Here is a 51,252-nt window from a genome sequence, read left to right as displayed (position 1 = left end):
GGAGCCGACCGGCGAGGACGACCCCGACGCGGCGAGCGTCGGGACCGCCCCGCGGCCGGACACCGGGTTCGGGGACGGGCCGGATGCGGTGGCCGGGTCCGGTGGGGCGCAACGCCGCAGGCCCGGTTACCCCGTTGCGGTGGTCCTGCTCGTGTGCGCGGTGGGCTTCTCCGGCCTGGCGGTGCTGTTCGCCCAGCGCTACAGCGATGCCGCGGCGACGACCGGCAACGCCGCTCTGGTGGACGTCGCGACCACCGCCGAGGTCACGGAGGCCGTGAGCGACGCGGCCGAGCGGCTGTTCTCCCTCGATCACAACAATCTCGGCGCGAACGAGAAGGCCGCGGACGAGTTGCTCATCAACGGGGACGTGCGCGACACGTACGAGGCGATGATGCGCGACGTGCGGCAGAAGGCGCCCGAGCAGAAGCTCGTCGTCACGACGACGGCGGTGCGCAGCGCCGTGGTGCGGCTGCAGGACGACACCGCCCGTGTGCTGGTCTACCTCGACCAGAGCGCCACCCGGACGGGCAACGACCAGCAGACCTCGGCGGCGGGCTCGGCCATGTGGTTCCGGGCGGAACAGCGCGACGGCACCTGGAAGATCGCCGACATGGACACCTACTCGGCGGGCCAGTCGATGGATCCGGAGTCGGACGGCTCCGGCGAGTCGGGTCCGTCACAGCCCGGCCAGCAGCCACGTCCGGGTGATGCCGGAGCGGGACAGGGCGACGACTCGTCGCAGCAACAGCCCTCCGACCAGCAGGAACAGCAGGAACAGGGCGGCGCGGACGGCAACGGGGGCGCGACCGACGGCAACTGACCGCGCGTCGGGCGGGTGTCGTCCGCCGATCGACGCTTGACTCAGCGTCCGCGGGGGTTCACGCTTACAGGCAGCGGAACGCCCCCACGGGGGCGAACCGACGACGCTGACCGAGGCTGGGCCCCGATCGGGTGCGCCCCCTCGACAACTGTCGTGTTCCGGGCTAGACTGCTTGTTTGCGCTGCCCACTTTCAGGCTGCCCATATGCGGTAGCTAGGATGGTCGGCAACACCGCACCCTTGACAGCCCGCGTTGCGAGTTGCTAGCGCGGCTGATCAACCAGCTATGTCCCCGGAAGGACGCATCTTGGCAGTCTCTCCCGCGAACCAGGCCACTGCTGCGACCAACTCGATTCGACCGTCGACGGGCATTCCAGGAGCACCGAAGCGGGTCTCGTTCGGGAAGATCCGGGAGCCGCTCGGCACGCCGAACCTGCTCGATATCCAGGTTCGCTCGTTCGAGTGGTTCACCGGCTCGGAAGCGTGGTTCGAACGCGCGGTCAACGAGGGTGAGGAGAACCCGAGCGGCGGTCTCGAGGAGGTCCTCAGCGAGATCTCGCCGATCGAGGACTTCTCGGGCTCGATGTCGCTGTCCTTCTCCGACCCGCGCTTCGACGAGGTGAAGGCCTCCGTCGAGGAGTGCAAGGACAAGGACATGACGTACGCGGCGCCGCTGTTCGTCACGGCCGAGTTCGTCAACAACAACACCGGCGAGATCAAGAGCCAGACGGTCTTCATGGGCGACTTCCCCGTGATGACCGACAAGGGCACGTTCATCATCAACGGCACCGAGCGGGTCGTGGTCTCGCAGGTCGTCCGGTCGCCCGGTGTGTACTTCGACCAGTCCATCGACAAGTCGACGGACAAGGACGTCTTCAGCGTCAAGATCATCCCGAGCCGGGGTGCGTGGCTCGAGTTCGACGTCGACAAGCGGGACACCGTCGGGGTGCGCATCGACCGCAAGCGCAGGCAGCCGGTGACCGTGCTGCTGAAGGCCCTCGGCTGGAGCACCGAGGCGATCCGCGAGCGGTTCTCCTTCTCCGAGACGCTGCTCGCGACCCTGGAGAAGGACCACACGGCGGGCACCGACGAGGCGCTGCTGGACATCTACCGCAAGCTGCGCCCCGGTGAGCCGCCGACGAAGGAGAGCGCCCAGACGCTGCTGGAGAACCTCTTCTTCAAGGACAAGCGCTACGACCTCGCCAAGGTCGGCCGCTACAAGGTCAACAAGAAGCTCGGCCTCCAGCTTCCGTACGACAGCGGCACCCTCACCGAAGAGGACATCGTCACCACCATCGAGTACCTCGTCCGGCTGCACGCCGGTGAGGAGACGATGGGCGAGGGCGAGACCGAGGTGCCCGTCGAGACCGACGACATCGACCACTTCGGTAACCGCCGCCTGCGCACCGTCGGCGAGCTGATCCAGAACCAGATCCGGGTCGGCCTCTCCCGCATGGAGCGCGTGGTCCGCGAGCGGATGACCACCCAGGACGTCGAGGCGATCACGCCGCAGACCCTGATCAACATCCGCCCGGTCGTCGCCGCGATCCGCGAGTTCTTCGGCACCTCGCAGCTCTCGCAGTTCATGGACCAGGGCAACCCGCTGTCCGGGCTGACGCACAAGCGCCGGCTGAACGCGCTCGGCCCCGGTGGTCTCTCCCGGGAGCGCGCGGGCATGGACGTCCGTGACGTGCACCCCAGCCACTACGGCCGGATGTGCCCGATCGAGACGCCGGAAGGCCCGAACATCGGCCTGATCGGCTCGCTGTGCTCCTACGGCCGGGTCAACCCGTTCGGGTTCATCGAGACCCCGTACCGGCGGGTCGTCGAGGGCCGGGTCACCGACGAGATCGACTACCTCACCGCCGACGAGGAGGACCGCTACGTCAAGGCGCAGGCGAACGCGCCGCTGAACGACGACGGGACCTTCTCCGAGGAGAAGGTCCTCGGGCGGCGGAAGGGCGGCGACGTCGAGCTGATCGACCCGCTCGACATCGACTACATGGACGTCTCGCCGCGGCAGATGGTCTCCGTCGCCACGGGCATGATCCCGTTCCTCGAGCACGACGACGCCAACCGTGCGCTGATGGGCGCGAACATGCAGCGCCAGGCGGTGCCGCTGCTGCGCAACGAGTCGCCGATGGTCGGCACCGGCGTCGAGCTCACCGCCGCGGTGGACGCGGGCGACGTGATCGTGGCCGAGCAGGCGGGTGTGGTCGAGGAACTGTCGGCCGACCTGGTCACCGTCATGCAGGACGACGGCGAACGCAAGACCTACGGGCTCTACAAGTTCCGCCGGACGAACGCGGGCACCTGCTTCAACCACCGCCCGGTGGTCAACGAGGGCGACTGCGTGGAGAAGGGCCAGGTCATCGCGGACGGCCCGTCCACCGAGGACGGCGAGATGGCACTCGGCAAGAACCTTCTCGTCGGCATCATGCCGTGGGAGGGGCACAACTACGAGGACGCCATCGTCATCTCCCAGCGCCTGGTGCAGGACGACGTGCTCACCTCGATCCACATCGAGGAGCACGAGACCGACGCGCGGGACACCAAGCTCGGCGCCGAGGAGATCACCCGGGACATCCCGAACGTCTCCGAGGACGTGCTGGCCGACCTCGACGAGCGCGGCATCGTCCGGATCGGCGCCGAGGTCCGCGACGGCGACATCCTGGTCGGCAAGGTGACCCCGAAGGGCGAGACCGAGCTGACGCCGGAGGAGCGGCTGCTGCGGGCCATCTTCGGGGAGAAGGCGCGGGAGGTCCGGGACACCTCGCTGAAGGTGCCGCACGGGGAGACCGGCAAGGTCATCGGCGTCCGGGTGTTCTCCCGCGAGGACGACGACGAGCTGCCGCCCGGTGTCAACGAGCTCGTCCGCGTCTACGTGGCCAAGAAGAGCAAGGTCCAGGACGGCGACAAGCTCGCGGGCAGGCACGGCAACAAGGGCGTCATCGGCAAGATCCTCCCGGTCGAGGACATGCCGTTCATGGAGGACGGCACCCCGCTGGACGTCGTGCTCAACACGCACGGCGTGCCGCGCCGGATGAACATCGGGCAGATCCTCGAACTACACCTCGGGTGGCTCGCCTCCCAGGGATGGAAGATCGAGGGCAATCCCGAATGGGCGGCCAAGCTCCCCGAGGAGCTGTACGACGTGGAGCCCGGCACGAACACCGCCACGCCGGTGTTCGACGGTGCCCGCGAGGAGGAGCTCACCGGGCTGCTCGCCTCCACCAAGCCGAACCGGGACGGCGAGCGGATGGTCCGGGAGGACGGCAAGGCCGTCCTGCTGGACGGCCGGACGGGCGAGCCGTTCCCGTACCCGGTCGCGGTGGGGTACATGTACACCCTGAAGCTGCACCACATGGTGGACGACAAGATCCACGCGCGGTCCACCGGCCCGTACTCGATGATCACCCAGCAGCCGCTGGGTGGTAAGGCGCAGTTCGGTGGTCAGCGCTTCGGTGAGATGGAGTGCTGGGCGATGCAGGCGTACGGCGCGGCCTACACGCTGCAGGAACTGCTCACCATCAAGTCCGACGACGTGCTCGGCCGCGTGAAGGTGTACGAGGCCGTCGTCAAGGGCGAGAACATGCCGTCGCCGGGCATCCCCGAGTCGTTCAAGGTGCTGCTGAAGGAACTGCAGTCGCTGTGCCTGAACGTCGAGGTGCTGTCCAGCGACGGGGCCGCCATCGAGATGCGTGACTCCGACGACGAGGACCTGGAGCGCGCCGCCGCCAACCTCGGCATCAACCTGTCCCGCAACGAGTCGCCCTCCGTGGACGACGTCGTGCAATGACCCAGCCGCCCGGTGGGGAGGGCCACCACCCTCCCCACCGGGTAGCCGAACCCCTCTAGCCGCCGTGGGGACCGGGGAGCGATCGCCCCGGACCCTCGAGAAGAATCCCAAGGGGATGCAAGAACGTGCTGGACGTCAATTTCTTCGATGAGCTCCGGATCGGCCTCGCCACCGCCGACGACATCCGCCAGTGGTCGTTCGGCGAGGTGAAGAAGCCGGAGACCATCAACTACCGCACGCTCAAGCCGGAGAAGGACGGGCTCTTCTGCGAGAAGATCTTCGGGCCCACCCGTGACTGGGAGTGCTACTGCGGTAAGTACAAGCGGGTCCGCTTCAAGGGCATCATCTGTGAGCGCTGTGGTGTCGAGGTGACCCGCGCGAAGGTCCGCCGCGAGCGCATGGGCCACATCGAGCTCGCCGCACCGGTCACGCACATCTGGTACTTCAAGGGCGTGCCCTCGCGCCTCGGGTACCTGCTCGACCTCGCGCCGAAGGATCTCGAGAAGATCATCTACTTCGCGGCGTACGTGGTCACCAGCGTGAACACCGACCTGCGGCACAACGACCTGCCGACGCTGGAGAACGAGATCAGCGTCGAGCGGAAGAACATCGAGGCCCGCCGGGACTCCGAGATCGAGCAGCGCGCGCAGAAGCTGGAGGCCGACCTCGCCGAGCTGGAGGGCGAGGGCGCCAAGTCGGACGTGCGCCGCAAGGTCAAGGAGGGCGGCGAGCGCGAGATGCGCCAGATCCGCGACCGTGCCCAGCGTGAGCTGGACCGGCTCGACGAGGTCTGGTCGACGTTCACGAAGCTGGAGCCGCGCCAGCTCATCGTGGACGAGCAGCTCTACCGTGAGCTCTACGACCGCTACGGCGAGTACTTCACCGGCGGCATGGGCGCCGAGGCGATCCAGAAGCTGGCGACCGAGTTCGACGTCGACGCCGAGGCCGAGTCGCTGCGCGAGGTCATCCGCAACGGCAAGGGCCAGAAGAAGCTGCGCGCGCTGAAGCGGCTGAAGGTCGTCGCCGCGTTCCAGTCCACCGGCAACGACCCGCGTGGCATGGTGCTCGACGCCGTCCCGGTGATCCCGCCGGAGCTGCGCCCGATGGTGCAGCTCGACGGTGGCCGGTTCGCCACCTCGGACCTCAACGACCTGTACCGCCGGGTCATCAACCGCAACAACCGCCTCAAGCGACTGATCGACCTCGGCGCGCCCGAGATCATCGTCAACAACGAGAAGCGGATGCTGCAGGAGGCCGTGGACGCGCTGTTCGACAACGGCCGCCGCGGACGTCCGGTCACCGGGCCGGGCAACCGTCCGCTGAAGTCGCTGTCCGACCTGCTCAAGGGCAAGCAGGGCCGGTTCCGGCAGAACCTGCTCGGTAAGCGCGTCGACTACTCCGGCCGGTCGGTCATCATCGTCGGCCCGCAGCTCAAGCTGCACCAGTGCGGCCTGCCGAAGGACATGGCGCTGGAGCTGTTCAAGCCGTTCGTGATGAAGCGGCTGGTCGACCTCAACCACGCGCAGAACATCAAGTCCGCCAAGCGCATGGTGGAGCGGGCCCGCCCGCAGGTGTGGGACGTGCTGGAAGAGGTCATCAGCGGCCACCCGGTGATGCTCAACCGTGCTCCGACGCTGCACCGTCTGGGTATCCAGGCGTTCGAGCCGCAGCTGGTCGAGGGCAAGGCGATCCAGCTGCACCCGCTGGTGTGCGAGGCGTTCAACGCCGACTTCGACGGTGACCAGATGGCCGTGCACCTCCCGCTGTCCGCGGAGGCGCAGGCCGAGGCCCGCATCCTGATGCTGTCGGCGAACAACATCCTCTCGCCGGCCTCCGGCCGTCCGCTGGCGATGCCGCGTCTGGACATGGTTACCGGCCTCTACCACCTGACCAGGCTGGACGAGAACGCCGCGGGTGCCGGGCAGGCCTACTCGTCGCCGTCCGAGGCGATGATGGCCTACGACCTCAAGGAACTCGGCCTGCACGCCCCGGTCAAGATCCGTGTCCGGGACCGGCAGCCGGGCCGGGACATCGAGCCCACGCTGCGGGAGAACGGCTGGGAGCCCGGGCAGTCCTGGGTTGCCGAGACCACGCTCGGCCGGGTCATGTTCAACGACCTGCTGCCCGCGGACTACCCGTTCATCAACCAGACGCTGTCCAAGAAGCAGCAGGGCGCGATCGTCAACGACCTCGCCGAGCGCTACTCGATGACACAGGTCGCCCAGACGCTCGACGGCCTCAAGGACGCCGGGTTCCACTGGGCCACCCGCTCCGGTGTCACGGTGGCGATCTCGGACGTGCTCGTGCCGCCGGAGAAGCAGGACCTGCTGGAGCAGTTCGAGGCCCGGGCGGCGCAGGTGGAGAAGCGCTACCAGCGTGGTCAGCTGTCGCACACCGAGCGCAACAACGAGCTCGTCAAGGTGTGGGGACAGGCCACCGAGGACGTCGCGCAGGCGATGGAGGAGCACTTCCCGGACGACAACCCGATCTCGATGATCGTGAAGTCCGGGGCGGCGGGCAACATGACCCAGGTCCGGTCGCTGGCCGGGATGCGTGGTCTGGTGTCCAACCCGAAGGGTGAGTACATCCCGCGGCCGATCAAGGCGAACTTCCGTGAGGGCCTGTCGGTGGCCGAGTACTTCATCGCCACCCACGGTGCCCGGAAGGGTCTGGCCGACACCGCGCTGCGGACCGCCGACTCCGGCTACCTCACCCGTCGTCTGGTGGACGTCTCGCAGGACGTCATCGTGCGCGAGACCGACTGCGGCACCAGCCGCGGCATCACGATGACGATCGGCGACCGGCTGCCGGACGAGCGCCTGGTGCGTGCCGAGCACGTGGAGACCAGCGTCTACGCCCGCAGCCTCGCCGCCGACGCGGTGGACGAGCAGGGCAACGTGGTGCTCAACGCCGGGGACGACCTCGGCGACCCGGCGATCGAGCGGTTGATCTCGGCGGGCATCAGCAAGGTCAAGGTGCGCAGCGTGCTCACCTGCGAGTCCTCGATGGGTGTGTGCGCCACCTGCTACGGCCGCTCGATGGCGACCGGCAAGCTCGTGGACGTCGGCGAGGCCGTCGGCATCGTCGCCGCCCAGTCGATCGGTGAGCCCGGCACGCAGCTGACCATGCGGACCTTCCACCAGGGCGGTGTCGCCGGTGACGACATCACCACGGGTCTGCCGCGTGTCACGGAGCTGTTCGAGGCCCGTGTGCCGCGGGGCAAGGCGCCGATCGCCGACGTCGACGGCCGGGTGCGCATCGAGGAGAGCGAGCGGTTCTGGAAGATCACGCTCATCCCGGACGACGGCAGCGAGGAGATCGTCTTCGACAAGCTGTCGAAGCGTCAGCGTCTCGCGCTGGGGCCGAACGGCCCGCTCGCGGACGGGGACCACGTGGGCGTCGGCCAGCCGCTGCTGGAAGGCACCCCGGACCCGCACGAGGTGCTGCGGGTCATGGGCCCGCGGGACGCCCAGATGCACCTGGTGGACGAGGTGCAGAAGGTGTACCGGGCGCAGGGCGTGTCGATCCACGACAAGCACATCGAGGTCATCGTCCGGCAGATGCTGCGCCGCGTGACGATCATCGACTCCGGCACGACCGAGTTCCTGCCCGGCGAGCTGCCCGAGCGCACCCGCTTCGAGCAGACCAACCGGCAGGCGGTGGCCGAGGGCGGCGAGCCCGCCTCCGGGCGTCCGGTGCTGATGGGCATCACGAAGGCGTCGCTGACCACGGACTCGTGGCTGTCGGCGGCCTCCTTCCAGGAGACCACCCGCGTGCTCACCGACGCGGCCATCAACGGCCGCAGTGACTCGCTGGTGGGCCTGAAGGAGAACGTGATCATCGGTAAGCTGATCCCGGCGGGCACGGGCATCAACCGGTACCGCAACATCCAGGTGCAGCCGACCGAGGAGGCCCGGGTCGCGGCCTACGCGATCCCGTCCTACGACGACGGCTACTACACCCCGGACGTGTTCGGCACCGGCACCGGCGCCGCGGTCCCGCTGGACGACTACGACTTCGGCCGCGACTTCCGCTGAGGTCGTCGGTTCAGGTCGAACGCGAAGAGGGGCCCCGCCCGCTGGTGGCGGGGCCCCTCTTCGCGTGTCGGGCCAGGGACGTGGTCGGTTCCGGCGACGGCCCGCAGTGTCACCCGGCCTCGGTCAGCTCGTCGAGTGCCCGGAACAGGGCCCGCTGCGTGAGGTGCCCGCGACGGCTGTACGAGACGACTCCGGGGCCTTCGTCCCGCAGTGGCGTGTCGGATTCGGGCATCCGGTCCCGGACCCAGTCGACGAAGTCGGGATAGAACTGTTCGGCCCGGTCGGTCACCGTGCGCGAGGCCCCGGAACCGTGGAAATCGTCGAACGGCCGCGCCGAGGTCGCCACGGTGACGACCGAGTAGCGGTGGATCACGGTGACCGGGCCGTCGCCGTGGGTACTCTTCCGTCGCCGAACGCTGAACTGCACGGCATGGACCGGTCGGTGCCCGTAGATGCCGAGGATCTCGACGTCCACGTTCGGGAGCGTGTAGTCCCAGGTCACGGAACCGCTCGCCGGGTGGTCCGAGCCTTTCCGGAACTGCCACGGCATCCGCTGCTTCACCGACCAGCCGTACCGGCGGGCGAAGGAGGGCAGCCGCACGAACCGGAACCAGCCGGAGCGGATGTAGTGCTGGACGAACGGGAGCACCACCGCGAGGACGATGATCGTGCCGAGCACCTTCGGGAAGTCGATCGTCACCGCGGGCCTGCCTAGAAGTCGAGCTGTTCGGACGTGGTCGGCTGCGACTGCTCGGCACCGACGTCCCCGGCATCGTGATACGACTTGAGGTCGTTGGCGTGCCCGGCGAGTCCCGGGATCTCGACCTGTTCCTTCAGGTAGTCGCCCGCGGCGCCCGCCATCGACCGGACGAACCCGTCGGTCACCCGTTCACCGACCATTCCGGCGTCCGCATTGTTCAGGCGGGCGCCCAGGCCGGCACGCCTTCCGTCCGCCCGGGCACTGTCGACCTCCAGTCCGGCGAGACTGGCACGCATACGCTTGGTATCCATGGCCTGGCGGAAGCCGTCGCCCTGATTGGCGATCCAGTTCCGCAGCTTGGTGATCAGCGTTTTGATCTTGTCGAGCAGTGTCCGCAGCCGGTTGAACATGCTGGTCGCCCTGGAGGTGGTCTGGGCGGCACGCACACCGGTGGCCGTGCCCGCGGCGGCGGTGGACGCGCCGGCGGTGGGGATCGCCGCGGCCAACGCGGGGACCCAGATCATGATCAGCCAGGTGACGAACTCGGTGAGCAGGGCCTTGATGAACTCCTCGATCACCGTCATGATCATGCTCGAGATCTTCAGCAACTGGGCGATGTTGCGGGCTTCGCCCGCGACCGCCTTGATGCCCTTGCCGAACTCACCGAACTTCTCACCGGCCGTCTCCGCGGCGCTGCCCTGCCACTCGGCGAGCGCGCTCCTGGCTTCCTGGGCGAACTGATCGCCGAACTGGCTGACGCCTTCGGCGATGTTCGTGAAGGTGTCCGACGCCGTGGAGAGCGCGGGCCCGTCCCCGCTGACCAGGTGGATGAGGTCCTGAAGCGGCTGACAGATGGAGATCAGGAAGTCGAGTCCTTCACCGACGAGCCACCCGATCGGGTCAGTAGCGAAGTCGGAGATCGCATCCTTGCACGAGGAGACGAGGCCGATGCCGTCCACGGCGATGTCCCGCACGTCCGAGCCGCCGACGCCGCCGTCCTCAACGGCGTCGTCGTACTTGTTGTACGCGGCGATCCCGTCGCCGAAGACCGGCACCGACTCGGCGACCTTCCGGCCCCAGGAGTCCTCTTCCTCGACCTCGATGTCACCGAGGGGATCATCTGTGCTCACGGAGGCTCTCTCCCTTCATAGGTGCGGCCGTTGTCAGGCCTCGAGCTGATTGACGGTGGTGCTCTCGATGCTTCCGGTAATCGTGCTCAGGGAGCGCTGGTGCCCGTCCTCGGCTTCCTGGTAGAGCCGTGCGGCGGTTCCGACCTTTTCCGAAGCGGCCTGCAGACCGTTCTCCATTTCGGTCATCAGTCCCTTCAGACGTTCGAGCAGATCGGAGTAGTCCTGTTTGACGAAGAGCCCGACCACCCCCCACGCTTCATCCCCGACGTCCGCCTCGTCGATCTTGCCGTGGACCTCACCGACGGATGTCCGGTGTTCCGCGAGCTTCTGCGAATAGCTGTTCAGGGCTTCGATGTTGACGTTGAAACCGTTCACTGTTCCTCCGAGTACGCGCGTTCCCGCGCTTCCAGTCGTGCCTGATGCTCGGCGATCCGGGCCGCGATGTTCTTCCGTCCACGCATGGACATCACGAGAGCCACCACACCGGCGACCCCGCTTCCCGCGGCGAAGAGGAACAACCGGACGGCGTCGCCGGATCCGGCCATGGTCGGGTGGGGCCACACGGGGCCGATCGAGATCTCGACGACCTCCCCCATTTCCGGTACGGGCTCGGGGCGGCCCCAGGACGATCGATCGAGGTGGTGTCGTTCGCCGTCGAACAGATACGTGCCACTGACGTTGGACGAGCTCTGTCGGCTGTCGGTGCCGTCGTAGGAGTCGGTGACGTGCAGCTGCGCCGAGTGCGCGTAGTCGAGGAACTCCCGGGCGGACAGGCCGTTGACGACCAGATGCGTGGCGGTCAACAGCAGCCCCGCTGCGAGGACGGTGCCGAGAACCCAGGGGGCCCGGGACGGGCCCGAGTCACTCTCCTCCCGGACGGCGATGATGAGCACGATCACGAACGAGAGCACAGCCGGCACCCCGATGATCATGCCCAGTACCAGCAGGAAATCCTTCCAGCCGATTGCGGTGCAGCCCCAGAGCAGCACGATGCCGATGCCGAGGATCCAGCCGAGGCGGAGCAGCCAGGTACCGTTCTTGTACAGGGAACGGTATCCCTCCTTCCACGGGACGGTCTCCTGCTCGGCGGTTTCCTGCGGAGCGATTTCCTGCTCGGCGGCGTGCTGCTGGACGGCGTCCGGTTCGGCGGTTGCCGGATCGCCGGGTTCGTGGACGTCGGATCCGGCGGCCGGATGTGTCCCGTTCGGGGAGTCCGCCGGGGGATCGGTACCGACAGCACTTTTCGGCTGACGCGCTCGCTCCCGCATGCGCCATCCGAGATGGCCGATGCCGATCGCGATGACGAGGCCGAGGACGATCACTCCGGGAAGGATCTCTTCGAAAGTCATTGTTCCCCCTGATGTGTGGCGGCGAGTCGAGATGACCGGGCGGATCCCGGATCACCGTCGCGGTCCACCGTCGCGTTCCGGTCCGGCATCCGGGCGTCGCTCCGCGCGGATTCGCGATCGGCACGCGAGCGCTTCGCCGCGAGGGCGAGCAGGATTCCGGGTACCGCCGCGACCGCGCCCGCCACGAGTGACAATGCGGCGTCCAGGGTCGATGTGATGACCGGGTAGGGCCACCACGGTCCGACGACGACCTCCACCACGGAACCGGAGTCGGGAGCCGGACCGCCCAACCACCAGACGTCGTCCGCGTGGTGCTCGATGCCGGCGACCTCGTAGGTACCACTGACAGCACCGTCGTCGTTCGCGGTGACGTGCAGCGCGCTCCGGTGGCCGAAGTCGAGCAGATGAGCGGTGCCGTTCACGAACAGATTGACGGCGATCACGAGGAACGTCGAACTCCCGAGGCCGAGCACCAGCGATGGCCACATCGGTTTGGCCCCGGTGCGGGCGCGGCGCTGACGGACGTCCGCGAGCACGGAGCCGAGGAGCACCACCACGGCCGGTCCGACGACCAGTACCAGTGCGATGGCGATCATGCCTTGCACACCGACCGCCGTGTAGAGCCAGACGATCGTCACCGCGACCCCGGTCATCCACGCCAGGATCGTGAACGTGATCGCGAGATTGCGGCGGGCACGATCCGGGGCCTCATGCCCGGAATCGGTCGGCGACGCATTCTCCCCGCACTCCGCGTCGTCCCCTGCCGTACCGCTCACGCCGGTCGTCTCGCCCGCTCGGCGGATGCGTTTCCCGAGAGAGCCGAGTCCGGCCGCCAGCGCGTAACCGAACACGATGATCCAGGGGAGGATCAGGTCGAAATCCACGTGTGTGTCTCCTACCGTCCGTCCCGGGACCGGCCGGGTGCGTTCTCCACGGATCGGCACCTCGATCCCGGAAGGGGCGATGCCCGCACAGTGGGTCCGCTGTCGGCGGTGGGTCCGTGCGCCCCGTACGGGTTGTGTCCGGAGCGGGCGAGCTCGCTCAGCGTTCGTCGTCGAAGAGGTTGCGCAGGAAGTCGTCGCCGGCGGAGCCGCCGTTGTCCGCGGGCGGCGGTGCGGGCGGGGCCGGGCGGTCGTCCTCGTCGTCGCCGAAGAGGTCCTGCTGGGAGTAGTCCTCGTGGATCTCCTCCTCGGGCGGGGCCGGCCGTGCGGGGCGGGCCTCCTCCATCCGCGCGCGCAGGTCCTCGGGGGAGGTGCCGAACAGCTGTGCCTGGGTCTCGATCACCTGATCGGTGGTGTTCAGCTCCCCACCCATGTGCTCGTCGACGATCGTCGCCTGTTTGCGCGCGGCCTCGGCGACGGCCTCCTGGAGCGTCGACATGATCGACGACGACAGCTCCTGCGGGGAGCGCGTCAGCGCCTTGTCGGTGAGCTGGATGTCCTTGACCGACCCCCCGGGGCCGGCGACCACGGTGATCGCACGGTCGGCCGAGCTCGCGGTCGCCTCGAGGTCGGCGAGCTCGGTCTGCATCCGACCGACATCGGCGAGCTGGTCGTCGACGTTGCGGATCTTGGACTGGAACTGTTCGAACTGGGCGACGAGCTGCTCGAACTCGGCGGACACTCTGCCTCCCCGATGGACGGATTCTCGCGTAGGTGGGCGCACACGGTGCGCGATCAATCATGGACCACGCGGCCCCCGTTCCGGCGGGGGATGGGGTAAACTGGAGAGGAAAAGACGTCCGCCGGGCTCGCATCGAGGGTCTCAGCGACCCCCGATGTGGTAGCCCTGAGCATGGGCGGGTATCTTTGACGACCGTGCCCGGCAGGTGTCGGGCCCTCCGTGTGCCTTCAGGTCACGGCGGGGTGCTTCGGGTGCCCCGGTGGCAGAGGTGGCGCGGGTTTCCACGGCAACCCCGAGGGGACGTTGACGGATCTCAATGATCCGCAAGACGGGCCGACACGCCCGACCGCGGGTACCGGGGAGCACAGTAGAGCTAAGTAGGACGCAACAGAAAGCTGGTCCATTGCCCACGATCCAGCAGCTGGTCCGCAAGGGCCGCCAGGACAAGGCTGCCGCTCAGAAGACGGCGGCGCTCAAGGGGAGCCCGCAGCGTCGCGGTGTGTGCACGCGCGTGTACACCACCACGCCCAAGAAGCCGAACTCCGCACTGCGCAAGGTCGCCCGTGTGAAGCTGAGCAACGGCATCGAGGTCACGGCCTACATTCCCGGTGAGGGCCACAACCTGCAGGAACACTCGATGGTGCTCGTGCGTGGCGGCCGTGTGAAGGACCTTCCGGGTGTTCGCTACAAGATCATCCGCGGTTCGCTCGACACGCAGGGCGTGAAGAACCGTAAGCAGGCGCGCAGCCGGTACGGCGCGAAGAAGGAGAAGAGCTAATGCCCCGCAAGGGTCCGGCCCCGAAGCGGCCACTGACCTCCGACCCGGTGTACGCATCTCCGCTCGTCACCCAGTTGGTGAACAAGGTGTTGCGCGACGGGAAGCGTTCGGTGGCCGAGCGCATCGTCTACGGCGCGCTCGAGGGCGCCCGGGAGAAGACCGGCACCGACCCGGTCGTCACCCTCAAGCGTGCGCTCGACAACGTGAAGCCCACCCTCGAGGTGAAGAGCCGCCGCGTCGGTGGTGCCACCTACCAGGTGCCCATCGAGGTCAAGCCGGGCCGGTCGACGACTCTCGCGCTGCGTTGGCTCGTCACCTATTCGCGGCAGCGCCGCGAGAAGACGATGGTCGAGCGCCTGCAGAACGAGCTGCTCGACGCGAGCAACGGCCTCGGGGCCAGCGTGAAGCGCCGCGAGGACACCCACAAGATGGCCGAGTCGAACAAGGCCTTCGCTCACTACCGTTGGTGAGCGCGAACATCGCAGTGAACCGTCGGACACGGTCGCCCGGTCCGTTTGACCGCGCCAATGCCGGGTTCCACGTTCAGGACAGGGGAACATCAAGTGGCACGTGACGTGCTGACCGACCTCAACAAGGTCCGCAACATCGGCATCATGGCCCACATCGACGCCGGTAAGACCACCACCACCGAACGGATCCTGTTCTACACCGGGATCAACTACAAGCTCGGTGAGGTCCACGACGGCGCGGCCACGATGGACTGGATGGACGAGGAGCAGAAGCGGGGTATCACGATCACCTCGGCTGCTACCACGACGTTCTGGGACGACTACCAGATCAACATCATCGACACCCCGGGCCACGTGGACTTCACCGTCGAGGTGGAGCGCTCGCTGCGCGTGCTCGACGGTGCCGTCGCCGTGTTCGACGGCAAGGAGGGTGTCGAGCCGCAGTCCGAGCAGGTCTGGCGGCAGGCCGACAAGTACGACGTCCCGCGCATCTGCTTCGTCAACAAGATGGACAAGCTCGGCGCGGACTTCTACTTCACCGTGGACACCATCTCCGAGCGGCTCGGCGCCCGCCCCCTGGTTCTCCAGCTGCCCATCGGCGCGGAGAGCGACTTCCAGGGGATCGTCGACCTCGTCCAGATGAAGGCTCTGACCTGGCGCGGTGACGTCAAGAAGGGCGAGAAGTACGAGGTCGAGGACATCCCGGCAGACCTCGTCGACCGGGCCGCGGAGTACCGCGAGAAGCTCGTCGAGGCGGTCGCCGAGACCGACGACGACCTGATGGAGCGGTACTTCGGCGGTGAGGAGCTGAGCGAGGCCGAGATCAAGGCCGGCATCCGCAAGCTCACCGTCGACCGGGAGGCGTTCCCGGTGCTCGCGGGATCCGCGTTCAAGAACAAGGGCGTGCAGCCGATGCTGGACGCCGTGGTCGACTACCTTCCGTCGCCGCTGGACGTGCCGCCGGTCGAGGGCACGCTCCGGGACGGGGAGACCCGCGTCTCCCGGAACCCCTCGACGGAGGAGCCGTTCTCGGCGCTCGTGTCCAAGGTCGCGGTGCACCCGTTCTACGGCAAGCTGACCTACATCCGGGTCTACTCCGGCAAGGTCGCCTCCGGGACGCAGATCATCAACGCGACCAAGGAGCGCAAGGAGCGCATCGGGAAGCTGTTCCAGATGCACTCCAACAAGGAGAACCCGGTCGAGGACGCCCAGGCGGGGCACATCTACGCGGTTCAGGGCCTCAAGGACACCACGACCGGGGACACCCTGGCCGACGCCCAGAACCCGATCGTGCTCGAGTCGATGACCTTCCCGGAGCCGGTCATCAAGGTCGCGATCGAGCCGAAGACCCGTTCCGACCAGGACAAGCTCTCCACGGCGATCCAGAAGCTCGCCGAGGAGGACCCGACGTTCCGGGTGAGCCAGGACGAGGAGACCGGCCAGACCATCATCGAGGGCATGGGTGAGCTCCACCTCGAGGTGCTGGTCAACCGGATGAAGACCGACTTCAAGGTCGAGGCGAACATCGGTAAGCCTCAGGTCTCCTACCGCGAGACCATCCGCAAGACCGTGGACAAGCTCGAGTTCACGCACAAGAAGCAGACCGGTGGGTCCGGCCAGTTCGCGCGGGTGATCGTGAAGCTGGAGCCGCTGACCTCCGGGGACGGCGCGCTGTACGAGTTCGACAACCAGGTCACCGGTGGGCGTGTGCCGAAGGAGTACATCCCGTCGGTCGACGAGGGCGCGCAGGACGCCATGCAGTACGGCGTGTTGGCCGGTTACCCGCTCGTCGGGCTGAAGTTCACCCTGTTGGACGGTGCGTACCACGAGGTCGACTCCTCGGAGATGGCCTTCAAGGTCGCCGGTTCGATGGCGATGAAGGATGCCGCGAAGAAGGCGAACCCGGTACTGCTGGAGCCGATGATGGCGGTCGAGGTGACCACACCCGAGGAGTACATGGGTGACGTCATCGGTGACCTGAACTCCCGCCGTGGCCAGATCCAGGCCATGGAGGAGCGTTCCGGTACGCGCGTCGTGAAGGCGCTCGTGCCGCTGTCGGAGATGTTCGGGTACGTGGGTGACCTGCGGTCGAAGACCCAGGGTCGCGCCAACTACACGATGGTCTTCGACTCCTACGCCGAGGTTCCGGCGAACGTCGCGAAGGAGATCATCGCGAAGGCGACGGGGGAGTAACCCGGAGCACCCATCCGCGGGCGTGAAAGGGGACTCCCCCTAGGGTCCGCACAACCGACCAGATCGAGTCGTCGGCCGGCTGCCACGCCGGTCGCGAGCAAGAAAGTCCAGGAGGACATTCCAGTGGCGAAGGCGAAGTTCGAGCGGGGCAAGCCGCACGTCAACATCGGGACCATCGGTCACGTCGACCACGGCAAGACCACGCTGACCGCGGCGATCACCAAGGTGCTTCACGAGAAGTACCCCGAGCTCAACCAGTCCAGGGCGTTCGAGCAGATCGACAACGCCCCGGAGGAGAAGCAGCGCGGCATCACGATCAACATCGCGCACGTCGAGTACCAGACCGAGGCTCGGCACTACGCGCACGTGGACGCGCCCGGCCACGCCGACTACATCAAGAACATGATCACCGGTGCGGCGCAGATGGACGGCGCCATCCTGGTGGTCGCGGCGACCGACGGCCCGATGCCGCAGACCCGTGAGCACGTGCTGCTGGCCCGCCAGGTCGGCGTCCCCTACATCGTGGTGGCGCTAAACAAGGCGGACATGGTCGACGACGAGGAGATCCTCGAGCTCGTCGAGATGGAGGTCCGTGAGCTGCTCAGCTCGCAGGAGTTCCCCGGCGACGACGCCCCGGTCGTCCGCGTCTCGGCGCTGCAGGCGCTCGAGGGCGACGAGAAGTGGGCGCAGAGCATCCTCGAGCTGATGAACGGCGTCGACGAGAAGATCCCGGACCCGGTGCGCGCCACCGACAAGCCGTTCCTGATGCCGATCGAGGACGTCTTCACGATCACCGGCCGCGGCACGGTGGTCACCGGCCGGATCGAGCGCGGCGAGATCAAGCTGAACGAAGAGGTCGAGATCGTCGGCATCAAGCCGGACGCCCGCAAGACCACCGTCACCAGCATCGAGATGTTCAACAAGATGCTGGACTACGGCCAGGCCGGCGACAACGCCGCCCTGCTGCTGCGTGGTGTCAAGCGTGAGGACGTCGAGCGCGGCCAGGTCGTCGTGAAGCCGGGCACCACCACCCCGCACACCGAGTTCCAGGCCTCGGTCTACATCCTGGCCAAGGACGAGGGTGGCCGGCACACGCCGTTCTTCAACAACTACCGCCCGCAGTTCTACTTCCGCACCACCGACGTCACCGGTGTCGTGACGCTGCCGGAGGGCACGGAGATGGTGATGCCGGGCGACAACACCGAGATCTCGGTCCAGCTGATCCAGCCGGTCGCGATGGACGAGGGTCTGCGGTTCGCCATCCGCGAGGGTGGCCGCACCGTGGGCGCCGGCCAGGTCACCAAGATCGTCAAGTGAGGTACCCGGACCCCCGGGTGCGGATGTCGCACCTCGGTGTGGCATCCTGAACAGGTTGCTCGACGTGGGGCGGCCGATTTCGCAAGGACTCGTCACGCAGGCCGGAGAAATCGGCCGCCCCACTGTGAGCGCCCCGGGCTCGTGAACTTCGCGAGTCGGGAGTGATCGGCCGAGCCGACGCTCCGAGGAAGCAGACCTGGCGGCACGACAACGATCCTGCGGGATCAGTCTGCGTGGCCCGGGCGACACGCCCGAGCGCGGGGGCCGGGGATAGGTCGTTGACGTGCGAGAACAGCGGTACTAGACGATTCCCCGACCGTCCGGTGGCGAGCTGCGGTGGGACGGGTCGGCGATCGAAGGATCGAAGACGGACCGGACCCGCGGAGTCGTGTCGGACCGGTCGAGGACGAGACGGTAAGGAACCATGGCGGGACAGAAGATCCGCATCAGGCTCAAGGCCTACGACCACGAGGCGATCGACAGCAGCGCGCGCAAGATCGTCGAGACGGTGACGCGCACCGGTGCCTCGGTGGTCGGACCTGTGCCGCTGCCGACCGAGAAGAACGTTTACTGCGTCATCCGCTCGCCGCACAAGTACAAGGACTCGCGCGAGCACTTCGAGATGCGCACGCACAAGCGTCTGATCGACATCCTCGAACCGACGCCGAAGACGGTGGACGCGCTCATGCGCATCGACCTTCCGGCGAGCGTCGACGTCAACATCCAGTAAGCGTTGGTCGAGCGGCGGAGATAGAGACTGATGTCTGAAAGGCAAGTGAAGGGCATCCTGGGCACCAAGCTCGGCATGACCCAGGTCTTCGACGAGAATAACCGGGTCGTCCCGGTGACGGTCGTCAAGGCGGGGCCGAACGTGGTGACCCAGGTGCGCGACAAGGACAAGGACGGCTACTCGGCCGTGCAGCTGGCGTTCGGCGCCGTGGACCCGCGGAAGGTGAACAAGCCGAAGTCGGGCCACTTCGAGAAGGCCGGTGTGACCCCTCGGCGGCACCTCGCGGAACTGCGCACCTCGGACGCGGACACCTACGAGGTCGGCCAGGAGCTCACCGTCGAGATCTTCGACGACGGCACGCTGGTCGACGTGACCGGCACGACCAAGGGCAAGGGGTTCGCCGGCGGCATGAAGCGGCACGGCTTCTCCGGTCAGGGTGCCGCCCACGGTAACCAGGCCACGCACCGCAAGCCGGGTGCGATCGGCGGGGCGGCGACGCCCGGTCGCGTGTTCAAGGGCAAGAAGATGGCGGGCCGGATGGGCCGTAACCGCGTCACGACGCAGGGCCTGCGCGTGCACTCGGTGCGCGCCGACGACGGTCTGCTGCTGATCAAGGGAGCGGTTCCCGGCCCGAAGAACGGCCTGGTGTTCGTCCGCAGCGCCGCGAAGGGTGGTGTGACGCAATGACCGCGACGGTCGAGGTGAAGACTCCGGCGGGCGAGGCCGGGGGCACGGTCGAGCTGCCCGCGGAGATCTTCGACGTGCAGGCCAACATCCCGTTGATGCACCAGGTCGTGGTGGCGGCAGCTCGCCGCGGCGCGGCAGGGCACGCACGAGACGAAGACCCGCGGCGACGTCCGCGGCGGTGGCCGCAAGCCGTACCGGCAGAAGGGCACCGGGCGGGCGCGTCAGGGCTCGGTCCGCGCGCCGCAGTTCGTCGGCGGTGGCACGGTGCACGGGCCCACGACCCGGGACTACACCCAGCGGACGCCGAAGAAGATGAAGGCCGCGGCACTGCGGGGCGCGCTGTCCGACCGGCGCGGTCCGGGCAGCTGCACGTGGTGACCGAGCTGGTCAGCGGTGAGAAGCCGTCGACGAAGGCGGCGAAGGCCGCACTGGCCGCCGTCACCGACGCGACGCGCGTGCTGGTCGTGGTGGACCGCGAGGACGAGCGCAGCGTGCTGTCGGCACGGAACCTGCCGTACGTCCACCTGATCACGCCGGACCAGCTCAACACCTACGACGTGCTCGTGAACGACGACGTGGTGTTCACCAGGGCCGCGTTCGACGCCTTCCTGGCCGGGCCCGCCCAGCACAAGGGCGCCGCCGCGGCGACGACGGCCGAAGGGAGTGTGCAGGCATGAGCTCCGTGGCGATCCCCGACCCGCGCGACGTGCTGATCGCGCCGGTGATCTCCGAGAAGTCCTACGGGCTGCTCGACGACCACAAGTACACGTTCCTGGTTCGTCCCGACGCCAACAAGACGCAGGTCAAGGTGGCGGTCGAGAAGATCTTCGGCGTGAAGGTCGTCAGTGTGAACACTCAGAACCGCCCGGGCAAGCGCAAGCGCACCCGGTACGGGTTCGGCAAGCGCAAGGACACCAAGCGCGCCATCGTCACGCTGTCGTCCGAGAGCAAGCCGATCGAGATCTTCGGCGGACCAGCCGCGTAAGGGACTGAGACGACATGGGCAGCATCCGCAAGTACAAGCCAACAAGTGGGGGGCGCCGGGGTTCCTCGGTCGCCGACTTCGCTGAGATCACGCGGTCCGAGCCGGAGAAGTCGCTGGTCAAGCCGGTCACCAAGACCGGAGGCCGGAACGCCCGCGGCAAGATCACGACCCGGCACAAGGGCGGTGGCCACAAGCGCGCCTACCGGATCGTGGACTTCCGGCGCAACGACAAGGACGGCGTCCCGGCGAAGGTCGCGCACATCGAGTACGACCCGAACCGGACCGCCCGGATCGCTCTGCTGCACTACGCCGACGGCGAGAAGCGCTACATCATCGCGCCGGACAAGCTGAAGCAGGGCGACAAGATCGAGAACGGCCCGAAGGCCGACATCAAGCCGGGCAACAACCTGCCGCTGCGGAACATCCCGGTCGGCACGGTGGTGCACGCGATCGAGCTGCGGCCCGGCGGCGGCGCGAAGATCGCCCGCTCGGCGGGTGCGCGCGTGCAGCTCGTGGCCAAGGACGGACCGTACGCGCAGCTGCGGATGCCCTCGGGCGAGATCCGCAACGTGGACGTGCGCAACCGGGCCACGGTCGGCGAGGTCGGCAACTCGGAGCACTCGAACATCAGCTGGGGCAAGGCGGGCCGCAGCCGTTGGCGTGGCAAGCGCCCGACGGTGCGCGGTGTCGTGATGAACCCGGTCGACCACCCGCACGGTGGTGGTGAGGGCAGGACGTCCGGTGGCCGGCACCCGGTCAACCCGAACGGTATGCCCGAGGGGCGCACCCGCCGGCGCAAGCCGAGCGACCAGTTGATCGTCCGCCGTAGGCGCACCGGCAAGAAGAAGCGCTGAGTAGGAGGTAGCCACCGATGCCACGCAGCCTGAAGAAGGGCCCGTTCGTGGACGACCACCTGCTCAAGAAGGTGGACGCGCTCAACGACTCGGGCAAGAAGACCGTCATCAAGACCTGGTCCCGCCGGTCGACCATCACCCCGGACATGCTCGGCCACACCATCGCGGTGCACGACGGTCGCAAGCACGTCCCGGTGTTCGTCACCGAGGCGATGGTGGGGCACAAGCTGGGTGAGTTCGCCCCGACGCGGACCTTCAAGGGCCACGTCAAGGATGACCGCAAGTCGCGCCGCCGCTGAGCGCGCACCGAGAAGGGCAAGTAATGATGAACGCGCGTAGTGACGCGGTTGCCGAGGCGCAGGAACTGCCCACGGCTTTCGCGCGGGCTCGCTTCGTCCGGGACTCGCCGACCAAGGTGCGCCGGGTGATCGAGCTGATCAAGGGCCGTAACGCCAACGAGGCCCTGGCCGTGCTCCGGTACGCGCCGCAGACGGCCAGCGACCAGTTGGCCAAGGTGCTCGCCAGCGCCATGGCCAACGCGGAGAACAACCTCGACCTCGACCCGGACACGCTCTGGGTCAAGAACGCCTACGCCGACGAGGGGCCGACGCTCAAGCGCATCCGCCCGCGGGCGCAGGGCCGTGCGTTCCGCATCCGGAAGCGGACCAGCCACATCACGGTGGAGGTCGAGTCGCGTCCCGACAAGGCGAAGTCGAAGAGCAAGAAGAAGGCAGGTGGCCGGTAGTGGGCCAGAAGATCAACCCGCACGGCTTCCGGCTCGGGATCACCACGGACTGGAAGTCCCGCTGGTACGCCGACAAGCAGTACTCGGAGTACGTGGCCGAGGACGTCAAGATCCGCAAGCTCCTGTCCACCGGCATGGAGCGCGCGGGTATCTCCAAGGTGGAGATCGAGCGCACCCGGGAGCGGGTCCGTGTCGACATCCACACCGCCCGTCCGGGCATCGTCATCGGGCGCCGCGGCGCCGAGGCCGACCGGATCCGCGGCGCGCTGGAGAAGCTCACCGGTAAGCAGGTGCAGCTCAACATCCTCGAGGTGAAGAACTCCGAGGCGGACGCGCAGCTCGTGGCCCAGGGCATCGCCGAGCAGCTGTCGAACCGTGTCGCCTTCCGGCGCGCGATGCGCAAGGCGATCCAGACGTCGATGCGCTCGCCGCAGGTCAAGGGCATCCGCGTGCAGTGCAGCGGCCGGCTCGGCGGCGCCGAGATGTCCCGGTCGGAGCACTACCGCGACGGCCGGGTCCCGCTGCACACCCTGCGTGCCGACATCGACTACGGGTTCTTCGAGGCCCGGACGACGTTCGGCCGCATCGGCGTGAAGGTGTGGATCTACAAGGGCGACCTGATGGGTGGCCTCAAGGCCAAGCAGGAGCGGGAGGCCGCCGCGGCCTCCGAGCGTGCGCCGCGCCGTGAGCGCCCGTCGCGGCGTCGGTCCGGCTCGTCCGGCACGACGCCGACGTCGACCGAAGCAAGCAGGGCCGCCGCGAACACGCAGACCGACACCGACGTCGCGGCGAGCCAGGCCCCGGAGGTGGCGTCCCCGGACGCCGCAGAGAAGACGGAGGGCTGAGGCGTGCTCATCCCACGCAAGGTCAGGTACCGCAAGCAGCACTCGCCGAGGACTTCCGGTGCGGCCAAGGGCGGCACGAAGGTGCACTTCGGTGACTACGGCATCCAGGCGCTCGAGCAGGGTTACGTGACCAACCGGCAGATCGAGTCGGCACGTATCGCGATGACCCGGCACGTCAAGCGCGGCGGCAAGATCTGGATCAACATCTTCCCGGACCGGCCGCTGACCAAGAAGCCCGCCGAGACCCGCATGGGTGGCGGCAAGGGGTCGCCCGAGTACTGGGTGGCCAACGTCAAGCCCGGTCGCGTCATGTTCGAGATGAGCTTCCCGAACGAGGCGGTCGCCCACGAGGCGCTGCGTCGCGCGATCCACAAGCTGCCGATGAAGTGCCGGATCGTGAACCGCGAAGGTGGTGAGTTCTGATGGCGAAGGCCGGAGGAGTTGCGGCGTCAGAACTTCGTGAGCTCACTGCTGACGAGCTCGTGCTGCGCCTGAAGGAGTCGAAGGAGGAACTGTTCAACCTCCGCTTCCAGATGGCCACCGGGCAGCTCGACAACAACCGCAGGCTGCGCACGGTGCGCGCGGACATCGCCCGCATCTACACCGTGATGCGGGAGCGGGAGCTCGGCCTGTCCGTCTCCCCCGAGGAGAACGAGAGTGAGGGTGCCGCATGACGGAGGCGGTGCAGAGCAGGGACACCGACCGGAACTACCGGAAGGTCCGTGAAGGCCTGGTCGTGTCCGACAAGATGGACAAGACGATCGTCGTGGAACTCGAGGACCGTAAGAAGCACCCGCTCTACGGCAAGATCATGCGCCGGACCAAGAAGGTCAAGGCACACGACGAGGGCAACACCGCGGGCGTGGGCGACCGGGTCACGCTGATGGAGACCCGACCGACGTCGGCGACCAAGCGTTGGCGGCTCGTCGAGATCCGTGAGAAGGCCAAGTAATCAGGGGCCGGGCGGCCCCGTTCGTTCCGCCAGGCTCGGCGTCGCCGAGAACCGGCGCGACATACAGGAGTTGACGTGATCCAGCAGGAGTCGCGACTGCGAGTCGCCGACAACACGGGTGCCAAGGAGATCCTGACCATCCGGGTGCTCGGTGGCTCGGGGCGGCGCTACGCGGGCATCGGCGACATCATCGTCGCCACCGTCAAGGACGCCATCCCGGGCGCCAATGTGAAGCGTGGTGACGTCGTCAAGGCCGTCATCGTCAGGACGGTGAAGGAGAAGCGTCGCCCCGACGGCTCCTACATCCGGTTCGACGAGAACGCCGCGGTGCTCATCAAGAACGACAACGATCCACGCGGCACACGCATCTTCGGGCCGGTCGGCCGCGAGCTGCGCGATCGTAAGTTCATGAAGATCATCTCGCTCGCGCCGGAGGTGCTCTGACAATGAAGGTGAAGAAGGGCGACACGGTCCTCGTCATCGCGGGCAAGGACAAGGGTGCCAAGGGCAAGGTCATCCAGGCCTACCCGGGCCGCCAGCGCGTGCTGGTCGAGGGTGTGAACCGCATCAAGAAGCACACCCGGATCACCCAGACACAGCGCGGTGCCCAGTCCGGCGGCATCGTCACCCAGGAGGCCCCCATCCACGTGTCGAACGTGATGGTCGTCGACTCCGACGGAAAGCCGACCCGGGTGGGACACCGCATCGGCGAGGACGGCAAGAAGGTTCGTATCTCGCGTAGGACGGGCAAGGACATCTGATGACCACCGCAGAGAAAAGCTACCCGACGCCGCGGTTGAAGACCCGGTACCGCGACGAGATCGCCGGTCAGCTGCGTGAGGAGTTCGACCTGGGGAACCCGCACCAGATCCCCGGTGTGGTCAAGGTCGTGCTGAACATGGGTGTCGGTGACGCCGCCCGGGACAGCAAGCTCATCGAGGGCGCGGTCCGCGACCTCGCCGCGATCACCGGCCAGCGTCCCGAGGTCCGCCGGGCCCGGAAGTCGATCTCGCAGTTCAAGCTGCGGGAGGGGCAGCCGATCGGTGCCCGTGTGACGCTGCGGGGCGACCGGATGTGGGAGTTCCTCGACCGGCTGCTGACCATCTCGCTGCCCCGGATCCGGGACTTCCGCGGCCTGTCGAGCAAGCAGTTCGACGGCAAGGGCAACTACACGTTCGGGTTGACCGAGCAGTCGATGTTCCACGAGATCTCGCCGGACTCGATCGACCGCCCCCGCGGCATGGACGTCACGGTCGTCACCACGGCGACCAACGACGACGAGGGCCGCTCGTTGCTCCGCAAGCTCGGCTTCCCGTTCAAGGAGAGTTGATCAGATGGCCAAGAAAGCTCTGATCGCCAAGGCTGCCCGCAAGCCCAAGTTCAGGGTGCGCGCCTACACCCGCTGCCAGAAGTGTGGCCGGCCGCGTTCGGTCTACCGCAAGTTCGGCCTGTGCCGGATCTGCCTGCGGGACATGGCGCACGCGGGCCAGCTCCCCGGCGTGCACAAGTCGAGCTGGTGAAGGCTTTTACCGCACCCTGCGCAGACAGGGATCCATCCCACTTCGCCACAGGCCCCGAGCCGGCCCGGTACGCACCGGCCGCCGGTGAGGGGAACCGGGGCGAGAAAGGTTGACAGGTCACCATGACGATGACCGACCCGATCGCAGACTTCCTGACACGTCTGCGGAACGCGAACTCGGCGTACCACGACGTGGTCGAGCTGCCGCACTCGAAGATCAAGGCGAACATCTCGGAGATCCTCAAGCGCGAGGGCTACATCTCGGACTACCGCACCGAGCCGGGAGACAAGCACAAGAACCTGGTCGTCGAGCTGAAGTTCGGCCCCAACCGCGAGCGCAGCATCGCCGGTCTGCGGCGCGTGTCGAAGCCCGGCCTGCGTGTGTACGCGAAATCGACCAACCTGCCCAGCGTTCTGGGTGGCCTCGGCGTGGCGATCATCTCGACCTCGTCCGGCCTGCAGACCGACCGGCAGTGCAAGCGCAACGGCGTGGGCGGGGAAGTCCTCGCCTATGTCTGGTGAGGAAGGGGGACAGGCATGTCACGCATCGGTAAGCTGCCGATCACCGTCCCCTCCGGGGTCGAGGTGACCATCGACGGTCAGCACGTCTCGGTCACCGGGCCGAAGGGCACTCTCGAGCACACCGTCCCGGAGCCGATCACCGTGGAGCGGGACGAGGACGGCACGCTCGCCGTCCGGCGCCCGGACGACGAACGGGAGAACCGCTCGCTGCACGGACTGACCCGGACCCTGGTCAACAACCTGGTCACCGGCGTCAAGGACGGCTTCGAGAAGCGGATGGAGATTCACGGCGTCGGCTACCGCGTCCAGGCCAAGGGCGACGACCTCGAATTCGCGCTCGGCTTCAGCCACCCGGTGACGGTGTCCGCGCCCGAGGGGATCACCTTCAAGGTGGAGAGCCCGACCAAGTTCTCGGTGTCCGGCATCGACAAGCAGAAGGTCGGCCAGACGGCGGCGGTCATCCGCAAGCTCCGGCGTCCCGACCCCTACAAGGGCAAGGGCCTGCGGTACGAGGGCGAGCGCATCCGTCGCAAGGTCGGAAAGACGGGTAAGTGATCATGAGCGAAACGGTGACGAAGCGCAAGCCGGTCGGCAAGGACATCTCCACCCGTCGTCGCGCCGGCAAGGCCCGCAGGCACGCACGGCTGCGGAAGAAGATCAGCGGCACGGCGCAGACCCCGCGGATGTCGGTCAAGCGCTCCTCGCGGCACATCGTCGTCCAGCTGATCGACGACGACGCGGGCCACACGGTGGCGGCGGCGTCGACGCTGGAGGCGGACGTGCGCACCGTCGAGGGCGACAAGAAGGCCAAGGCCACGAGGGTCGGCGAGCTGGTCGCCGCCCGCGCCAAGGACGCGGGTGTCTCGCGAGCGGTGTTCGACCGGGGAGGCAACGCCTACCACGGCCGGATCGCGGCTCTCGCCGACGCCGCCCGCGAGGCGGGGTTGGAGTTCTGACATGAGCACATTTCTCGAGAACGGAAGGAACGCCTGATGCCGGGACGTACGCGGCAATCCGGCGGCCAGGGGGGACCGGGCGGCGACCGCGAGCGCGGTGGCGGCCGGGACCGCAGGGACCGTCGTGACGGTGGCCGTGGCGGGGCGGCCCAGGACAAGACCCCGCACCTCGAGCGCGTCGTATCGATCAACCGGGTGGCGAAGGTCGTCCAGGGTGGTCGGCGCTTCAGCTTCACCGCGCTGGTCGTCGTCGGGGACGGCGACGGGCAGGTCGGTGTCGGCTACGGAAAGGCCAAGGAGGTGCCCTCGGCGATCGCCAAGGGCGTCGAGGAGGCCAAGAAGAACTTCTTCCGCGTGCCCCGGATCGCGGGCAGCATCCCGCACCCCGTGCAGGGTGAGGAGGCCGCGGGCGTGGTTCTGCTCCGTCCGGCCAGCCCCGGTACCGGTGTGATCGCCGGTGGTGCCGTGCGTGCCGTGCTGGAGTGCGCCGGGGTGCACGACGTGCTGTCGAAGTCGCTGGGCAGCGACAACCCGATCAACATCGTGCACGCGACCGTGCGGGCGCTGCGGGATCTGCAGCGTCCGGAGGAGGTGGCGGCCCGCCGTGGGCTGCCGCTCGAGGACGTCGCCCCGGCCCGGATGCTGCGCCAGCGCGCGGGGCAGGAGGTCTGACATGACGCAACTGAAGGTCACGCAGATCAGGGGCCTGGTCGGCACGCAGAAGAGCCAGAAGGCCTCGCTGCGCACCCTCGGCCTGCGCAAGATCCACCAGTCGGTGGTGCGGGAGGACACGCCCCAGGTGCGTGGTCTGATCAACGCGGTCCGCCACCTGGTGAACGTGGAGGAGGTCAAGTAATGGCCATCAAGATCCACCACCTGAGGCCGGCCCCCGGCGCCAATCGGGACAAGATCCGTGTCGGCCGTGGTGAGAGCTCGAAGGGCAAGACTGCGGGTCGCGGTACGAAGGGCACCAGGGCGCGGAAGAACGTGCCCGCCGGCTTCGAGGGTGGGCAGATGCCCATCCAGCAGCGGCTCCCGAAGCTGCGCGGGTTCAAGAACCGCAACCGCACCGAGTACCAGGGAATCAACGTGGGCGACCTCGTCCGCGCGTTCCCGGACGGCGGCACGGTCGGCAGGGACGAACTGGTTTCCCGGGGCCTGATCCACAAGGACGAACTCGTGAAGGTCCTCGGCGACGGCGACGTGAACGGCGTCAAGCTCGACGTCGCCGCCGACGCCTTCTCCAAGTCGGCCCGGGAGAAGATCGAGTCGGCGGGCGGCACGGCGACCCGCCTCTGACTCGCACGCTCACCGGTCGTCGAACCGGGAGACCCGCACAACGAAACGGCCCGCAGCCCCCCACCGGGGCCGCGGGCCGTTTCACGTTCCACCCCGACCCGCCCCGCCCTCCCGACCCGCGCCCGGCCACCCAGGGGACGACATTCCGCCCGCGAACTGTCCCCACGAGGGGCCGGGCACGTCGCCGTGGTGGCGCGTTCCGCCCGCGGAACGCGCCACCACCCGGGCCAGGACATACCCCCGTTCGTGGGGTCGTTCCGCGACGAACGTGGGCAAAGCCGCACTATGTGCGGCGGCTCTCGGAGAGGCTGTTAGAGTCGCACTCGACGCTTGGGGCACCCATGTGCCCCGAGCGTGTCTGGCTTGCCCGCCAGTGACAGAGTGTCCAGCCGGCCAAGGTGGTCGGCCAAGCCGATCGTCGGTCCGCCGACGACGCCGAGGAGGTCCCCCGCGTGCTCAGCGCCTTCCGCTCGGCTCTCGCGACGCCGGACCTGCGCAAGAAGATCCTGTTCACGCTGATGATCGTGGCCGTCTACCGCGTCGGTGCGGTCACGCCAGCTCCCGGGGTTTCCTACCCCAACGTGCAGGCATGTCAGGCGCAGGCAGAGGATCAGAACATCTTCTCGCTGCTGAACCTGTTCAGTGGTGGGGCGCTGCTACAGCTGTCCGTGTTCGCCACGGGCATCATGCCCTACATCACGGCGAGCATCATCGTGCAGCTGTTGACGGTGGTGATCCCCCGGTTCGAGGAGCTGAAGAAGGAAGGCCAGGCCGGACAGGGCAAACTGACGCAGTACACGCGGTACCTGACGATCGGACTCGCGATCCTGCAGGCCACCGGCGTGGTCGCGTTGGCGGACCGCAATCAGCTGTTCGTCGGCTGTGAGGTGCCGGTCCTGCCGGACGACAGCGTCTACTCGCTGGCCCTCACGGTGCTGACGATGACCGCGGGCACCGCCGTGATGATGTGGCTCGGCGAGCTGATCACCGAGCGCGGCGTCGGCAACGGCATGTCCCTGCTCATCTTCCTCAACATCGCCGCGCGGATCCCCGAGGAGGGCGCGAACATCCTGAGCTCGGCGGGCGGGCTCACGTTCTTCTTCGTCTGTGTCCTCGGGCTGGCGATCATCGCGAGCGTGGTCTTCGTCGAGCAGGGCCAGCGCCGGATCCCGGTGCAGTACGCCAAGCGGATGGTCGGACGCCGGATGTACGGCGGGACCTCGACCTACCTGCCGATCAAGGTCAACCAGGCCGGTGTGATCCCGGTGATCTTCGCGTCCTCGCTGCTGTACCTGCCCGATCTGCTCGGGCAGCTCATCGGGGATCCGAACGAGGCGTCCGGATGGCAGCAGTTCATCCAGACGTACCTGACCGATCAGTCGAGCTGGGTACACATCCTGCTGTACTTCTCGATGATCATCTTCTTCACGTACTTCTACATCACGATCACCTTCAACGTGGACGACCGCGCTGAGGAGATGAAGAAGTTCGGCGGCTTCATCCCGGGGATCCGCCCGGGTCGGCCGACCGCCGAGTACCTCGGGTTCGTGCTCAACCGGATCACCCTGCCCGGGTCGATCTACCTGGGTGTCGTGGCGATCCTGCCCAACTTCTTCCTGTCCATGACCGGGAGCCAGCAAGGCGGTGGCGGCGCCCAGAACTTCCCGTTCGGCGGAACAGCTGTGCTGATCATGGTCGGTGTCGCCCTGCACACCGTGAAACAGATCGAGAGCCAGCTGATGCAGCGCAACTATGAAGGGTTCCTCCGATGACGCGTGTGGTCCTCGTTGGTCCTCCAGGGGCCGGAAAAGGTACGCAAGCGGCGGCGCTGTCCGACAGGCTCGGCGTCCCGCACATCTCGACCGGTGATTTGTTCCGGTCGCACGTGGGGCAGGAGACCCCGCTCGGCCGGGAGGCGAAGCGCTATCTCGACTCGGGCGAGCTCGTGCCGGACACGGTGACGAACGAGATGGTGCGCGAGCGCCTGACCGATCCGGACGCCAAGAACGGCTTCCTGCTCGACGGGTTCCCGCGGAACACCAAGCAGGCCGAGGTGCTCGGCGAGATGCTCGCGGACAACGACACCGCGCTCGACGCGGTGATCGAACTCCAGGTGTCCGAGGACCTGCTGGTGGAGCGGCTGCTGGAGCGCGGACGGTCCGACGACACCGAGGACGTCATCCGCCGCAGGCAGCAGGTGTACCGCTCGGAGACGGCACCGCTGCTGGAGTACTACTCCGACATCCTGGTGACGGTCGACGGTGTCGGGGACATCGACGAGGTCTCGGACAGGGTGCTCGACGCGCTCGGCAAGCGCTCGTGACCCTGGTCGACTCACTACTGGGTATGTTCCGACGTCGAAACACGATCGAGGTCAAGACGCGCGGCGAGCTCGACGCGATGCGACGCGCCGGGCTCGTCGTCGCCCGCACCCTCGACCTGGTACGGCGGTCGGCCGTGCCCGGGGCGAGTACCGGTGAGCTGGACGAGCTCGCCGAGCAGACGATCCGGGACGCCGGTGCGGTGCCGTCGTTCAAGGGCTACCACGGGTTCCCCGCGTCGATCTGCGCGTCGGTGAACGAGCAGATCGTGCACGGGATCCCGACCCGGGACCGTGTGCTCGCCGACGGTGACCTGCTGTCGGTGGACTGTGGCGCGATCCTCGACGGGTGGCACGGCGACTCGGCGGTGACCATCGAGGTCGGGACGGTCTCGGATCGCGACCGCGCACTGTCCGAGGCCACCAGGGCGGCGATGGAGGCGGGGGTGACGGCCCTCGGTTCGGCCACCCGGCTGACCGACATCTCGCACGCCATCGAGACCGCGGCCCAGCGGAAGGCCGCGGAGCACGGCGTGGAGTACGGGATGATCGCCGAGTACGGCGGACACGGGATCGGCCGTGAGATGCACATGGAGCCGTTCCTGCCGAACCTCGGCCGACCGGGCCGGGGACCGAAGCTCACGACCGGCATGGCGCTCGCCATCGAGCCGATGCTCACGGCCGGGTCCTCGGAGGCCGTCGAGCTGGACGACGGCTGGACCGTCGTCACCGCGGACGCCTCCCGCGCCGCCCACTGGGAACACACCGTCGCGATCACCGACGACGGCCCGTGGGTCCTCACCGCCCCGGACGACGGGAACAGTTAGCCCGCGAACTGCGGTACACGGGGTGCGGTGGCCTCGAAACCGGCACCGACTCTCCTCCCCCCACCCGCCGAACGCCCCGGGCCGGCCCGGGGACGACGTTTCGTCCGCGAACCGCGTCACGACGGGAGCCGGGGGCAGGGCGACACGACACCGTCGTCCGGCTGAACGCGCTGAGTGGTCGCGCGGTCGCTGGGGGTTTGACACGGCCCCGGTGGTCGGGCTTGACACGCGTTGCGTACACTGTCTGATTGGCGTGCTCATCACGTCGGTCCCATCGTGCTCGCTTATCGGGTTCCGGCCGGCGTGACGTGTGTGCCACCCAGGCAAGCACTCAACGCTCAACGATCACGAAACGCGGAGTACATGGCGAAGAAGGACGGGGCCATCGAGGTCGAGGGCCGCGTAATCGAGCCGCTTCCCAACGCGATGTTTCGCGTCGAGTTGGAGAACGGCCACAAGGTCCTAGCACACATCAGCGGCAAGATGCGGCAGCACTACATCCGCATCCTGCCGGAAGACAGGGTCGTCGTGGAGCTCTCGCCCTACGACTTGTCCCGTGGACGCATCGTCTACCGCTACAAGTGATTTCGTGAGCGTGGCGGAGGGCGACCTCTGCCAGGGGGCGCGCAGCAACTCAGCACGAGCAGGAGAGCAGGAGACGTGAAGGTCAAGCCGAGCGTCAAGAGGATCTGCGACAAGTGCCAGATCGTCCGTCGTCACGGGCGGATCATGGTGATCTGCGACAACCTGCGGCACAAGCAGCGGCAGGGCTGATCGCGGCACTCGTTCAGGTGTTCTGACGACGCCGAACACAGTACCTCCCCGCGCCTGTCGGGTCGGCCGGAAACGGCGGCCCGGCCCACCCCCGGGACTTCGGGCCGGGGCCGGGACACCGTCCCGCGAGAGCGGACGGACGACGCGAGTCGGTCCCGGAACGGACGGGGAGAAGACCCGAAGTTGTGACAACGAAGGAGCACGAGCGCCAATGGCACGACTCGCCGGCGTCGACCTCCCCCGCGAGAAGCGGCTGGAGATCGCGCTGACCTATATCTACGGCATCGGCCGTACCCGCTCCAGGGAGGTCATCGCCGCGACGGACCTGAACGTGGACACCCGCGTCCGGGACCTCAGCGACGACGACCTCGTGAAGCTGCGGGATCACATCGAAGAGAACTTCAGGGTCGAAGGTGACCTCCGGCGCGAGGTGAACGCCGACATCCGGCGGAAGATCGAGATCGGGTGCTACGAGGGGCTGCGGTGGCGCCGTGGGCTCCCGGTGCGGGGCCAGCGCACCAAGACCAACGCCCGCACCCGCAAGGGCCCGAAGAAGACGGTCGCCGGCAAGAAGAAGGCGGGCAAGAAGTGAGCGTCCGGGTTCGGCGGGGTGCCCGTGCCGGCGCGGTCCAGCGTCGGCGTGCGACCTCCCGCATGTCCCCCAGAGCTCTCTACGCCCGTCCGATGGCGCTGCGCCAGCTGTACACGGACGCCGGAACGCTCATCCGGCGTGGCCAGCACGAGGCCGCGGTCGCCCGTCACCAGAACTCGCGCTAGAGGAGAAACCCGACCATGCCACCCAAGGGTCGTACGACCGGAACCAAGAAGGTCCGGCGCAGGGAAAAGAAGAACGTTGCACATGGGCACGCCCACATCAAGAGCACGTTCAACAACACCATCGTCTCGATCACCGATCCGCAGGGCGCGGTGATCTCTTGGGCGTCCTCCGGCCACGTCGGCTTCAAGGGCTCCCGGAAGTCCACGCCGTTCGCGGCGCAGATGGCCGCGGAAAACGCGGCCCGCAAGGCGACCGAGCACGGCATGAAGAAGGTCGACGTGTTCGTGAAGGGGCCCGGTTCGGGACGCGAGACCGCGATCCGTTCGCTGCAGGCCGCCGGACTCGAGGTCGGCACCATCCAGGACGTGACCCCGCAGCCGCACAACGGCTGCCGCCCGCCGAAGCGTCGCCGGGTCTGAGGAACGGGGAGGAGTAAAGAACCATGGCTCGATACACCGGCCCCGCGACCCGTCTCTCGCGTCGCCTCAAGGTCGATCTCGTCGGTGGCGACAAGGCCTTCGAGCGTCGCCCCTACCCGCCGGGCCAGCACGGCCGCGGCCGGGTCAAGGAGAGCGAGTACCTGCTGCAGCTGCAGGAGAAGCAGAAGGCCCGTCACTCGTACGGCATTGTCGAGCGGCAGTTCCGCCGCTACTACGAGGAGGCCACGCGGCGTCCCGGCAAGACCGGCGAGAACCTGCTGCAGATCCTGGAGTCGCGGCTGGACAACGTCGTGTACCGCGCGGGGCTCGCGCGGACCCGCCGCCAGGCCCGGCAGCTGGTCAGCCACGGCCACTTCACGGTGAACGGGACGAACGTCAACATCCCGAGCTACCGCGTCACGAAGTTCGACATCATCGATGTCCGGCCGAAGTCGCTGCAGATGCTGCCGTTCGTCGCGGCCAAGGAGTCGCTGGGCGAGCGCCCGGTGCCCGGCTGGCTGCAGGTCGTTCCGTCGAACCTGCGCATCCTCGTGCACCAGTTGCCCGAGCGCGCACAGATCGACATTCCGGTGCAGGAACAACTGATCGTCGAGTTCTACTCGAGGTGATCCGGCACCGGCCCGGTGCCGGTCCGGATCGGGTGGCGGCGCCCCGAGCGCGCCGCCACCACGCCATCCCTTTCGGCGTCATATGGCGGGCGCCGGTAGGAAAGGAAGAAGGACAGTGCTGATTTCCCAGCGGCCGACTCTCAGCGAGGAGACGGTCAACGAGACGCGCTCACGGTTCACGATCGAACCGCTGGAGCCGGGCTTCGGCTACACCCTCGGCAACTCGTTGCGGCGCACGCTGCTGTCGTCGATCCCGGGTGCCGCGGTCACGAGCATCCGTATCGACGGCGTGCTGCACGAGTTCACCACCGTGCCGGGCGTCAAGGAAGATGTCACCGAAATCATCCTGAATCTCAAGGAACTCGTCGTCTCCTCGGAGGAGGACGAGCCCGTCACGATGTACCTGCGCAAGCAGGGGCCGGGCGAGGTGACCGCGGCGGACATCGTGCCCCCCGCCGGGGTGACGGTGCACAACCCGGATCTGCAGATCGCGTCGCTCAACGACAAGGGCAAGCTCGAGATCGAACTGGTCGTCGAGCGTGGCCGCGGGTACGTGCCCGCTCTGCAGAACAAGCAGGCCGGTGCCGAGATCGGTCGTATCCCGATCGACTCGATCTACTCGCCGGTGCTGAAGGTGACGTACAAGGTCGAGGCGACCCGTGTCGAACAGCGGACCGACTTCGACAAGCTGATCCTCGACGTGGAGACCAAGCCGTCCCTCACGCCGAGGGACGCGGTCGCGTCGGCGGGCAGGACGCTGGTCGAGCTGTTCGGGCTCGCCCGTGAGCTCAACGTCGACGCGGAGGGCATCGAGATCGGGCCGTCGCCGCAGGAGGCGGACACCATCGCGGCCTACGCGATGCCGATCGAGGACCTGGACCTGACGGTGCGGTCGTACAACTGCCTGAAGCGCGAGGGGATTCACACGGTCGGCGAACTGGTCTCGCGGAGCGAGGCCGACCTGCTCGACATCCGGAACTTCGGCGCCAAGTCGATCGACGAGGTCAAGATGAAGCTCGTCGGTCTGGGCCTCGCGCTGAAGGACAGCCCGCCCGGGTTCGACCCCACTGCCGCTGCGTCCACCTACGAGGGGGAGACGTGGGGCGCGGACACCGCGACCGATTTCCCCGACACCGGCCCCGACGACGGCCAGGACTTCGCGGAGACGGAACAGCTGTAAGTGGTCCTGCGGCGCTAGAAGCTCAAACGAGGAGAACCGATGCCCACCCCCACGAAGGGATCCCGTCTCGGCGGATCGCCTGCGCACGAGCGGTTGATGCTGGCCAACCTGGCTACGTCGTTGTTCGAGCACGGCAAGATCACCACGACCGAGGCGAAGGCCAAGCGGGTGCGCCCGCTCGCCGAAAAGCTGATCACCAAGGCGAAGCGTGGTGACCTGCACAATCGGCGTCAGATCATGCGGACGATCCGGGACAAGGACGTCGTGCACAAGCTGATGGCCGAGATCGGACCGTTCTACAGCGACCGCAACGGTGGCTATGTGCGGATCACCAGGACGCTGCCGCGCAAGGGTGACAATGCGCCCATGGCGGTCATCGAGCTGGTCCCGGAGAAGACGGTGACCTCCGAGGCGGAGGCCGCACGGAAGACGAAGTTCGCGAAGGACGAGGCTGCGCAGAAGCCGCAGCCCGAGTCCACCACGGAGGAGTCCGCCGGGCAGGACGGGGAGACGTCCGGCCCGGGCGATGAGGCCGAGGCAGACAACGCGGACGAGTCGAACGACGCCGTCGAGGAGCCGAGCGACAAGAAGGACGAGTCCTGACGGCTCAGCACGAGACGAACGAGCCCGCCGTTCCCCACGGGGACGGCGGGCTCGTTCGTCTCCGCCTCGATCTCGGCTACGACGGTACGGACTTCTACGGCTGGGCCCGCCAACCGACACTTCGCACGGTGCAGGGCGTCCTGGAGGACGCCCTGACGAAGCAACCCCCGGGTGCCTCCGTCCGCACCCCGATAGTCGTGGCCGGCCGCACCGACACCGGCGTCCACGCCACCGGCCAGGTGGTCCATGTGGACGTGGCGCGTTTTGCGGGCGGAACGCGAGATCGGCGGAGGATGACGGTCGACGCCGATGGCGTCCCCGACCTCGGACAAGCTCGGTACCGGGTGAACCGCGCTCTGCCCGCAGATGTACGGGTGTTCGACGTTCGGCGTGCCCCTGCGGGTTTCGACGCACGCTTTTCGGCTGCGGAACGTCATTACGAGTACCGGGTGTCGGATGCGGCCTGGGGGGTGAGTCCGCTCCGCCGTCGGGATACGTTGGCGTGGCCACGGGAGCTCTCCGTGGAGGCCATGAACGAGGCGGCGACCCACCTTGTCGGCCTGCACGACTTCGCCGCCTTCTGCAAGCGAAGAGAGGGTGCGACGACAATCCGGGAGTTGCGCCACCTCCGCTGGGAACGCGTCGACGAGCATGACTTGGTGCTGCACGTGTCGGCGGACGCCTTCTGCCACTCGATGGTGCGAAGTCTCGTTGGTGCGTTGCTTTACGTGGGTGATGGTCGGAGAGGGGTCGACTGGCCGGCGGAACTGTTGGCCCTGGGGGACCGTAGCAGCGTGGTCGCTCCTGCCCACGGGTTGACACTGGTCCGTGTCGAGTACCCACCGGACGAACAGCTGGCGACCCGGGCGGAGATCACTCGTAATGTGCGCAGTACCGGGTCGGCCGATCAGCGGTTTCGGAAGTGAGCCTCACGCACTTCGGCGAGCAACCGTTCGTGGTCCCCGGCGAGCTTTTCCGCGGTGATGATGACGAATCGCCACCCCTCCGCGCTCAACCACTTCCGACGCAGCTTGTCCCGCCGCAACTGCCGTTTGGTCCGGTGCCACAGGCCGTCGTATTCGACGGCTGTCTTGCTCTCCTGAAGGACATGATCGAGTCGGGCCACCTCCCTGCCCGCCCGGACGATGCGGTATTGCGGTGTCGGCTTGAATCCCCCACACACCAGGACGACCCGCAGTTCCGATTCCGGGAGTGACTCTGCCCGGTCGTCGGACATCTCGAACGCCTTCCGCGCGAGCCGAATCCCCCGGTTACGGCGGCGATAGAGTATGCGCCCGAGTCTTGCTCGGGAAACCATACGGGCACGGATGAAGGCGTCCAGATCAGGAACGGCGAGTCGAAGTCTGCGTACCCAGCTACGGGTGCGTGGAGAGTGCCGTAGGAGCAGGTCGAGCGCGATGCGGCAGGGCCGTGCTATCCGCACACCGTGCCACGGCCGGGATTCCTTCCTCCCCACGGCGGTTCGCCGGACGTGGATACCACGGACCGGGCCGAAGCGTGCTTCCTCGGGTACGACGAATTCCACCGGATCGTTCGGCTTGGCGAGGTCGACGCCCAGAACGGTCGCTGCCGAGCGCCCGGTCAGAACCGCACGCTTCGGAACGATCAGCGCTGCTCCGCGGCAGCGGAGTTCGTGAGTGACCTCGAGGTGGGCGGGTGCGTAGACGTCCTGGAAAAGACGGCGGAACCGCGGGCCCCGAAGCTGTGCCGCGGTGAGGTATCCCGCGGAGCGTGCCGCCGAGCCACGGAAGACGTCGTTGATGTCGATTCGTGTCGTCGCTGAGTGCATGGACACAGCCTGACCCACAGCGCCGACACACGTCTCTTCACGACCAGCAGTTGTCCACAGGTTCCTCGGGAAGACGCACTTGTCCACTGGCGCCGGACGACGCCTTGACAGGCAACAGACGTGCGAAAGCAGCGCGGTCCGCCCGCAAAACGCCCTACCTCCGTCCGCCCGCGAAACGACCCACCCCCGCCCGCCCGGGACCACGGCAGGTGCCGGGCGGGCGGGCAGGGTAGGAGGGACGAGGTCAGTCGCCGCGGCGGACCGGGCCGAGGAGTTGCTGCTCCTTGGGAGTGGTGACCAGGCGGAGCGGGCGCCACAGGTTACGGCCCAGGGCAACGACCTGGTCGTCCTTCAAGGTCGTCAGCTGCCGCATCATCTGCGGCGGGAGCCGCCAGATGCGACCCGCGAGTTCCGCCTGTCCCGCGGGAAGCCGCTGCATCAGCACCAGATCCGCCGCGTTCGCCAGTGCACCCGCCTGCGGATGGAGGTAGGGCAGGACATAGATCGTCGTCTGCCACGGCGAGCGTGGAGGAAACAGATCCTGTGGTGTCGGACCGCCGTCGTGGACGACGAGTAGCGGTGCGTCTTCCGAGGGCCTGGGCAGTTCGACCGGTGAGAGTCGCCGGATCTGGACCAACGGCGAGGGCTGTCCGTTCTGTTGCTGCCCCGCCGCCTTGGGCAGGACATGCCAGGCCGCGGGACGTCCGGTCGCGATGACGACCCAGGCACCGACCGCCATCGCGCGCAGCGCGACCTGCCGGGACAGGTACAGTCCACCCACCAGAACGATCCGCGTGGGAGCCGACCGCAGCGCGGAGACCGTCAGCGGTTCCCCCTGCAGCCCCGATCCGAGCACGATCCCCCCACGGTCACCCGAGGGGCTGACAACGTCGAGCAGTTCGGGATCGACGACGAATTCCGGTGCCACACCTGTGGCCTCGTTCGCGTCGTGCACACGGGTGCTCACGCGGTACCTCCCAGGGGTAACGTCGAGGCGAATCCGGAGGCCTGCGATCCACGGAGCGGTGTCAGCGTGACCCCGATCCGTTCGGAGACGCTCGTCAACCGTTGATCGCCCGCCTCGAGTTCTCGTGGATTCCGCGCGCTGATACGGACGACGCCCCGCAGCCCGACCTTACCCTCGTCGGACGCGGGCGAGAGGGACATGGCGACGGTCGCGGACAACGCGCGGACACTGGTGAGCGCGTTGAGGTTGCTGCTGATCCGCCCCTTCGGCCACCCGGTGATCGCGTAACTGGCGTGCCCGATCCCGGCGGCGGTGACCCCGCCCCACTTTTCGTGCAGCCGGACACGGGTGGTCGAACCGGCGACGTCGGTCAGTTCGGCCGCGGAAATACCCGACCTCAGCAGTTCCTCGGGGTTCAACGGCCTGGTCGGCACCCCCTGTGACTCCAGTGCGTTGCGGACGCGCGACAGGGCACCCATCAGCGCTCTGTGCGCGCCGACGACACCCCCGCCGCGTTCACAGACAGCCGTCGGACACCGTTTCGGGTCGAGTCGGACGGAGATCCAGGTGGTGCGTCGCGCCGGAGCGGACAACGGCCCGAGAACCTCCAGGTAGGACTCGAGTGCCGGTGACTCCGCCGGGAGGGCCGCACTGCCCGGGTAGCAGTGCGAGGTCATCTGGATCGAGTCGAGAATGACTCCACGGTCCTCCAGGCAGGGAGCCAGTGCCGCGAGGGGAAGGCTCGGTGCGGCACCCGCCTGGGTGATCAGTGCCGGTGTCGGTTCCACCAGGAGAACCGCCGTCCACGTTCCGTCGTGCCAGGCGAGCCCGACCTCGTGATGCTCATGGTCCTTCGTCTTCGCCACGACGAGATCGGGCACCGCGAGTCGCAGCAGACTGACGCGGGCGTCCTCGGGTCCGAGGACTTCCTCGTCGTCGTCCTCCCCGACGGCGACGGGCTCGACATTGGTCGGATCCGGTGGGGTGATCACGCGATCGTGCGATCGAAGCGCGTAGCGGACCGTGAGTCCTGCCCATTGCGTGAACCACTGGCCCTTCCACCGGAGGAAGGCCAGGACAAGTGCCACGGCGGTGACGCCGAGCGCCGGGTAGAGCAACCCGTCGTTGATCGCGACGAGGACGAGGCCGATCGCGAACCCCAGCTCGAGCACCACGATGTTGGCTACCGGGAACAGACCGAAGCTCGCCGCCGCCATCCGGCGTCGTGCGGGCGGTACCTCACGCGTCGTGCTTCCGGAGTCTCCCTGGCCACCGGGGGGCTCTCCGGAACTCCCCGGCTCTGACGGGCCACCGCCCGGTCCGCCGGGCCCACCGGGACCTCCCGGTCCACCGGGCCCACCAGGCCCACCAGGCCCACCAGGCCCACCAGGCCCACCCGAGCCGCCTCCCGGAGGTCCTCCCGGTGGCGGACCTCCGGGGGAGGGACCTCCCGGAGGCGGGCCCGCGGGTTTCTGTGGTCCGGCCGGAGCGCCGGGGCGCCCACCCGGACCCGGTGGCGGGCCCGCAGGGGGACCACCCGGTCGGGCCGGTCCTCCGGGTCCGTTAGGGCCTCCCGGTCCCGGGCCTCCCGGACGTGGCGGTGGCCCCGGTGGACGCCCGGACGGGGGTTGGCCCCCCGGGGGGCCCGGAGGGCGTGGAGGAGTGCTGACGGACATCCGCTCGTTCTCTTCCCCTCGTGCCTGTGACTGAGCTGGACAGCCGATCCCGACGGATCCGAGGCCGGTCGGACTTGGTAGAAACCAACACCCAACGGGTCCCGTGCGGCTATCCTGCGGAACCGTACCGCGAGTGGGAGAGCTGTAGGTCGAGAATGCCGTCAACACCGACAAGCAAGTCGCAAGTCCAGGCGTACCGGTTCGTGTTGCGCCGCATGCAGTCCGCGCTGGTCCGCAAGGACGCCGTCATGCTGCACGATCCCATGAGCACGCACTCACGGGCCACGATCGTCGGGGTCGTCCTGGGTGCTCTGGGGATGGTGGCGTTCATCGTGGTGGGCTTCTTCAAGCCTGCCCCGAAGCCTCCGGACTCGGGCATCGTCATCGGCGAGCAGTCCGGCAGTGTCTACGTCGTCATGGGGAATCCGAAGGAGTTGGTCCCGACGTTCAATCTGGCGTCGGCCAGACTGCTTCTCATGGCGCGGTCGCAGGGGGAGGGCGGCGGTGCCGAGGCCGCTCAGCCCGCGCCTCCCGAGGTGGTTCCCGACGACCAGCTCAAGGACATACCGCGGAACCGTATGCACGGCATCCCGGGCGGCCCGGACCTTCTCCCGAACAAGGATCAGCTCGTGTCGCCGAACTGGGCCGTCTGCGATCAGACCACTATGGACAGAAGTTTGACCGACCGGGTCGCACGGGAGCGAGCGGGGACCGAAACGACCGTCTTCGCCGGTGTGCGCGAACTCGGCCGGCAACTGGGGCAACGACAGGCGTTGCTGGTCTCGGCCGATGACGGTAACCATTATCTCGTCTACCGGCAGAAGAGTGACGCGAACACCCTGAATGCGAACACGGTGCGCGCCCGGGTCGATCTGACCGAGAAATCGGTGGCCGCGGCTCTCAACCTCGACGAGCGGTTCGTGCGGAAGATCTCGATGGGGCTTCTCAACGCGATCCCGTCGGTGGGAGAGCTCGCTGCGCCGACGATCCCCGGCGCGGGCGAGTCCCCGGAGGGATACGACGTCGACGGGCTTCCGGTCGGAGCGGTGTTCGAGACCCACCTCACCGAGAGTGTCGATCAGTATGTTGTCACCCGGACAGGTGTACAGGCGGTTTCCACCGCTGTCGCGGACATGATCCTCTTCGAGGAAACCCTCACGCGGGAAGCTGTGACCGTCGCGCCGGACAAGTTGCAGTCGCTGCCGCGGGTGGGACCCGGTGACGAGGGCTATATCGACGTGCAGCACTACCCGGATGCCGTCCCGACGGTTCTCGATCCGATGCAGCACCCTGTCGCGTGCCTCGGCTGGGCCATCGAGGGAGAAGGAGAGCAGCGGGACGCCACCACCTCGGTGTACGTCGGCAGTGTGCTGCCCGGGCCGAAGGACGACAACAACGAGCCGGACACGGTGCCCATCGGTACCCCGGGGCCGGACAACATGAAGGTCGACGGCTTCTACATGCGGCCCGGCCACGCCGGTGTCGTCCGGTCGGCGACCACCAAGGAGACATTCGGTCGGGGAAGCATCCAATTGATCTCCGATCGCGGTGTGCGCTACGGAATCCCGAGTGCGGAGATCGCGCGGGGGCTGGGACTCCCACAGACCGACCCGGCGCCGGAGTCGATCATCAAATTGTTGCCGGCCGGCGCGTCGTTGAACCCACAGGACGCGCAGCGGACCTTCGACTACGTGCCGGTGGACGAAGGCTCCGGGCGGGTGGAACCGAACGACCGGGCCGCCGCCGACGGTTCCGGTGGAGTGCGGGGAGGGAACTGACCCCCTGCGGAACCGGTCGAGCGTCCCCACCTCCACCGACCCCGCGATCCCGCTGAGCCGAACGACCCAGCTCGACACGCCGCCGTATCGCCGGGGCACCGCCGAGTCGGTGCCCCGGCGAACGACATTCCGCCCGCGAAACGCGCCCCGCCTCCCCTCGCCGGCCCCGGCCGCGGGGCGGCTGAGCGGCCGAGAAGCCGAGTGTCACGCCCGGCGGTGTCGCCCGTCGTCGGTGCGCGTGCGCCTACGGGGTACATGGGGGTAGGTGGAGCGATCCGCCCGCGAAACGTCCCCCACGGAGACTGAACCGCCCTGTCGTCGCGGTTCCGGGGACGGGCTCGGGCGGCCCTGTGGTTGTTCGGCGTTGGTGCGGGTGCCGTGGTGGGGCGTTCTGCCCGCGGAATGTTCCCGGGCCTGCCGTGCCCTCGGGGCACGGCAGGCCCGGCGGGCCCGGTCAGGGGGAGGGGGTGGTGTTCGTCGGGCGGTTTCGGCGGATCGTGTGCACGACGAACAGGGTGACGAGGAGAGCGGTGAGCGCGCCGCCGGAGCCCACCACCGCGACCACGACCGGGGTCCAGTTGCGGTCGGCGGGGGGCGGCATGTCCGAGGGGAGGGCCTCCGCCCGCGCCGCCGGGAGTCCCTCCTCGGACGGCACCGTCGCCGTCAGCGCCGCCATCGGGTTGATGACGCCGTGGCCGACGAAGTTGTCCCGTCCTCCGGGCGCCGCCGGGTGATGCGCCGTGAACTCGATACGGTGCATCACCTCCCGGGCGTCGAGATCGGGGTACTTCGCACGGACCAGTGCCGCCAGTCCGGCGACATAGGGCGCGGCGAAGCTCGTCCCCTTGATCGAAGCCGGCTCGGCATTCTCGATCATCATGTTGGTGAGTCGGCGGGAGCCCTCGGCCGGGTCGAGCGACGTGATGTCGGTCCCCGGCGCCGCCACGCTCACCCACGGGCCGTGGATGCTGAAGTCGGCGACACCGCCGGTGCGGTCGATCGCCGCGACGGAGAGCACGTCGTCGGCGAACCACGGGGGACTCACGACCGTGTTCGGCGGGGTACCGGGCTCCTGGTCGTTCTGCTCGCAACGCTTCGACACGTTGCCCGCCGCGGACACGACCACGACGTCGTTCCGGACGGCGTTGCGCACCGCTGCCTGCAGCCGCCGCTCCTCCGGCATGACACCGCCGTCCGCGGGACGACAGTGGTTGATGGAGATGTTCATGACGTCGACACCCTGTCTGGTCGCCCGCACGATCGCCTGGGCGAGGGTGTCCAACGTTCCCGCACCGCCACCTTCCTGTGTCCGGCTGTCCTGAGCCGGACCGGTGTCCCCGACCAGCGATTCGGAGCCGCCGTCCCCGGACTCGTCCGACCCACCGTCACCGGAGCCCGCGTCGTCGTCCCCGTCACCGGAGTCGTCGTCGGAGTCCTGCTCCTGCTCGGCTGCGGCGCCGTCCTCGTCGGGCGAGTAGTTCTGGCTGGACTGCCGGATGGAGATGATCCGCGCGTCGGGCGCCATCCCGGTGAATGCGATGTCGGCGGGCGTATCGGCGGCGATGATCCCGGCGACCTGGGTGCCGTGTCCGTCGCAGTCCTCGACGCCGTTCCCCGCGGGGTCGACGTAGTCTCCGCCCTCCTCCACCCGGTCCTGGAAGTGCGGGTGCCGGGTGACTCCGGTGTCGATGACGGCCACCTGGACCGGGTCCCCGTCGGACTTCGCCCCGACCGAACCGAGTGTCGACCGCATCAGCGCGTGGACGTCACCGACGCGCAGGAACTGCTGACCCCAGGGTGCGTTCTGGATGTCCGCGTCGTGCTCCGGGTTGCGCTCGACGCAGGCGACCTTCTGGACATAGGGCTTGTCGGGTGTGCCGCTGTCGTCCGGTAGTACGCCCATGTCGACGGGCGGCGGCGACGCGTAGTACCCGGCGGTCGGCGTCTCGTCCTGTTCCTGAGCGGCGAGCGGCATCGCGCCGGGCCCGACGAAGCCGGTCGTCAGGACCAGCACGAGTGCGGAACCCCTCTTCACCGTCCGGACCGTCCGCACGCGAACCCCCTAGCAGTCGTGGCGCCGTCTCTGGAAAGCATCAGCCGATGTCGAGGTGCCGCAGAGTGGAGTACAGCCCCATCACGGCGAGGGCGAGCGGGATCACCGAGGCGATGCAGACGGCCTCGAAGATCTCGACGGTGCGGCGCATCGGCGGGGTGAACCGCTGGTCCGGGAACACGACGCCGAGCACGAGCGCCGCGGCGCCGAGCAGCACGAGTACACCGAAGATCCACAGGATCCGACCGGTGGGGTCCTCGGTCCACAACCAACCCACGAGGATGCCGCCCGCGGCGGCCATGCCGGTGGTCAGCAATGCGACGGCCTGCGCGCCGTTGGCGTAGGTGCGCCCACGTAGCAACAACACCAGCGTGGCCGCGACGGCGGTGAGGATGCCCCAGACATCCCCGGACGAGGCGGTGATGACGGCGGCGACCGCGGTGACCGCACCGCTGCCGACCAGCAGTCCGGTCATGTAGTTGTGCGCGACGCTGGTCCTGCGTTCGATCGCGGAGTAGTCCGGTTGTTCGGAATCCTCCTTCAGTTCCTCCGCGGTGTTCGGGACCTGCGGCAGCGGCAGTTTCGCGAGCCAGATCGTGGCCCTTGGCAGAATGGAGATGCCCGCGAGCGCGACGGCGACGGTGCCCGCGGCGATGCCGGGGGCGGGATGTGCCACCAGGGTGGCGACGAGGAAGGCGAGCACGCCGAAGACGCCCGCCGTGGCGGCGGCGATGAACGTGGTGATCCCCGTGCCCATCACCAGGATGCAGGCCGCCGCGAACACCACCAGCAGCGCACTGGCGAGCAGCAGGCTCGGTCGCAGTGCCCCGTCGGGAACGATGTGGAACCCGCTCACGAACGCCAGTGGGAGTCCACCCGCGGCAGCGACGAGCACGCCGGTCGATTCCGCGTCGTAGGCTTTCACCAGCGTCGCGCCCATCGCGACACAGGCGATCGCGGCCACGCCGCCGGTGATCGCGGTGGCCAACGAGTTGCCACCGAACAACGAACCGCTGAGGAACAGCGCCACGGCGGACAGCAGCAGCGCCAGCCCGCCCGCGACGTGTCCGATCCGGCGCGCGGTCTCCTTGGTCCAGGGCCGGAAACTGTCCGGATCGGCTTCCGCGATCGCGTCGACCACGTCGTCGTACAGCGGGGGCGGCGGGTTCTCGTTGCGCTTGCGCAGTTGCAGCAGTTCCCCGTCGACGATGCCGAGCGAGGCCAGCGTCCGGCTCGGATCCAACGGGGAGTCCCCGAGCTTCGCCAGCGCCCAGCCGCCGTGCCGGGCGCCGCCGTCCGGAGTGGCCTCGTTGGCCATGTTCAACAGCATGGGCATCAGGTCGGCCACCGCCACGTCGGCCGGCAGCGCGACGTCGATCCGGGTGCGCGGCGCGACCACCGTCACCCTGCTGAAAACCGTCGTGCCCGTTGCCACCTGTTCGCCCCCTACCTGGAGATTTCGCCGCCGGACGTTTATACCGCGTCGCGGAAACAACCCCGGCCGGGCCCGGTATCTTGCCGAACCGGCCCCATGATGTCGTGATGCCGCTCTAGTATTAACGCACCCGGGCCAGGCGTGGGGGCAGTTCCGGTGAATGTGCCGGTTCGCGTTTCCCGCGTCGGCCGCCGTCGCCGAGTCGAAGAGGGGTCCTTTCGGTGAGCACGCTGCAGTTCAAGCGGTCGCCACGGCTTGCTGCTCCCCGCCCGCCGGGTGGTGAGGTCCACCTCGAGCCGCCGCCCGAGGTCCCGAGGACGATCCCCGGCAACATCCTCATGAAGCTGATGCCGGTCGTCATGGTCGTGGCGATGCTGGGCATGGTCGCCTTCATGTTCACCGCGAGCGACGGCCCGCCCAGCCCGTTCATGATGATGATGCCGCTGATGATGATGATGTCGATGGTCGGCATGCTCGCGGGCGGCGGTCGTGGGGGCCAGCAGAAGAAGGCGGAGATGAACGAGGACCGCAAGGACTACCTGCGGTATCTCGGTCAGATGCGGGACCGCGCCCGTGAGGCGATGGTGGAGCAGCGGGCGTCGCTGGAATGGGTGCATCCCGACCCGGAGAGCCTCTGGTCCCTCGCGACGAGCAGGCGGATGTGGGAACGGAGGCAGAACGACCAGGACTTCCTCCACCTGCGGGTCGGCCGGAGTTCGCACCGGTTGGCGACCCGGCTCGTTCCGCCGCAGACCGGGCCGGTCGACGAGCTGGAACCGATCGCGACCCTGGCGCTCCGCCGGTTCGTCCGTGCTCACTCGATCGTGCCGGATCTTCCGACGCAGATCACGCTGCGTGGCTTCGCCGCGGTGGGCATGCAGGGCGAGCGGGAACTGACCCGTGGTCTCGCCCGCGCGATGCTCGCCCAGTTGGTGACCTTCCACAGTCCGGACGACGTGCTGATCGCCGTGGCCACCACCGGACGGGCGAAGGAGGACTGGGAGTGGGCGAAGTGGCTGCCCCACGTCCAGCACCCCACGTTGTCCGACGGGATCGGTCAGCTGCGCATGATGGGCGGGTCGCTGGCGCAGGTCGAACAGTGGCTGGAGGAGGAGCTGCGGGACCGGCAGCGGTTCTCCCGCAACGCCACACCGCCCCCGGACCAGCCGCACATCGTCATCGTCCTCGACGACGCCGACGTCACCGGTGAGGAACAGATCCTGCTGGAGGAGGGACTCGTCGGCGTCACGTTGCTCGACCTGTCCGACTCGATCGGCAATCTCGCGGCGCGGCGTGGGTTGCGGCTGGTCGTGGAGAAGGAGCGGCTCGGTGCGCGCAGCTCGGGCGGTGTCGAGTGGTTCGGCGGGCCCGACACGTTGAGCAGGGTCGAGGTCGAGGCGCTGGCCCGCAAGATCTCTCCCTACCGGATGAGCACCGGCGCCGCCGACGACGGCGAGGAGCAGCCGCTGCTGTCGAACCCGTCGCTGCTGGAGCTGCTCGGCATCCCCGGTGATCCGATGACGTTCGACGTGCAGCAGGCGTGGCGGCCGCGCCCGGTCCGGGACCGGTACCGCGTACCGTTCGGGGTCGGTGAGAACGGCCAGCCGGTCGAGCTCGACATCAAGGAAGCGGCGATGGAGGGCATGGGCCCGCACGGCCTGTGTATCGGGGCCACCGGTTCCGGTAAGTCCGAGTTCCTGCGCACCCTGGTGTTGGGGATGCTCGCGACGCATTCGTCGACGTCGCTCAACTTCGTCCTCGTCGACTTCAAGGGTGGCGCGACGTTCCTCGGTCTCGACAAGGCGCCGCACGTCTCGGCGGTCATCACCAACCTGGCCGACGAGGTGACCCTCGTCGACCGGATGAAGGACGCCCTCGCCGGGGAGATGAACCGGCGGCAGGAGGCGCTGAAGAACGGCGGCAACTTCAAGAACGTCTGGGAGTACGAGAAGGCCAGGGAGAACGGGGCCGACCTGGACCCGTTGCCCGCGTTGTTCATCGTCGTGGACGAGTTCTCCGAGCTGCTGTCGGAGAAGCCGGACTTCATCGACCTGTTCGTGGCCATCGGACGGCTCGGCCGGTCGCTGCAGATGCACATGCTGCTGGCGTCCCAGCGGCTGGAGGAAGGCAAGTTGCGCGGGCTGGATTCGCATCTGTCCTACCGCATCGGTCTGAAGACGTTCTCCGCCGCCGAGTCGAGGGCCGCGATCGGCGTTCCGGACGCGTTCGAACTGCCGTCCGTCCCCGGTGGTGGGTACCTGAAGTACGACACGTCGACGCTGGAGCGGTTCAAGGCGTCCTACGTCTCGGGCCCGTACCGGCCCGCGGGGATCAAGGCCGCGGCCCCGGGCGCCAAGGTCGTCCGCGCGGACAAGCGTCCACAGTTGTTCGTGCCCGACTTCGTGGAACTGCCCACCGAGCCGGAACCGGAACCCGAGCCCGAACCGGAACCGCAACAGCAGGCCGAGTCGGACGAGGCCGTGGAGCCGAGCGAACTCGACGTCATCGTCGGCCGGCTCGTGGGCCAGGGCCCTCCCGCACACGAGGTGTGGTTGCCGCCGCTGAAGGAGCCGAACTCGCTCGACACGTTGCTGCCGAACCTGAATCCCACGGAGGACCGGGGGCTGTCACCGGTCGGGTTCTTCGGCAACGGTCGGTTGCAGATCCCGCTGGGGATCGTCGACCGCCCGTACGAGCAGCGGCGTGACCCGTTGTGGGCGGACTTCTCCGGTGCCGCCGGGCACGGTGTGGTCGTCGGTGGCCCGCAGTCGGGCAAGTCGACGATGCTGCGGACACTGATCATGTCGACGGCCCTGACGCACACGCCCGAGGAGGCGCAGTTCTTCTGCATCGACCTGGGTGGTGGCACGCTCGCTCCCCTGGAGAAGCTGCCGCACGTCGGTGGCGTGGCCGTCGCGCGGCGGGAACCGGACAAGGCCCGCCGGATCGTGGCCGAGTTGACGACGCTGGCCAACGAGCGGGAGTCCCGGTTCGGCACGCTCGGCGTGGATTCGATGAACGACTTCCGCAACCGCAAGCGCCGCGGCGACATCACCGCGGAGCAGGACGCCTTCGGCGACGCGTTCCTCGTCGTCGACGGATGGCGGGCGTTGCGGGACGACTTCGAGGAGCTCGAGCCGCAGATCACCAAGCTCGCGGTGCAGGGCCTCACCTACGGCGTCCACGTGATCATCTCGTCGAACCGGTGGGCCGACATCCGCCCCGCGATCAAGGACATGCTCGGCACCCGGTTCGAGCTGCGGCTGGGTGACCCGAGCGAGTCGGACATCGATCGCAGGGTCGCCGTCAACGTCCCCGCCGGTCGCCCGGGACGCGGCCTGACCAGGGACAAGCTGCACTTCCTCGGAGGGCTGCCGCGCATCGACGGATCCAGCAGCGACGACGACCTGGGTGACGGCGTCGTCGACGCCGTGTCCAAGGTGGCGTCGGCGTGGCAGGGCAGGCCCGCACCGAAGGTGCGGCTGCTGCCGGACCTCATGCCGTACGAGGAACTGCTCGCGCAGGACAAGTACCGCGACACCAAGCTCATCCCGATCGGTGTCGACGAGGACGAGCTGGCCCCGGTCTACCTCGACTTCAACGCCGACCCGCACTTCCTCGCCTACGCCGACGGTGAGTCGGGCAAGACGAACCTGTTGCGGCAGATCGTGCGGGGCATCACCGAGCGCCACACCAAGCAGGAAGCCGTGATCATCCTGGTGGACTACCGGCGCACGATGCTCGGGTTCGTCGAGGGCGACCAGCTGCTCGGCTACGCGGTCTCGGCCAACCAGCTGGAGGACATGGTCAAGGAGGTCGCGCAGTCGATGCAGAAGCGGCTGCCGGGGCCGGACGTGACGCCGCAACAGCTCAAGGACCGGTCGTGGTGGAGCGGCCCCGAACTGTTCGTCGTGGTCGACGACTACGACCTGGTGGCGACGTCGACGAACAACCCGCTGAAGCCGTTGTCCGAATACCTCGCCCAGGCCAAGGATGTCGGGCTGCACATGGTGGTGGCCCGGCGCACGGGTGGTGCGGCCCGGACCGGCATGGACCCGATCCTCGGCAAGCTCAAGGAGCTCGCCATGCCCGGCATGGTGATGAACGGGTCGAAGGACGAGGGGCAGCTGCTCGGCAACGTGAAGGCGGGCCCGATGCCGCCGGGGCGCGGCTACTTCGTCAGCCGCAAGGTCGGCAAGCAGCTGATGCACGTCTCGTGGATCAACCCCGAGTGAGGTGCCGTGTCCTCCGGGGTGGGCGCATTCCGCCCGCGAACTGCGCCCACCCCGGGGGACCGACCGCGGACCGCGGCGCCGTGCCCCGGGGTGGGCACGTTCGCGGGCCCAGCGCGTCGGGGCCGGTGTTGGCGGGCGGTGTCTGACAGGGTTCCGGCGTACACACCCACGACGACAGGCGGGAGCGGCTGGTGACTCTGCGGGTGGCGGTGGACTTCGGGACATCGAGCACCTGTGTTGCCGCGTCGGTGCACGGTCGGGAACCCCAGATCGTGGTCATCGACGGCCACCCGCTGCTGTCGTCGGCCGTCTACGCCGCCCCCGACGGCACGTTGTTCGTCGGCCAGGAGGCCGAACGGCAGGCGGCGGTGGACCCGGCCCGGTTCGAACCGCACCCCAAGCGACGCATCGACGAGGGTGAACTGCTGCTCGGTGACGCGGTCCTGAGCGTGGTCGACGTCGTTCGCGCGGTGCTGTCCCGTGCCGTCACCGAAGCCCGGCGACTCGCGGCCGATGCCGAGGTCTCCCTCCTGGTGCTCACCCACCCCGCGGACTGGGGAGCGGTGCGCACCCGGGTACTGCGTCAGGCCGCCGCGCGGCTCGCCCACGAGGTCGCCCTGGTGCCGGAACCGGTGGCGGCGGCCGTGTTCCACGCGACGACCTTCGTGCCCGGGGAGACCGCGCCGGACCACTCCGCGGAGTGCGGCGGCGGCCCGGGTGGGGAGATCGCCGTGCTCGACCTCGGTGGCGGCACCATCGACGCGAGTGTCGTCCGGCGCCTTCCCGGCCCCGCTCGCGACGACACCGGTTTCGAGGTGCTCGCGACCCGGGGCGATCCACGGTTCGGCGGCGCCGACATCGACCAGGCGCTGCTCGACCATGTGGGTTCGCTCGTCCCCGAGGGCGACCGGCACGCGTGGGACGAGCTCGTCCAGGGGCGTTCGCTCGCCGTCCGTCGTCGCCGCCGGGTCCTCCGCCACGACGTACGTGGTGCGAAGGAGACCCTGTCGCGGCACGCATACACCGACGTTCCTCTCCCGTCGCCGTTCGCCGACACGCACGTCACGCGGGACGACCTGGAACGGCTGATCGCGAATCCGCTGGAGCGGGCCGTCGAGCTCACCCGGTCGACGGCCGACGCTGCGGGACTGCGGCCGCGACAACTGGCCGCGATCTTCCTGGTCGGCGGGTCGAGTCGGATACCGCTGGTCGCGCGGCTGATCCACGAACACACCGGTGTCCTCCCGACCACGTTGGACCAGCCGGAGACCGTGGTCGCGCGGGGGGCGTTGCGGGCGGTGGAGGTGCCGTCGAACCACACCGGAGCGGTCACCGGTGGCACACAGTGGGCGACCGGGACCGACACGCCACCGGATCCGTCCGGCCGCCCGACGGGGACCCCGTCCCCCGGGGCGACCTCGGGCACGCGGCCGGGGGCGCGACCGGCGGCGCCGGATCC

Annotated in this window: 53 protein-coding genes and 1 pseudogene; 43 read left to right on the top strand and 11 right to left on the bottom strand. The window is 68.2% G+C overall.

What is annotated here, in order from left to right; translation table 11 throughout:
* From ACTIR_RS21980 to ACTIR_RS0106010, 3 genes are all read left to right on the top strand, one after another.
* On the top strand, positions 1–820 hold an 820-nt coding region (locus tag ACTIR_RS21980; RefSeq protein WP_052583739.1), incomplete at its 5' end, for a hypothetical protein.
* 306 nt (positions 821–1,126) lie between these two features.
* On the top strand, positions 1,127–4,618 hold the full coding sequence (rpoB, locus tag ACTIR_RS0106015) for a DNA-directed RNA polymerase subunit beta (protein WP_026453582.1): 3,492 nt from the start codon (positions 1,127–1,129) through the stop codon (positions 4,616–4,618).
* Between the two features lie 125 nt (positions 4,619–4,743).
* Positions 4,744–8,655: a DNA-directed RNA polymerase subunit beta' gene (locus ACTIR_RS0106010; RefSeq protein ID WP_026453581.1), complete on the top strand. Its 3,912-nt coding sequence runs from the start codon at positions 4,744–4,746 to the stop codon at positions 8,653–8,655.
* Positions 8,656–8,764: 109 nt separating this feature from the next.
* Here ACTIR_RS0106010 and ACTIR_RS0106005 read toward each other — a convergent pair whose 3' ends face one another.
* From ACTIR_RS0106005 to ACTIR_RS0105980, 6 genes are all read right to left on the bottom strand, one after another.
* A complete protein-coding gene (locus ACTIR_RS0106005) occupies positions 8,765–9,355 on the bottom strand; it encodes a hypothetical protein (protein WP_026453580.1) in 591 nt (196 codons plus the stop codon).
* An 11-nt stretch (positions 9,356–9,366) separates the two neighbouring features.
* Positions 9,367–10,485, bottom strand: a complete 1,119-nt coding sequence (locus ACTIR_RS0106000) for a WXG100 family type VII secretion target (RefSeq protein ID WP_026453579.1) — start codon at positions 10,483–10,485, stop codon at positions 9,367–9,369.
* 33 nt (positions 10,486–10,518) lie between these two features.
* The gene (locus tag ACTIR_RS0105995; RefSeq protein ID WP_026453578.1) at positions 10,519–10,860 is read right to left on the bottom strand and encodes a hypothetical protein; all 342 of its coding nucleotides are present in this window, start codon (positions 10,858–10,860) and stop codon (positions 10,519–10,521) included.
* Positions 10,857–11,834: a hypothetical protein gene (locus ACTIR_RS21975; RefSeq protein ID WP_154663677.1), complete on the bottom strand. Its 978-nt coding sequence runs from the start codon at positions 11,832–11,834 to the stop codon at positions 10,857–10,859. Before ACTIR_RS21975 ends, ACTIR_RS0105995 begins: the two co-directional genes overlap by 4 nt.
* Positions 11,831–12,718 carry a hypothetical protein gene (locus ACTIR_RS21970; protein ID WP_065388547.1) on the bottom strand — a complete coding sequence of 296 codons (888 nt, stop codon included), beginning with the start codon at positions 12,716–12,718 and terminating at the stop codon, positions 11,831–11,833. The genes ACTIR_RS21975 and ACTIR_RS21970 overlap by 4 nt, the downstream gene beginning before the upstream one ends.
* A 157-nt stretch (positions 12,719–12,875) precedes the next feature.
* Complete coding sequence (locus ACTIR_RS0105980) at positions 12,876–13,457, bottom strand: YbaB/EbfC family nucleoid-associated protein (protein WP_026453577.1); 582 nt, start codon at positions 13,455–13,457, stop codon at positions 12,876–12,878.
* Positions 13,458–13,860: 403 nt separating this feature from the next.
* On the opposite strand from ACTIR_RS0105980, the gene rpsL reads away from it, so the two are divergent.
* The 37 genes and pseudogenes from rpsL to truA all read left to right on the top strand — a co-directional run bounded on the left by rpsL (position 13,861) and on the right by truA (position 36,765).
* Entirely contained in the window at positions 13,861–14,235 is a 375-nt protein-coding gene (gene rpsL, locus ACTIR_RS0105975) for a 30S ribosomal protein S12 (RefSeq protein WP_026453576.1), read from the top strand.
* Positions 14,235–14,705 (top strand): 30S ribosomal protein S7, encoded by a 471-nt coding sequence (rpsG, locus tag ACTIR_RS0105970; RefSeq protein WP_007023256.1) that lies wholly within the window; start codon positions 14,235–14,237, stop codon positions 14,703–14,705. Before rpsL ends, rpsG begins: the two co-directional genes overlap by 1 nt.
* A gap of 93 nt (positions 14,706–14,798) precedes the next feature.
* Entirely contained in the window at positions 14,799–16,898 is a 2,100-nt protein-coding gene (gene fusA / locus ACTIR_RS0105965; RefSeq protein ID WP_026453575.1) for an elongation factor G, read from the top strand.
* A 123-nt stretch (positions 16,899–17,021) separates the two neighbouring features.
* Positions 17,022–18,215, top strand: a complete 1,194-nt coding sequence (gene tuf, locus ACTIR_RS0105960) for an elongation factor Tu (protein ID WP_026453574.1) — start codon at positions 17,022–17,024, stop codon at positions 18,213–18,215.
* 424 nt (positions 18,216–18,639) lie between these two features.
* The gene (gene rpsJ, locus ACTIR_RS0105955; protein ID WP_007023259.1) at positions 18,640–18,945 is read left to right on the top strand and encodes a 30S ribosomal protein S10; all 306 of its coding nucleotides are present in this window, start codon (positions 18,640–18,642) and stop codon (positions 18,943–18,945) included.
* A 30-nt stretch (positions 18,946–18,975) separates the two neighbouring features.
* Positions 18,976–19,632, top strand: coding sequence for a 50S ribosomal protein L3 (rplC, locus tag ACTIR_RS0105950; RefSeq protein ID WP_026453573.1), 657 nt, complete (start codon positions 18,976–18,978; stop codon positions 19,630–19,632).
* A pseudogene (gene rplD, locus ACTIR_RS21965) lies at positions 19,629–20,309 on the top strand (50S ribosomal protein L4). Before rplC ends, rplD begins: the two are co-directional and overlap by 4 nt.
* Complete coding sequence (gene rplW, locus ACTIR_RS0105940) at positions 20,306–20,617, top strand: 50S ribosomal protein L23 (protein WP_026453572.1); 312 nt, start codon at positions 20,306–20,308, stop codon at positions 20,615–20,617. The pseudogene rplD and the gene rplW overlap by 4 nt, the downstream one beginning before the upstream one ends.
* 14 nt (positions 20,618–20,631) lie before the next feature.
* Complete coding sequence (gene rplB / locus ACTIR_RS0105935; RefSeq protein ID WP_007023263.1) at positions 20,632–21,471, top strand: 50S ribosomal protein L2; 840 nt, start codon at positions 20,632–20,634, stop codon at positions 21,469–21,471.
* Between the two features lie 17 nt (positions 21,472–21,488).
* Positions 21,489–21,770: a 30S ribosomal protein S19 gene (gene rpsS, locus ACTIR_RS0105930; protein ID WP_007023264.1), complete on the top strand. Its 282-nt coding sequence runs from the start codon at positions 21,489–21,491 to the stop codon at positions 21,768–21,770.
* Positions 21,771–21,796: 26 nt separating this feature from the next.
* Entirely contained in the window at positions 21,797–22,216 is a 420-nt protein-coding gene (rplV, locus tag ACTIR_RS0105925) for a 50S ribosomal protein L22 (protein ID WP_007023265.1), read from the top strand.
* Entirely contained in the window at positions 22,216–23,061 is an 846-nt protein-coding gene (gene rpsC / locus ACTIR_RS0105920; RefSeq protein WP_007023266.1) for a 30S ribosomal protein S3, read from the top strand. The genes rplV and rpsC overlap by 1 nt, the downstream gene beginning before the upstream one ends.
* Positions 23,062–23,064: 3 nt before the next feature.
* Positions 23,065–23,484: a 50S ribosomal protein L16 gene (gene rplP / locus ACTIR_RS0105915; RefSeq protein WP_007023267.1), complete on the top strand. Its 420-nt coding sequence runs from the start codon at positions 23,065–23,067 to the stop codon at positions 23,482–23,484.
* On the top strand, positions 23,484–23,735 hold the full coding sequence (rpmC, locus tag ACTIR_RS0105910; RefSeq protein WP_007023268.1) for a 50S ribosomal protein L29: 252 nt from the start codon (positions 23,484–23,486) through the stop codon (positions 23,733–23,735). Before rplP ends, rpmC begins: the two co-directional genes overlap by 1 nt.
* Positions 23,732–24,013: a 30S ribosomal protein S17 gene (rpsQ, locus tag ACTIR_RS0105905; RefSeq protein ID WP_019807077.1), complete on the top strand. Its 282-nt coding sequence runs from the start codon at positions 23,732–23,734 to the stop codon at positions 24,011–24,013. Before rpmC ends, rpsQ begins: the two co-directional genes overlap by 4 nt.
* Before the next feature lie 75 nt (positions 24,014–24,088).
* A complete protein-coding gene (gene rplN / locus ACTIR_RS0105900) occupies positions 24,089–24,457 on the top strand; it encodes a 50S ribosomal protein L14 (RefSeq protein WP_007023270.1) in 369 nt (122 codons plus the stop codon).
* 2 nt (positions 24,458–24,459) lie between these two features.
* Entirely contained in the window at positions 24,460–24,774 is a 315-nt protein-coding gene (gene rplX / locus ACTIR_RS0105895) for a 50S ribosomal protein L24 (protein WP_007023271.1), read from the top strand.
* Positions 24,774–25,343: a 50S ribosomal protein L5 gene (gene rplE / locus ACTIR_RS0105890; protein ID WP_026453570.1), complete on the top strand. Its 570-nt coding sequence runs from the start codon at positions 24,774–24,776 to the stop codon at positions 25,341–25,343. Before rplX ends, rplE begins: the two co-directional genes overlap by 1 nt.
* A gap of 4 nt (positions 25,344–25,347) precedes the next feature.
* Positions 25,348–25,533 carry a type Z 30S ribosomal protein S14 gene (locus ACTIR_RS0105885; RefSeq protein ID WP_026453569.1) on the top strand — a complete coding sequence of 62 codons (186 nt, stop codon included), beginning with the start codon at positions 25,348–25,350 and terminating at the stop codon, positions 25,531–25,533.
* Positions 25,534–25,655: 122 nt separating this feature from the next.
* Positions 25,656–26,054 carry a 30S ribosomal protein S8 gene (rpsH, locus tag ACTIR_RS0105880; protein ID WP_007023274.1) on the top strand — a complete coding sequence of 133 codons (399 nt, stop codon included), beginning with the start codon at positions 25,656–25,658 and terminating at the stop codon, positions 26,052–26,054.
* A 15-nt stretch (positions 26,055–26,069) separates the two neighbouring features.
* Positions 26,070–26,609: a 50S ribosomal protein L6 gene (rplF, locus tag ACTIR_RS0105875; RefSeq protein ID WP_007023275.1), complete on the top strand. Its 540-nt coding sequence runs from the start codon at positions 26,070–26,072 to the stop codon at positions 26,607–26,609.
* A gap of 2 nt (positions 26,610–26,611) precedes the next feature.
* On the top strand, positions 26,612–27,010 hold the full coding sequence (gene rplR, locus ACTIR_RS0105870) for a 50S ribosomal protein L18 (protein WP_026453568.1): 399 nt from the start codon (positions 26,612–26,614) through the stop codon (positions 27,008–27,010).
* Between the two features lie 36 nt (positions 27,011–27,046).
* A complete protein-coding gene (rpsE, locus tag ACTIR_RS0105865) occupies positions 27,047–27,682 on the top strand; it encodes a 30S ribosomal protein S5 (RefSeq protein WP_026453567.1) in 636 nt (211 codons plus the stop codon).
* A 1-nt stretch (position 27,683) separates the two neighbouring features.
* Positions 27,684–27,866: a 50S ribosomal protein L30 gene (gene rpmD / locus ACTIR_RS0105860; protein ID WP_007023278.1), complete on the top strand. Its 183-nt coding sequence runs from the start codon at positions 27,684–27,686 to the stop codon at positions 27,864–27,866.
* The gene (rplO, locus tag ACTIR_RS0105855) at positions 27,866–28,309 is read left to right on the top strand and encodes a 50S ribosomal protein L15 (protein ID WP_026453566.1); all 444 of its coding nucleotides are present in this window, start codon (positions 27,866–27,868) and stop codon (positions 28,307–28,309) included. Before rpmD ends, rplO begins: the two co-directional genes overlap by 1 nt.
* Positions 28,310–28,761: 452 nt before the next feature.
* Positions 28,762–30,081: a preprotein translocase subunit SecY gene (secY, locus tag ACTIR_RS0105850; RefSeq protein WP_007023280.1), complete on the top strand. Its 1,320-nt coding sequence runs from the start codon at positions 28,762–28,764 to the stop codon at positions 30,079–30,081.
* On the top strand, positions 30,078–30,632 hold the full coding sequence (locus ACTIR_RS0105845) for an adenylate kinase (protein ID WP_007023281.1): 555 nt from the start codon (positions 30,078–30,080) through the stop codon (positions 30,630–30,632). Before secY ends, ACTIR_RS0105845 begins: the two co-directional genes overlap by 4 nt.
* A 23-nt stretch (positions 30,633–30,655) precedes the next feature.
* Positions 30,656–31,456, top strand: coding sequence for a type I methionyl aminopeptidase (gene map, locus ACTIR_RS0105840; RefSeq protein ID WP_026453565.1), 801 nt, complete (start codon positions 30,656–30,658; stop codon positions 31,454–31,456).
* A 363-nt stretch (positions 31,457–31,819) separates the two neighbouring features.
* Positions 31,820–32,041 carry a translation initiation factor IF-1 gene (infA, locus tag ACTIR_RS0105835; protein ID WP_005443304.1) on the top strand — a complete coding sequence of 74 codons (222 nt, stop codon included), beginning with the start codon at positions 31,820–31,822 and terminating at the stop codon, positions 32,039–32,041.
* Between the two features lie 75 nt (positions 32,042–32,116).
* On the top strand, positions 32,117–32,230 hold the full coding sequence (gene rpmJ, locus ACTIR_RS0105830; protein ID WP_005461389.1) for a 50S ribosomal protein L36: 114 nt from the start codon (positions 32,117–32,119) through the stop codon (positions 32,228–32,230).
* A gap of 211 nt (positions 32,231–32,441) precedes the next feature.
* Positions 32,442–32,822, top strand: coding sequence for a 30S ribosomal protein S13 (gene rpsM / locus ACTIR_RS0105825; protein ID WP_026453564.1), 381 nt, complete (start codon positions 32,442–32,444; stop codon positions 32,820–32,822).
* A complete protein-coding gene (locus ACTIR_RS27425) occupies positions 32,819–33,007 on the top strand; it encodes a hypothetical protein (protein WP_026453563.1) in 189 nt (62 codons plus the stop codon). The genes rpsM and ACTIR_RS27425 overlap by 4 nt, the downstream gene beginning before the upstream one ends.
* Positions 33,008–33,022: 15 nt before the next feature.
* On the top strand, positions 33,023–33,427 hold the full coding sequence (gene rpsK, locus ACTIR_RS0105815; protein ID WP_007023285.1) for a 30S ribosomal protein S11: 405 nt from the start codon (positions 33,023–33,025) through the stop codon (positions 33,425–33,427).
* A 23-nt stretch (positions 33,428–33,450) separates the two neighbouring features.
* Positions 33,451–34,056 (top strand): 30S ribosomal protein S4, encoded by a 606-nt coding sequence (gene rpsD / locus ACTIR_RS0105810; protein ID WP_007023286.1) that lies wholly within the window; start codon positions 33,451–33,453, stop codon positions 34,054–34,056.
* A gap of 115 nt (positions 34,057–34,171) precedes the next feature.
* Complete coding sequence (locus tag ACTIR_RS0105805) at positions 34,172–35,236, top strand: DNA-directed RNA polymerase subunit alpha (protein WP_007023287.1); 1,065 nt, start codon at positions 34,172–34,174, stop codon at positions 35,234–35,236.
* Positions 35,237–35,275: 39 nt separating this feature from the next.
* A complete protein-coding gene (rplQ, locus tag ACTIR_RS0105800) occupies positions 35,276–35,839 on the top strand; it encodes a 50S ribosomal protein L17 (protein WP_026453562.1) in 564 nt (187 codons plus the stop codon).
* The gene (gene truA / locus ACTIR_RS0105795; protein WP_026453561.1) at positions 35,836–36,765 is read left to right on the top strand and encodes a tRNA pseudouridine(38-40) synthase TruA; all 930 of its coding nucleotides are present in this window, start codon (positions 35,836–35,838) and stop codon (positions 36,763–36,765) included. Before rplQ ends, truA begins: the two co-directional genes overlap by 4 nt.
* Here the strand turns inward: truA and ACTIR_RS0105790 are convergent.
* The 3 genes from ACTIR_RS0105790 to eccE form a co-directional block, all read right to left on the bottom strand.
* Positions 36,747–37,649, bottom strand: a complete 903-nt coding sequence (locus ACTIR_RS0105790) for a DUF559 domain-containing protein (RefSeq protein ID WP_034238623.1) — start codon at positions 37,647–37,649, stop codon at positions 36,747–36,749. The two genes, truA and ACTIR_RS0105790, sit on opposite strands and share 19 nt — an antisense overlap.
* A gap of 244 nt (positions 37,650–37,893) precedes the next feature.
* Positions 37,894–38,616: a hypothetical protein gene (locus tag ACTIR_RS0105785; RefSeq protein WP_026453559.1), complete on the bottom strand. Its 723-nt coding sequence runs from the start codon at positions 38,614–38,616 to the stop codon at positions 37,894–37,896.
* A complete protein-coding gene (eccE, locus tag ACTIR_RS0105780) occupies positions 38,613–39,833 on the bottom strand; it encodes a type VII secretion protein EccE (protein WP_026453558.1) in 1,221 nt (406 codons plus the stop codon). The genes ACTIR_RS0105785 and eccE overlap by 4 nt, the downstream gene beginning before the upstream one ends.
* A 614-nt stretch (positions 39,834–40,447) precedes the next feature.
* Between eccE and eccB the strand changes: the two genes are divergently transcribed.
* Positions 40,448–42,070 (top strand): type VII secretion protein EccB, encoded by a 1,623-nt coding sequence (eccB, locus tag ACTIR_RS0105770; RefSeq protein WP_026453556.1) that lies wholly within the window; start codon positions 40,448–40,450, stop codon positions 42,068–42,070.
* A 454-nt stretch (positions 42,071–42,524) separates the two neighbouring features.
* On the opposite strand, the gene ACTIR_RS0105765 is transcribed toward eccB, so the two are convergent.
* On the bottom strand, positions 42,525–44,123 hold the full coding sequence (locus ACTIR_RS0105765) for a type VII secretion-associated serine protease mycosin (protein WP_026453555.1): 1,599 nt from the start codon (positions 44,121–44,123) through the stop codon (positions 42,525–42,527).
* A gap of 40 nt (positions 44,124–44,163) precedes the next feature.
* A complete protein-coding gene (gene eccD / locus ACTIR_RS0105760) occupies positions 44,164–45,558 on the bottom strand; it encodes a type VII secretion integral membrane protein EccD (RefSeq protein ID WP_034238595.1) in 1,395 nt (464 codons plus the stop codon).
* 221 nt (positions 45,559–45,779) lie between these two features.
* On the opposite strand from eccD, the gene ACTIR_RS0105755 reads away from it, so the two are divergent.
* Together ACTIR_RS0105755 and ACTIR_RS21960 are read left to right on the top strand one after the other, a co-directional pair.
* The gene (locus ACTIR_RS0105755) at positions 45,780–49,793 is read left to right on the top strand and encodes a type VII secretion protein EccC (RefSeq protein ID WP_026453553.1); all 4,014 of its coding nucleotides are present in this window, start codon (positions 45,780–45,782) and stop codon (positions 49,791–49,793) included.
* Positions 49,794–49,984: 191 nt separating this feature from the next.
* Positions 49,985–51,252: Hsp70 family protein (locus ACTIR_RS21960; protein WP_161629622.1), on the top strand; the 1,268-nt coding region annotated here is incomplete at its 3' end.

The organism is Saccharomonospora iraqiensis subsp. iraqiensis, from assembly GCF_000430445.1.
GTDB lineage: Bacteria > Actinomycetota > Actinomycetes > Mycobacteriales > Pseudonocardiaceae > Saccharomonospora > Saccharomonospora iraqiensis.
Note: the sequence above shows the minus strand (reverse complement) of the source record. Positions and strands in the feature narration are given on the sequence as shown.

What these genes read in the sequence shown, in the direction of transcription:
- ACTIR_RS21975 (WP_154663677.1), bottom strand. Translation starts at nt 11,834, where the DNA reads ATGACTTTCGAAGAGATCCTTCCCGGAGTGATCGTCCTCGGCCTCGTC.
- rpsG (WP_007023256.1), top strand. Translation starts at nt 14,235, where the DNA reads ATGCCCCGCAAGGGTCCGGCCCCGAAGCGGCCACTGACCTCCGACCCG.
- rpsJ (WP_007023259.1), top strand. Translation starts at nt 18,640, where the DNA reads ATGGCGGGACAGAAGATCCGCATCAGGCTCAAGGCCTACGACCACGAG.
- rplC (WP_026453573.1), top strand. Translation starts at nt 18,976, where the DNA reads ATGTCTGAAAGGCAAGTGAAGGGCATCCTGGGCACCAAGCTCGGCATG.
- rplW (WP_026453572.1), top strand. Translation starts at nt 20,306, where the DNA reads ATGAGCTCCGTGGCGATCCCCGACCCGCGCGACGTGCTGATCGCGCCG.
- rplB (WP_007023263.1), top strand. Translation starts at nt 20,632, where the DNA reads ATGGGCAGCATCCGCAAGTACAAGCCAACAAGTGGGGGGCGCCGGGGT.
- rpsS (WP_007023264.1), top strand. Translation starts at nt 21,489, where the DNA reads ATGCCACGCAGCCTGAAGAAGGGCCCGTTCGTGGACGACCACCTGCTC.
- rplV (WP_007023265.1), top strand. Translation starts at nt 21,797, where the DNA reads ATGAACGCGCGTAGTGACGCGGTTGCCGAGGCGCAGGAACTGCCCACG.
- rpmC (WP_007023268.1), top strand. Translation starts at nt 23,484, where the DNA reads ATGGCGAAGGCCGGAGGAGTTGCGGCGTCAGAACTTCGTGAGCTCACT.
- rpsQ (WP_019807077.1), top strand. Translation starts at nt 23,732, where the DNA reads ATGACGGAGGCGGTGCAGAGCAGGGACACCGACCGGAACTACCGGAAG.
- rplX (WP_007023271.1), top strand. Translation starts at nt 24,460, where the DNA reads ATGAAGGTGAAGAAGGGCGACACGGTCCTCGTCATCGCGGGCAAGGAC.
- rplE (WP_026453570.1), top strand. Translation starts at nt 24,774, where the DNA reads ATGACCACCGCAGAGAAAAGCTACCCGACGCCGCGGTTGAAGACCCGG.
- ACTIR_RS0105885 (WP_026453569.1), top strand. Translation starts at nt 25,348, where the DNA reads ATGGCCAAGAAAGCTCTGATCGCCAAGGCTGCCCGCAAGCCCAAGTTC.
- rpsH (WP_007023274.1), top strand. Translation starts at nt 25,656, where the DNA reads ATGACGATGACCGACCCGATCGCAGACTTCCTGACACGTCTGCGGAAC.
- rplF (WP_007023275.1), top strand. Translation starts at nt 26,070, where the DNA reads ATGTCACGCATCGGTAAGCTGCCGATCACCGTCCCCTCCGGGGTCGAG.
- rplR (WP_026453568.1), top strand. Translation starts at nt 26,612, where the DNA reads ATGAGCGAAACGGTGACGAAGCGCAAGCCGGTCGGCAAGGACATCTCC.
- rpsE (WP_026453567.1), top strand. Translation starts at nt 27,047, where the DNA reads ATGCCGGGACGTACGCGGCAATCCGGCGGCCAGGGGGGACCGGGCGGC.
- rpmD (WP_007023278.1), top strand. Translation starts at nt 27,684, where the DNA reads ATGACGCAACTGAAGGTCACGCAGATCAGGGGCCTGGTCGGCACGCAG.
- rplO (WP_026453566.1), top strand. Translation starts at nt 27,866, where the DNA reads ATGGCCATCAAGATCCACCACCTGAGGCCGGCCCCCGGCGCCAATCGG.
- ACTIR_RS0105845 (WP_007023281.1), top strand. Translation starts at nt 30,078, where the DNA reads ATGACGCGTGTGGTCCTCGTTGGTCCTCCAGGGGCCGGAAAAGGTACG.
- map (WP_026453565.1), top strand. Translation starts at nt 30,656, where the DNA reads ATGTTCCGACGTCGAAACACGATCGAGGTCAAGACGCGCGGCGAGCTC.
- infA (WP_005443304.1), top strand. Translation starts at nt 31,820, where the DNA reads ATGGCGAAGAAGGACGGGGCCATCGAGGTCGAGGGCCGCGTAATCGAG.
- rpsM (WP_026453564.1), top strand. Translation starts at nt 32,442, where the DNA reads ATGGCACGACTCGCCGGCGTCGACCTCCCCCGCGAGAAGCGGCTGGAG.
- rpsK (WP_007023285.1), top strand. Translation starts at nt 33,023, where the DNA reads ATGCCACCCAAGGGTCGTACGACCGGAACCAAGAAGGTCCGGCGCAGG.
- rpsD (WP_007023286.1), top strand. Translation starts at nt 33,451, where the DNA reads ATGGCTCGATACACCGGCCCCGCGACCCGTCTCTCGCGTCGCCTCAAG.
- rplQ (WP_026453562.1), top strand. Translation starts at nt 35,276, where the DNA reads ATGCCCACCCCCACGAAGGGATCCCGTCTCGGCGGATCGCCTGCGCAC.
- ACTIR_RS0105790 (WP_034238623.1), bottom strand. Translation starts at nt 37,649, where the DNA reads ATGCACTCAGCGACGACACGAATCGACATCAACGACGTCTTCCGTGGC.
- eccE (WP_026453558.1), bottom strand. Translation starts at nt 39,833, where the DNA reads ATGGCGGCGGCGAGCTTCGGTCTGTTCCCGGTAGCCAACATCGTGGTG.
- eccB (WP_026453556.1), top strand. Translation starts at nt 40,448, where the DNA reads ATGCCGTCAACACCGACAAGCAAGTCGCAAGTCCAGGCGTACCGGTTC.